The sequence below is a fragment of the Halomonas sp. DP4Y7-1 genome (assembly GCF_019800705.1).
GTDB lineage: Bacteria > Pseudomonadota > Gammaproteobacteria > Pseudomonadales > Halomonadaceae > Halomonas > Halomonas litopenaei_A.
Map to the genome: position 1 here is coordinate 1 of NZ_JAHVKS010000013.1, position 57,671 is coordinate 57,671.

At 61.8% G+C, this 57,671-nt stretch carries 48 protein-coding genes (1 of these 48 running past the window's edge); 29 read left to right on the plus strand and 19 right to left on the minus strand.

The genetic code is table 11. The features are described from left to right. Positions 1-2,720 (minus strand): retention module-containing protein (locus tag KUV72_RS18995; RefSeq protein WP_222239429.1); only part of this gene is annotated, 2,720 nt, incomplete at its 3' end. Between the two features lie 968 nt (positions 2,721-3,688). Between KUV72_RS18995 and KUV72_RS19000 the strand changes: the two genes are divergently transcribed. The 6 genes from KUV72_RS19000 (at position 3,689) to KUV72_RS19025 (ending at position 13,372) form a co-directional block, all read left to right on the plus strand. After that, positions 3,689-5,035, plus strand: coding sequence for a UDP-glucose dehydrogenase family protein (locus KUV72_RS19000; RefSeq protein ID WP_222164288.1), 1,347 nt, complete (start codon positions 3,689-3,691; stop codon positions 5,033-5,035). 10 nt (positions 5,036-5,045) lie between these two features. Beyond that, positions 5,046-6,635, plus strand: a complete 1,590-nt coding sequence (locus tag KUV72_RS19005; RefSeq protein WP_261317580.1) for a glycosyltransferase — start codon at positions 5,046-5,048, stop codon at positions 6,633-6,635. A 105-nt stretch (positions 6,636-6,740) separates the two neighbouring features. Then, on the plus strand, positions 6,741-8,306 hold the full coding sequence (locus tag KUV72_RS19010) for a PilZ domain-containing protein (protein WP_222164289.1): 1,566 nt from the start codon (positions 6,741-6,743) through the stop codon (positions 8,304-8,306). A 73-nt stretch (positions 8,307-8,379) separates the two neighbouring features. Further along, positions 8,380-9,231, plus strand: a complete 852-nt coding sequence (locus KUV72_RS19015) for a polysaccharide lyase (protein ID WP_206944776.1) — start codon at positions 8,380-8,382, stop codon at positions 9,229-9,231. 38 nt (positions 9,232-9,269) lie between these two features. Beyond that, positions 9,270-10,544 (plus strand): alginate lyase family protein, encoded by a 1,275-nt coding sequence (locus KUV72_RS19020; protein ID WP_206944777.1) that lies wholly within the window; start codon positions 9,270-9,272, stop codon positions 10,542-10,544. Between the two features lie 29 nt (positions 10,545-10,573). Then, positions 10,574-13,372 (plus strand): SEL1-like repeat protein, encoded by a 2,799-nt coding sequence (locus KUV72_RS19025; protein WP_261317581.1) that lies wholly within the window; start codon positions 10,574-10,576, stop codon positions 13,370-13,372. Positions 13,373-13,482: 110 nt separating this feature from the next. Here KUV72_RS19025 and KUV72_RS19030 read toward each other — a convergent pair whose 3' ends face one another. Continuing rightward, complete coding sequence (locus KUV72_RS19030) at positions 13,483-14,364, minus strand: LysR family transcriptional regulator (RefSeq protein ID WP_222239430.1); 882 nt, start codon at positions 14,362-14,364, stop codon at positions 13,483-13,485. Between the two features lie 312 nt (positions 14,365-14,676). Here KUV72_RS19030 and mgrA point away from each other — a divergent pair, with 312 nt between their 5' ends. The 5 genes from mgrA to KUV72_RS19055 all read left to right on the plus strand — a co-directional run bounded on the left by mgrA (position 14,677) and on the right by KUV72_RS19055 (position 20,010). Continuing rightward, positions 14,677-15,705 carry an L-glyceraldehyde 3-phosphate reductase gene (gene mgrA / locus KUV72_RS19035; protein WP_222239431.1) on the plus strand — a complete coding sequence of 343 codons (1,029 nt, stop codon included), beginning with the start codon at positions 14,677-14,679 and terminating at the stop codon, positions 15,703-15,705. 229 nt (positions 15,706-15,934) lie between these two features. Continuing rightward, a complete protein-coding gene (locus tag KUV72_RS19040; protein WP_222164292.1) occupies positions 15,935-16,234 on the plus strand; it encodes a hypothetical protein in 300 nt (99 codons plus the stop codon). 204 nt (positions 16,235-16,438) lie between these two features. Further along, a complete protein-coding gene (locus KUV72_RS19045) occupies positions 16,439-17,857 on the plus strand; it encodes a DUF1800 family protein (protein WP_222239432.1) in 1,419 nt (472 codons plus the stop codon). A 96-nt stretch (positions 17,858-17,953) separates the two neighbouring features. Further along, on the plus strand, positions 17,954-19,099 hold the full coding sequence (locus tag KUV72_RS19050) for a DUF1501 domain-containing protein (RefSeq protein WP_222239433.1): 1,146 nt from the start codon (positions 17,954-17,956) through the stop codon (positions 19,097-19,099). A gap of 182 nt (positions 19,100-19,281) precedes the next feature. Beyond that, positions 19,282-20,010: a DUF1826 domain-containing protein gene (locus KUV72_RS19055; protein ID WP_222239434.1), complete on the plus strand. Its 729-nt coding sequence runs from the start codon at positions 19,282-19,284 to the stop codon at positions 20,008-20,010. 12 nt (positions 20,011-20,022) lie between these two features. Here KUV72_RS19055 and KUV72_RS19060 read toward each other — a convergent pair whose 3' ends face one another. After that, positions 20,023-21,294, minus strand: coding sequence for an NAD(P)/FAD-dependent oxidoreductase (locus tag KUV72_RS19060; protein WP_222164296.1), 1,272 nt, complete (start codon positions 21,292-21,294; stop codon positions 20,023-20,025). A gap of 280 nt (positions 21,295-21,574) precedes the next feature. Here KUV72_RS19060 and KUV72_RS19065 point away from each other — a divergent pair, with 280 nt between their 5' ends. The 4 genes from KUV72_RS19065 to KUV72_RS19080 all read left to right on the plus strand — a co-directional run bounded on the left by KUV72_RS19065 (position 21,575) and on the right by KUV72_RS19080 (position 26,125). Continuing rightward, positions 21,575-23,704, plus strand: a complete 2,130-nt coding sequence (locus KUV72_RS19065) for a putative bifunctional diguanylate cyclase/phosphodiesterase (protein ID WP_222239435.1) — start codon at positions 21,575-21,577, stop codon at positions 23,702-23,704. A gap of 155 nt (positions 23,705-23,859) precedes the next feature. Further along, on the plus strand, positions 23,860-24,384 hold the full coding sequence (locus KUV72_RS19070) for a sigma-70 family RNA polymerase sigma factor (RefSeq protein WP_261317582.1): 525 nt from the start codon (positions 23,860-23,862) through the stop codon (positions 24,382-24,384). Further along, positions 24,381-25,121: an anti-sigma factor domain-containing protein gene (locus tag KUV72_RS19075; RefSeq protein WP_222239437.1), complete on the plus strand. Its 741-nt coding sequence runs from the start codon at positions 24,381-24,383 to the stop codon at positions 25,119-25,121. Before KUV72_RS19070 ends, KUV72_RS19075 begins: the two co-directional genes overlap by 4 nt. Positions 25,122-25,684: 563 nt before the next feature. Then, the gene (locus tag KUV72_RS19080) at positions 25,685-26,125 is read left to right on the plus strand and encodes a hypothetical protein (RefSeq protein WP_222239438.1); all 441 of its coding nucleotides are present in this window, start codon (positions 25,685-25,687) and stop codon (positions 26,123-26,125) included. 226 nt (positions 26,126-26,351) lie between these two features. Here KUV72_RS19080 and KUV72_RS19085 read toward each other — a convergent pair whose 3' ends face one another. The 7 genes from KUV72_RS19085 to KUV72_RS19115 form a co-directional block, all read right to left on the minus strand. Further along, positions 26,352-27,695, minus strand: coding sequence for a YjiH family protein (locus KUV72_RS19085; protein WP_222239439.1), 1,344 nt, complete (start codon positions 27,693-27,695; stop codon positions 26,352-26,354). A gap of 116 nt (positions 27,696-27,811) precedes the next feature. Beyond that, positions 27,812-28,771 carry an electron transfer flavoprotein subunit alpha/FixB family protein gene (locus KUV72_RS19090; RefSeq protein ID WP_222239440.1) on the minus strand — a complete coding sequence of 320 codons (960 nt, stop codon included), beginning with the start codon at positions 28,769-28,771 and terminating at the stop codon, positions 27,812-27,814. Further along, on the minus strand, positions 28,768-29,520 hold the full coding sequence (locus KUV72_RS19095; RefSeq protein ID WP_222239441.1) for an electron transfer flavoprotein subunit beta/FixA family protein: 753 nt from the start codon (positions 29,518-29,520) through the stop codon (positions 28,768-28,770). The genes KUV72_RS19090 and KUV72_RS19095 overlap by 4 nt, the downstream gene beginning before the upstream one ends. 23 nt (positions 29,521-29,543) lie before the next feature. Beyond that, on the minus strand, positions 29,544-30,677 hold the full coding sequence (locus tag KUV72_RS19100) for an acyl-CoA dehydrogenase family protein (protein WP_222239442.1): 1,134 nt from the start codon (positions 30,675-30,677) through the stop codon (positions 29,544-29,546). After that, on the minus strand, positions 30,674-31,801 hold the full coding sequence (locus KUV72_RS19105; RefSeq protein WP_222164304.1) for a CaiB/BaiF CoA transferase family protein: 1,128 nt from the start codon (positions 31,799-31,801) through the stop codon (positions 30,674-30,676). The genes KUV72_RS19100 and KUV72_RS19105 overlap by 4 nt, the downstream gene beginning before the upstream one ends. A gap of 399 nt (positions 31,802-32,200) precedes the next feature. Further along, positions 32,201-32,908, minus strand: coding sequence for a histidine utilization repressor (gene hutC / locus KUV72_RS19110; protein ID WP_222239443.1), 708 nt, complete (start codon positions 32,906-32,908; stop codon positions 32,201-32,203). A 196-nt stretch (positions 32,909-33,104) separates the two neighbouring features. Next, complete coding sequence (locus KUV72_RS19115) at positions 33,105-33,959, minus strand: alpha/beta hydrolase fold domain-containing protein (RefSeq protein ID WP_222239444.1); 855 nt, start codon at positions 33,957-33,959, stop codon at positions 33,105-33,107. 162 nt (positions 33,960-34,121) lie between these two features. On the opposite strand from KUV72_RS19115, the gene KUV72_RS19120 reads away from it, so the two are divergent. Both KUV72_RS19120 and KUV72_RS19125 read left to right on the plus strand, forming a co-directional pair. Beyond that, positions 34,122-35,018: a glycine betaine ABC transporter substrate-binding protein gene (locus KUV72_RS19120; protein WP_222239445.1), complete on the plus strand. Its 897-nt coding sequence runs from the start codon at positions 34,122-34,124 to the stop codon at positions 35,016-35,018. A gap of 213 nt (positions 35,019-35,231) precedes the next feature. Further along, positions 35,232-36,245 carry a zinc-binding alcohol dehydrogenase family protein gene (locus tag KUV72_RS19125; RefSeq protein WP_222239446.1) on the plus strand — a complete coding sequence of 338 codons (1,014 nt, stop codon included), beginning with the start codon at positions 35,232-35,234 and terminating at the stop codon, positions 36,243-36,245. Between the two features lie 181 nt (positions 36,246-36,426). Here KUV72_RS19125 and nspC read toward each other — a convergent pair whose 3' ends face one another. Both nspC and KUV72_RS19135 read right to left on the minus strand, forming a co-directional pair. Then, the gene (nspC, locus tag KUV72_RS19130; protein ID WP_224852000.1) at positions 36,427-37,602 is read right to left on the minus strand and encodes a carboxynorspermidine decarboxylase; all 1,176 of its coding nucleotides are present in this window, start codon (positions 37,600-37,602) and stop codon (positions 36,427-36,429) included. Between the two features lie 3 nt (positions 37,603-37,605). Continuing rightward, positions 37,606-38,826 (minus strand): saccharopine dehydrogenase family protein, encoded by a 1,221-nt coding sequence (locus KUV72_RS19135; RefSeq protein ID WP_222164309.1) that lies wholly within the window; start codon positions 38,824-38,826, stop codon positions 37,606-37,608. 782 nt (positions 38,827-39,608) lie between these two features. Here KUV72_RS19135 and KUV72_RS19140 point away from each other — a divergent pair. The 8 genes from KUV72_RS19140 (at position 39,609) to KUV72_RS19175 (ending at position 46,809) form a co-directional block, all read left to right on the plus strand. Further along, positions 39,609-40,601 (plus strand): DctP family TRAP transporter solute-binding subunit, encoded by a 993-nt coding sequence (locus KUV72_RS19140; RefSeq protein WP_206944800.1) that lies wholly within the window; start codon positions 39,609-39,611, stop codon positions 40,599-40,601. Between the two features lie 59 nt (positions 40,602-40,660). Further along, positions 40,661-41,173, plus strand: coding sequence for a TRAP transporter small permease (locus KUV72_RS19145; RefSeq protein WP_222164311.1), 513 nt, complete (start codon positions 40,661-40,663; stop codon positions 41,171-41,173). A gap of 2 nt (positions 41,174-41,175) precedes the next feature. Next, on the plus strand, positions 41,176-42,444 hold the full coding sequence (locus tag KUV72_RS19150) for a TRAP transporter large permease (RefSeq protein ID WP_222164312.1): 1,269 nt from the start codon (positions 41,176-41,178) through the stop codon (positions 42,442-42,444). Between the two features lie 19 nt (positions 42,445-42,463). Next, the gene (locus KUV72_RS19155) at positions 42,464-43,237 is read left to right on the plus strand and encodes an SDR family oxidoreductase (protein WP_206944803.1); all 774 of its coding nucleotides are present in this window, start codon (positions 42,464-42,466) and stop codon (positions 43,235-43,237) included. Positions 43,238-43,252: 15 nt separating this feature from the next. Continuing rightward, positions 43,253-44,188 (plus strand): 3-hydroxyacyl-CoA dehydrogenase, encoded by a 936-nt coding sequence (locus tag KUV72_RS19160; protein WP_222239447.1) that lies wholly within the window; start codon positions 43,253-43,255, stop codon positions 44,186-44,188. A 64-nt stretch (positions 44,189-44,252) separates the two neighbouring features. Further along, positions 44,253-45,185, plus strand: coding sequence for a 3-keto-5-aminohexanoate cleavage protein (locus KUV72_RS19165; protein WP_222239448.1), 933 nt, complete (start codon positions 44,253-44,255; stop codon positions 45,183-45,185). A gap of 54 nt (positions 45,186-45,239) precedes the next feature. Continuing rightward, positions 45,240-45,767, plus strand: a complete 528-nt coding sequence (locus KUV72_RS19170; protein ID WP_206944806.1) for a gamma carbonic anhydrase family protein — start codon at positions 45,240-45,242, stop codon at positions 45,765-45,767. 37 nt (positions 45,768-45,804) lie between these two features. Then, positions 45,805-46,809, plus strand: coding sequence for a LacI family DNA-binding transcriptional regulator (locus KUV72_RS19175; protein WP_222164315.1), 1,005 nt, complete (start codon positions 45,805-45,807; stop codon positions 46,807-46,809). Positions 46,810-46,840: 31 nt separating this feature from the next. On the opposite strand, the gene KUV72_RS19180 is transcribed toward KUV72_RS19175, so the two are convergent. Then, positions 46,841-47,305, minus strand: coding sequence for an Lrp/AsnC family transcriptional regulator (locus KUV72_RS19180; RefSeq protein WP_206944808.1), 465 nt, complete (start codon positions 47,303-47,305; stop codon positions 46,841-46,843). Positions 47,306-47,441: 136 nt separating this feature from the next. On the opposite strand from KUV72_RS19180, the gene KUV72_RS19185 reads away from it, so the two are divergent. From KUV72_RS19185 to KUV72_RS19195, 3 genes are all read left to right on the plus strand, one after another. Further along, complete coding sequence (locus KUV72_RS19185; RefSeq protein WP_222239449.1) at positions 47,442-48,482, plus strand: zinc-dependent alcohol dehydrogenase family protein; 1,041 nt, start codon at positions 47,442-47,444, stop codon at positions 48,480-48,482. A gap of 136 nt (positions 48,483-48,618) precedes the next feature. After that, the gene (locus tag KUV72_RS19190; RefSeq protein WP_222239450.1) at positions 48,619-49,773 is read left to right on the plus strand and encodes a M20 family metallopeptidase; all 1,155 of its coding nucleotides are present in this window, start codon (positions 48,619-48,621) and stop codon (positions 49,771-49,773) included. Positions 49,774-49,883: 110 nt separating this feature from the next. Then, positions 49,884-51,389 carry an AbgT family transporter gene (locus KUV72_RS19195; RefSeq protein WP_222239451.1) on the plus strand — a complete coding sequence of 502 codons (1,506 nt, stop codon included), beginning with the start codon at positions 49,884-49,886 and terminating at the stop codon, positions 51,387-51,389. Here the strand turns inward: KUV72_RS19195 and KUV72_RS19200 are convergent, their stop codons facing one another. The 5 genes from KUV72_RS19200 to KUV72_RS19220 all read right to left on the minus strand — a co-directional run bounded on the left by KUV72_RS19200 (position 51,390) and on the right by KUV72_RS19220 (position 56,547). Continuing rightward, positions 51,390-52,286, minus strand: coding sequence for a LysR family transcriptional regulator (locus tag KUV72_RS19200; protein ID WP_222239452.1), 897 nt, complete (start codon positions 52,284-52,286; stop codon positions 51,390-51,392). Positions 52,287-52,489: 203 nt separating this feature from the next. Continuing rightward, positions 52,490-53,524: an Ldh family oxidoreductase gene (locus KUV72_RS19205; protein ID WP_315857951.1), complete on the minus strand. Its 1,035-nt coding sequence runs from the start codon at positions 53,522-53,524 to the stop codon at positions 52,490-52,492. 28 nt (positions 53,525-53,552) lie between these two features. Continuing rightward, positions 53,553-54,884 (minus strand): TRAP transporter large permease subunit, encoded by a 1,332-nt coding sequence (locus KUV72_RS19210; RefSeq protein ID WP_222164318.1) that lies wholly within the window; start codon positions 54,882-54,884, stop codon positions 53,553-53,555. Beyond that, positions 54,881-55,396 carry a TRAP transporter small permease subunit gene (locus KUV72_RS19215; protein WP_222239453.1) on the minus strand — a complete coding sequence of 172 codons (516 nt, stop codon included), beginning with the start codon at positions 55,394-55,396 and terminating at the stop codon, positions 54,881-54,883. The genes KUV72_RS19210 and KUV72_RS19215 overlap by 4 nt, the downstream gene beginning before the upstream one ends. Before the next feature lie 86 nt (positions 55,397-55,482). Continuing rightward, positions 55,483-56,547, minus strand: coding sequence for a C4-dicarboxylate ABC transporter substrate-binding protein (locus KUV72_RS19220; protein ID WP_206944814.1), 1,065 nt, complete (start codon positions 56,545-56,547; stop codon positions 55,483-55,485). Between the two features lie 211 nt (positions 56,548-56,758). On the opposite strand from KUV72_RS19220, the gene KUV72_RS20025 reads away from it, so the two are divergent. Further along, positions 56,759-57,358 carry a helix-turn-helix domain-containing protein gene (locus KUV72_RS20025; protein WP_222239454.1) on the plus strand — a complete coding sequence of 200 codons (600 nt, stop codon included), beginning with the start codon at positions 56,759-56,761 and terminating at the stop codon, positions 57,356-57,358. Between the two features lie 142 nt (positions 57,359-57,500). On the opposite strand, the gene KUV72_RS19230 is transcribed toward KUV72_RS20025, so the two are convergent. Beyond that, positions 57,501-57,671: the 3' end of an amidase gene (locus KUV72_RS19230; RefSeq protein WP_222239455.1), read on the minus strand. It continues 1,134 nt past the right edge of the window; 171 of the gene's 1,305 nt are visible here — the last part of the coding sequence; its start codon lies beyond the right edge, outside the window; the stop codon is at positions 57,501-57,503.

Below are 57,671 nucleotides of genomic sequence, written 5' to 3' on the forward strand. Positions count from 1 at the left end.
CCATCGGCGCCGGCCACGTCGGCCCCGCCCGCACTGCCGTCCAGCACGTTGACGGTGATCGCCACGTTCTCGTCGGTCTCGGCCGCGTCGTCGGTGGCCTCGGGCACGTCATCCTTGATATCGATGGTCAAGGCTGCGGGGTCGCTGACGTCGCCGTCGGAGTCGGTCACCACCAGGCTGAACACGTCCTGGATGCCGTCGCTGCCGGAGCCCTGGCTGCTATGGTCGGTGGTGTTGTCGCTCAAGGTATAGCTGTAGCTGTAGACGCCGCTGTTGACGGTGACCGTCAGCACGCCGTAGGTGCCCTGCACGGTGCCGCCGTTGGTCACGTCCACGCCGCTGATCACCACCGAGCCCACGCTGTCGGAGCCGGTATCGATGGCGATGGTGCCGCTGGTGGTCTCCAGGTCGGTGGCAGACTGGCTGCCGCCGTCGTCCAGACCGGCCTCGTCCACCTCGTTATTGCCAGACGCATTGGGCGACTCGGGGTTCACCTCCACCACCGGGGTAGCGTCCACGGTGATGGTCAGGGTCGCGTTAGCGGTATCCCCGTCGGTATCGGTGATGGTGTAGTCGATCAGCACGTCGCCTTCAAAACCCGTCGCCGGGGTAAAGGTCACACTGCCGTCACCATTGAAGCTCACGCTGCCCTGGCTCGGGTCCTGCAGCGCGGCGTTGGTCAGGGTCACCGGACCATCGGCGCCGGCCACGTCGGCCCCGCCCGCACTGCCGTCCAGCACGTTGACGGTGATCGCCACGTTCTCGTCGGTCTCGGCCGCGTCGTCGGTGGCCTCGGGCACGTCATCCTTGATGTCGACGGCCAAGGCCGCGGGATCGCTGACGTCGCCGTCGGAGTCGGTCACCACCAGGCTGAACACGTCCTGGATGCCGTCGCTGCCGGTGCCCTGGCTGCTATGGTCGGTGGTGTTGTCGTCCAGGGTGTAGGTGTAGCTGTAGTCCCCATTCACCACGCTGACGACCAGGGTGCCGTAGGTGCCCTGCACGGTGCCGCCGTTGGTCACGTCCACGCCGCTGATCACCACCGAGCCCACGCTGTCGGAGCCGGTATCGATGGCGATGGTGCCGCTGGTGGTCTCCAGGTCGGTGGCAGACTGGCTGCCGCCGTCGTCCAGACCGGCTTCGTCGACTTCGCTGTTTCCGGACGCTTTCGGTGCATCCGGCATCACCTGAACAACGGGCTCGTCATCCTCGACAACCACCCGCCAGGTCGCCTGGCTGGTGTCGCCATCATTGTCGGTAAGGGTGTAACGGATCTCAGCGGTGCCCTCGAACCCAGGGGCTGGGGTATAGGTAATGGTGCCATCGGCATTGAACACCAGACTGCCGGCATCGGCGTCGACCAGCTCGGCCGCAGTGAGACTGGCGCCATCGGCACCGAGGGTATCGGCACCAGTGGCATTGGTGACAACGTTGAGCGTGACCGCAGCATCGTCTGTCGTTTCGACAGTGGCATCGTCCACCGCAACAGGCGCATCATCGATGATCAGAATATCCAGCGAACCACCGGCACTACTGCCATCGACGTCCACTGCGCGAACCGCCAGGCTGTCCAGGAAGCCACCGTCTGTGGCACCCGCTTCGGCATCGTTATCCACGTTATTGGTCAACTGATAGGTGTAGCTGACCGTGCCACCGGCTGCGCTACCGGAAAAACCGGTCAACGTAAGAAGCCCGTGCTTGGTAACGATAGTGACCGGCGAGGTTCCCAGCGCGCTCAGCTGAGCAAAGGTGAGCGTGACAGGTCCGACGGACAGCGTTGACAAGCCATCTGGAGAGGTAAAACCAAAGGAACCGCTGCGAATCAACTGCGTGCTATCTCCGCGGGTGCCGCCACTCAGATCGGCCTCGTAGAGGACCTGTTCAGCGCTGGACGCGCCCACCGGTAGATCGCCGGATCCTCCAGGATTCCCGGGACCGCCAGGTCCTCCCGGGTTACCGGGACTGCCAGGACCTCCCGGATTACCGGGGCCACCAGATCCCGGCGTGCCGCCGTCTCCAGGGCCATCGAGCCCGATCAGAGTCACACCTTCGTCATCGTCACCGGGATCGACGGCATCGACGCCGGTGAAGTCACGGTCGATGAGCTCGTCACGTCCACCAAGATCAAACTGGAACGCCAGCGGGTCCACCAGCTCCACGATGCGCAGCAGACGGACAAAATTGCTACCTTCATCATCACCGCCACCAGCGCCACCGGCAGCCGGATCTTCGAGGTTATCAAAAAGATCACCATCTCCAGCATCGATCGCCGCGAGCAGGTCATTGAGCTCTGCGTCCCCCAACACGTTATCGGCCTGATCGGCAAGCTCAGCGAGTTCGGCAAGCTCCTCACCCTCACCCGTGGAAGCCGCCTGTGTACCGTCGGGTACAGGGGCGTCAATCAAGGCAGCGCTGCCTGCGGCAAGCGGAACACCGAGTGACTCCAGCGCACCGTCGTCCGCACCGTCTCCGGCTTCAGTGGTGTGCAGCACCGCATCGACGGCCCCCTGGGGGGATTGCCAAAGGCTTACCTGCCCGCTCCCCGTCAGCGCCTGAGGAGCACCGGTGCCGCCGGGAGCGATGGACACCTCACCACCCTGGGATGTCACCAGTCTCTCGCCGTCTTGGATCTGGTCTCCAGGACGAAGCTCTCGAAGCGTCCCGTCTTCGCTTTGAATCCACGCTTGCCCTTGAACCGCCACCACTGTCGCTGTGCTCATTATCGAGTCCCTGCCCCTGTCTCGCGGTGTGCCTCGCCGTCCCGGGTACCGTGGCCACAATGACCCCGCCAAGACTCAGCGCATCCCGCTAGTTATCTCCAGATAGCTGTCGGTGCGTTCCGTTGTTGCACATATCTGCAGTCTGCAAACAACCCGCACATCCAGCACAATTTGGAAGCAGTATTAGCGAAGCACCTTATGTCTCGGCATTGGACTCAAGTACAGGCACAAAGAGCATTCCGTTGCAGAACGCTCAGTTTGGTCAATTTTATAAGCATCAATCTTAGATTAGAGATGCATTTTCACACATCAAAATCATATAGAACTCACATTACCTAAGATTAAAATACTGGTACTCACTGCCGTGACCATATCTATCTGAGACACACCTTCTAACACTAGTTATCTAGTTATTTTCTGCTAACTCGTTAAATCAGCGATCTTTTGTGGTCCTGCTTCCTAGAGGGCGACGCCCAAGACGTGCCTCACTCTTTTGGGAGGCACGCCGGACAGCCGGCTCCCACCGTCTCTTCTCCTCCCCCCAGGCATGACGTTGCTAAGTCGTCAAAAACCGTCTTTAGCACCAGCGCGCCGCCCGCAGCGCCGGGGTGAATTCAGCACGCCTTCCTGATTCAGGAAAAAACTAATAATTTCAATTAGTTATACCAAAAAGTCTCAAGGCGTATCTAATGGGCAACATCTAGGGTGTTGATTTTTAAGGACTTATACAAAGCTCACATACATGCGTCTCTTTAGAGAGACACTTTCGTCTTTCACTGAGCCCGAACGGCTAGGCACGCCAAAGACGAAACGCCATAGGTATCTGTTTTTTATATAAATCAATGAAACATGGCCCAGACTTTGCGCACAAGAACACCCAGTACAAGGCTTGACCCGCGCCACAGCACCACAGCGTGAGTGCACCAGGGCAGCCCCCACTACCACAGACGTTCGCAAGGAGAGGGTTCATGAAGATCACCATTCACGGTTCTGGTTACGTGGGTCTCGTCACCGGCGCCTGCCTCGCTGACGTAGGACACGATGTCATGTGTGTGGACGTCGACCAGGTCAAGGTCGCCCGACTCAAGCGCGGCGAAGTCCCTATCTACGAACCAGGATTGGAAGAGCTGATCCGCCACAACATGGATGACGGTCGTTTGCGCTTTTCCGACAGCCCACAAGAGGGTGTCGCGCATGGTCTGCTTCAGTTCATCGCGGTCGGAACTCCGCCTGACGAAGATGGCAGTGCTGACCTGACCCATGTGCTGGGTGTGGCGCAGACCATTGGCCAGTACATGGATGACTATCGAGTGGTGATCAACAAGTCCACCGTGCCGGTGGGTACAGCCGACAAGGTCACTCAAGCCGTTGCCAACGCACTGGAAGGTCGTCAGCTGGATGTCGATTTCGATGTCTGCTCAAACCCGGAATTCCTGAAGGAAGGGGCCGCCATCGAGGACTTCTCGCGTGGTGCTCGTATCGTGGTGGGAACCGACAGCGATCGAGTACGCCGCCTGATGCGCGAATGCTATGCGCCCTATAGCCGCCAGCGCGACAAGCTGATGTTCATGGAAGTCCGCAGTGCCGAACTGACCAAGTACGCAGCGAACGCCATGCTTGCGACAAAAATTAGCTTCATCAATGAAATCGCCAACCTGGCAGAGCATCTGGGAGCGGATGTCGAACAGGTGAGGCACGGTATCGGCAGTGATCCTCGCATCGGCTATCACTTCATCTACCCGGGATGTGGCTACGGTGGCTCCTGCTTCCCCAAGGACGTCAAGGCACTGGCGCGCACGGCCAGTGAAGTGGGAGCACCAGCGCGCATGCTTCAGGCGGTGGAAACCGTCAACAACAACCAGAAGACGCGACTGTTCGACAAGCTGGAACTTGCGCTGCATGGCAACCTGGAAGGACGCACCATCGCCATCTGGGGCCTGGCATTCAAGCCCAACACCGACGACATGCGCGAAGCCCCCAGTCGCGTGCTGATGGAGCAACTGTGGCAAGCCGGCGCACGGGTCCAGGCCTTCGACCCCGAAGCCGCTGCCGAGTGTCATCGCATCTACGGTGAGCGTCCGGACCTGTGCCTGTCAAAACAGCGCGATGCCGCCCTCGAAGGCGCCGACGCGCTGGTCATCTGCACCGAATGGAAAGCCTTCCGCACGGTGGACTTCGACAAGATCGCTCGCACGCTTAACCATCCGTTGGTCATCGATGGCCGCAACCTCTATTCCCCCGAGGATGTGGAACAAGCTGGGCTCGAGTACTACGCCATGGGCCGTGGAGCGTCTCTCCAGCAACCCAGGGTGTGAGGGCTCGACCATGTCATCACTTCCCAAGCACACCTCCGTGGCCAGCAAGGCCACGGAGTTGACCACCTTGGCTCTGCTGCTCGCCCTGCTCGTCGTGCTGGTCAGTGAACTCCCATCAGAGGTGTTCTCTCCGGCGTCGAAGAGCTTCTTCTTTGCCATCGGTGCCGTGGGTGCCTGGCGCTACTCCTGGTGGTTCGTCCAGGCCCTGCGCTCGGTGTGGTACAACCGCCGCATCTTCCCGCGGATGCGGGCACAGGCCGATGCCTTGGGTGACGCCGGCAGGCCGTCGGAGCTGTACGTGCTGTGCACCTCGTTTCGGATCGATCCGGACGTCTGCTATCGCGTCTACGATGCGCTGATTCGCGAAACCCGCAGCTACGGCGTGCCGACGACGGTCTTCGCCTCGGTGTCGGACCAGACCGACGTGGACATCATCTCCCACGTCCTGCAGGAGCATGGCTGGCCCGGGCATATCGAAGTCAGATACATGTTCCAGAAGGGCGACGGCAAGCGCTCCGCCATGGCCGAGGTGCTACGTGCGATCTCCCGTCGTGCACCGGCACCGGACGCGCTATTGGTGTCCATGGACGGTGACATTCTGCTGGAGCCCGGCACCCTGGAGCGCTCGCTGTCGTTCTTTGCGCTGCGTGATGACCTTGGCGCTTTGACGACCAACAACAGTGCGATCGTCACTGGTAACGATGCCACCAAGGAGTGGTACGACCTGCGCTACGCGCAACGCCACCTGGTGATGAGTTCGATGTCTGTGTCAGAGCGCCTGCTGGTGCTCACTGGGCGCTACAGTGCCTTTCGTGCAGACCTCGCTACCCACCCTGACTTCATTGACATGGTCGAGAACGACCACGTCGATCACTGGCGCTTCGGCACCTTCAAGTTCCTGTCCGGCGACGACAAGTCGACCTGGTACTGGCTGCTGAAAAATGGCTGGAAGATGCTCTACCTGCCGGACGTCTACGTCTCTGGCTTCGAGGAGCTACCTGATCGCACGCGCTTTTTCGCTTCTACCACCGATCTGATGCGCCGCTGGTACGGCAACATGCTGCGCACCAGTGGCCGAGCCATCGCCCTGGGACCGCGCCCAATGGGGCTATTCACCTGGTGGAGCCTGATCGACCAGCGTCTCTCCATGTGGACGACCCTGATCGGGCCGACGGTGGCGATACTGGTGTCCTTGTTCGTGCGCCCGTCGTTCATCTTCGCCTATGCCCTGTGGATTCTGTTCACCAGAGGCATCTCGACGTTGATTCTTGCCTGGCAGCGCGGTCGCTTCAGCCTGCTGTGGATTCCGCTGATCTACTACAACCAGGTCTACGGCGCCCTGCTCAAGACCTACGTGAGCTTTCGCTTCAATCGGCAGAAGTGGTCGCGCCAGGGAATCTCTGCGGGTGAACCGGACAACCCCAAGGCGGTTCGTCGACAGCGGCGGATGGGGCATCTGCTGCATGCCTTCCACGTCTGCCTGATGCTGTTCGTGCTGACCCTGGCAACCGGTGTGCTGAAGATCCCGGACGCCACATCCCTCGACATTCTTGGTCAGTCAGGAGCCGCCGCTAGCCCCGCCACTGCTGCGCCTCCCTAGGGGCTCTACGCCGCGCCATTCAAGCGTCCCACGATACCCGATCGATACGCACGACCAGATACGTCCCGACACGGCCAACTTCGACACAGGATCTCAGATACCGCCATGAGCGATTACTTCGACCACCACGATCAAGAGACACCTTCGTCACGTCCTGCCTCTTCGCCCTCTCAACAGCGGGCAGAGCCTAGCCTCGGGCAGGCTGGCCATGACGCCAGTACCAGCAACGGTGACAGCCGCCCAGGCCTCGCCCACGAGCGACGCGATGAACGCCGCTATATCCGCGTCACGCCGACCTTTGAAGTGCGCTTCGAGGATGGCAACCGTTTTCGCGGCGTCGACCTGTCACAGGGTGGGTTTGCGATCGAAAGCCCGAAAGCCATGCGCAAGGATGCGCGCATTCGCGGCGAGATCGCCATCCAGACCGCCAGCGGGGAACTGCTGGTGCCGGTCGGCGCCAGCTGCCGCCACAGCCTCGCACAAGAGGGGCGCGCCGGTACGCATCACGCTGGCTTCGAGATTACCGACATTTCCCCCTCCCACCTGGAGCTGCTGCGCCAGGTCGTGCGAGCCCATCTGGCAGGACGGCCGCTGAACGTCGAACAGCTGTTGCAGGGTGAAGACAGCCAGACTCCCCGCAAGCGACGTGGAGCGGGCAGTGCACCGCAACCGGCGGCGCGTCCCCCCAAGCCCTTGGGTCGTTACGTGGCGCTGTTCATGGGCTTTGCGGTTCTGGCCATCGTGGCGGCGGCCACGGCCTACCGCAACTTCATGCTGATTGAACCCAGCTTTGCCGCGGTCACCGCACCACGCATCGATATTCGAGCCCCTAGCCCCGGTATCTTGATGGCCCATGAGCTGGAAGCCGGTGATCGCGTCACCCGCGACGAAGCACTCACGCGGGTCAAGGACGTAGACCTGGAGTCCGACCTCATTCTGGCCGAGGCGGCTCAGCGCTATAACAGCCAACTGATCGAGAATCTGCAGGAAAGCCTGGATAGCGCCAACGGCGGTCAGGTCAGCCTGGCCAACTCCGCTGAGCCGGGCAACGGCGAAGCCGTCAGCTTCGAGACGGTGTCACCCGCCATTGCCGAGGCCCGGATCGACCAGTTCGAGACGGCCAGGGACTTCCAGGCGTCCCGCGTCACCGCACTGCAGGCACGCCAGTCCCAGAACGAGATTTACAGCCCCTGCGACTGCCTGGTCGCCTGGGCCCTGTCCAGTTCTGACGGCACCTATATCAATGAAAGCGAAAAGATCATGACCTTGATGCGCACCGGCCAGGACGAGGTGATGGTCGAAGCCCTGGTCCATATGGACGACATCGACCGCATCGAGCCGGATCAGTTGGCCTACCTGTCACTGCCCAATGCCTCAGGCACGATCAGCGCCAGGGTGCGCAGTGTGGCTCTCGACATCGAGCGCCAGCCCCGCGCGGGCTTCCCCAGCTGGGTGCGCCAGCAGCAGAACGTCGCCAGCGTGCTGCTGGTACCGGAAAAGCCGTTGCCCGTCGAAAGCGTCGGCACCCCGGTGGACGTGCGCTTCACCGAACAGGCGCTGCTGGGCGCCACCGCCGAGTGGATCTGGCAGAGCGGCCGCGGCATCTACCAGCAGGCCAGTCGACTGTTTTCTTCCGCCGAGGAAAGCCCTGAGGCCAACCAGGCAGGCTGATGCCCTCGCCATCGACGCGTCAGGGGAGCGCCTCCCCTGAGCGCTGCATGACAGTGATCAAGGAGAACACGCCATGACCAACACGACGCGCCTGACCGCTTCTGTCCTCGCCGTACTGGCCGCACAACCGCTGCTGGTCCAGGCCGCTGACGAGCCAGGACGGCCCGATGTTGCTGCCTGCTCCACCCGCCTTCCGCTGGTAGCGTCTCCGGCGCCGATGCTTGGCGAGTCGAGCGCTCACGATGCGATTCGAGAGGGCTTTGACACCACCCGAACCTGGGGCACCGAGGAAAACGTCGAACTGCTCGCCGGACACGCCGAGACGCCCGCCCTGCGCGTGCATTATCCGCAAGGAACGTCCTCACCGGGAGACACCGACGTCGGTGGTGCCGGCTTCTACGCCGAGCCCGCCGAACTGTCAGGCAGCGACCACGCCTGCCTCAGCTATCGGGTCCGTTTCGAGCAGGGTTTCGACTTCGTCAAGGGCGGCAAGCTGCCGGGTCTGTTCGGCGGTGAAGCCCCCAGTGGCGGCGATGACGTCACCGGCGAAAACGGTTTTTCGATGCGCTACATGTGGCGCGAGAACGGTCAAGGCGAGCTCTACGAATACGTGGTGGGCGGTGACAACGACTACGGTGACTCCATTGCCCGTGGGCGCTTCAGCTTTCCATCCGGACAGTGGGTCACGCTGGAACAGGAAATCATCCTCAATGATCCCGGCCAGGCCAATGGCGTCGCTCGCGTCTGGGTCAATGGCCAGCCACTGATCGAGCAGACCGATATCACCTATCGCACCAGCGACAGCGTTCACATCGACGGCCTCATGTTCTCCACCTTCTTTGGTGGACATGGCAAGGACTGGCGCACGCCGCGGGACCAGCACGTCGACTTCGCCGACTTTCACTTCTACGCACCACGTTCATGAGTGTGACGGCCCACGGGCCGTCAACAAGGAGACCCTGCATGCCTGACTTGCGCGGATCATCGCCTCGCATCATCGCCTCGGCCTGGACAGCGCTACCTGCCGTGCTGGCGGGCAGCCTTGCGCTGGCAGCCGTATCGACAGCGGCCCAGGCCATGACCCTGGAAGAGCGAGCCGAACTCGACCTCAGCGACTACCGCGTGACGCGACCTGACGCTTCCTACTTCGATGTGGACAGCCGCATGCAGATGCTGGCAAGCACCGATAACTCCATCTTGCTGCAGGAAATCGACCAGCTCTCCAACGGGCCGAGCTGCCAGCAGCTGCTGGCACAGGAGCCGATCACGACCCGGCTGCGTATTCCAGGCTACTACCCCAGCCCCAAGGAGTGGGAGCTGGCCTCCCAGCCGCTGTTCGACTTTGAAGACAGCGTATCGATGCTGGCTGGTTCCTTCGTCGCCACAGCCGACGACTACTATGCACAGTGCCTGGTGTCGTTCCTTGATCAATGGGCGCAGCACGATGCCTTGACCGACTTCCACTACGATCCCATGGAGCCCCAGGCGTGGTTCGCCACCGAGTCGATGATCTTTGCCGCCGGCATGGCCTACTCGGTGGTGCGGCCCGAGGTCGAGGGCCACACCCAGGCCAAGCAACGCATCGAAGAGTGGCTGAACCGGCTGGCGCACAAGCACGCCAAGATTCCCGGGCAGCCCGGTAACAGCTGCTGCAACAACCACTTCTACCGGCGAGCCCTCTACGCCAGCGTGATCGGGGTGGTGACCGAGGATGACGAACTATTCCGCTTCGGTGTCAGCGCCATCTATTCGGCACTGTCCGACATGACTGATCAGGGCGCCTTCCCGCTGGAAATCGACCGGGGTCGTCGCGCCACTCACTACCAGAACTATGCCCTGCTCTACCTGATCACCAACATGCAGGTCATCGCGCGTCAGGGCTACGACATCTTCGATCTCGAGATAGACGGCCACAGCATCCACGATGCGGTGGACTTCGCCCTGACCATCTTCAATAACCCGGAAGCTCTTGGAGACCTTGCTCCTCGCGAGCAGTACACCGGTTTTCTCAAGGACAACCAGTATTTTGCCTGGATGGAGATCTACCAGAACCACTTCGATGATCCCCGCATCGAGGAATTTCTGACTCAGGTCCGTCCGGTCTACAACCGCAGCGCCGGCGGCTACCAGACGCTCTACTTCATGTCACCGCAGGCGCAACAGCACCTGGTCATCGACGAAAGCCGGCGCGAGACGACCGCCTTCGAAGGCCTTGCCGATGACGCTGTATCGCAGTGACCGATAAAAAAGCCCCAGGAGGCCTGCCCATGATGCTCCCCCACTTTCGCTCCTTTACTCCTCAAGGCCTGCGCTGGTCGAAGGCCTTTCCGCTGACCGCATCCGCCGCCATGGCCCTGTGGCTGGGCGGCTGCGCCGCGCCGGGCTCGCAGTTCCAGTCGACCGGGGTCGACCCGTTGCCGGCGCAGTACCAGGACTTCTTTGATGGCGAACAGCCGCGCAATCCCGAATGGATGCATGACAACGCGCTCGACAAAGCCGAGCAGCTGGTCGCCGCGGGACAGACCCGCGAGGCGATCCTCGAACTGAAGGCCGTGGCGGCCCAGGACATACCCAAGGCGTACTACGAACTGGGCAAGATCTGGGACCAGGGTAAAGGCATCCAGGCAGACCCCGCCAAGGCGGCCACCTACTATGAAGACGCCGTGCGCACCCCTTCCTACATACTGGGCCACGCATCGCTGAATCTGGCCAAGCTGAGCCTTGAGCAGGAAGGTGCCCCCTACCGCCCGGTACTCGCCTACTACCTGCTCGAACAGGCCATGGAGGAGCAGATTGGCCGTGACGAGGGGGTAGTCATGGCATCGCTACTGGCTCGCGGTGCCGACGGCGTTGCCGCCGACCCTCAGCGTGCCCTGGCGCTTTACCGTCAAGCGGCTGACACCGGCAATGCCGATGCCACTCTGGCCTTGGCCCAGGCTTACGCTGAAGGCGGCTGGCTGGACAACGACCCCGAGCGCTCACGCCAATATGCGCAGCGCTATGCCGAAGGCCTGCGCGAGCGAGCCGGTGGCGGCGACGTCAAGGCCATGACCGAGCTGGCCGAGCTGTACGCCGCGGATGGCCTGCTTGCCGGCAACGATGAGCAGCGCCTGCATTGGCTGACTCAGGCCGCCCAGGCGGGTGATCCTGGCGCTGTCGCCAAGGCCGGCCGTGAGATGCTCGAAAGCGGCCGCGCCGACCAGGGCGCTGAGCTGCTGAGTGAAGCGGCCAAGACGGGCGATGTCGATGCCATGGAGCGCCTGGGCAAACTGCTGCTCGAGGGAGACGGGCTCAGAGCGCGTCCCATGGAAGCCCGCTCATGGCTTGAAAAGGCCATCGCCGAAGACTCCGTGACGGCGCGTGTCACGCTGGGCCGTGCCCTGCTGGAAGGGGATGCATTGCCGGCCGAGCCGCAGCGAGGCATTCGCCTGCTCGAGGAAGCGGCCAACCGCGATGACGCTCTGGCCCTCGCGGTTCTCGGCCAGGTCTACCTGTCTGACGAACGGGTGCCGTCACAGCCGATCATGGCCGCTCGCTATCTTGAGCGTGGCCATGAATTGGGGCACCCCTTCGCCACCGAGCAGCTGGGACAGCTGTATCTCGAAGGCCGTGGCGTAGCCGCCAACCCGGCCCGCGCCGAACGCCTGCTGCGCGAGGCCATCGAGCAGGGCCAGACCGGCGCCTTGCGGGTACTGGGTGAGGCCTACCTGCAGCAGGACGGCCCGCTGGCCTACCAGCCCAATGAAGCAGAGCGCTTGCTGTCCCAGGCCGTCGAGGCGGGCGACACCAGCGCGGCCACTCGCTTGGGTGAAGCCTACCTCACCGGCGACCTGGCCGGTGGTCAAGGCCTCCAGCAGGCCTCTGTACCCTCACAGCCGCAGACGCCAGCCGCGTCCTCGACCATGTCATCAACCACGTCATCAACCAGGCTTCCCACTCCATCGGCGCAGCCGGAGGTCAGCCCCAGAGTCGAGGCGGGTCGTCGTCTGCTGACACAAGCTGCCGAGCAGGGCGACGCCTATGCCATGGTGGTGCTGGGCCGAGCCTATCGCGATGGTACCGGTGTCGAGCGCGACCTGACCGCGGCGACAGACTGGCTTGAACGGGCCGAGCAGGCGGGCCATCCCTCCGCGGCTGAAGCCCTGCTGCGCACCCAACGGGATCGCGGCAAGGCCGGCGATATCCAGGCGCTGATCGCTTCTGCGCGCCAGGGAAACGTCAACTCCATGGCGGATCTCGGTCGCGCCTATCGTGACGGTCAGGGCATTGGCCAGAACAACGCCGAGGCCAGTCGCTGGCTGGAACAGGCCGCTCGTCAGGGTCACCCTGGCGCCGCCGCCGCCCTGGGCCGGATGTACCTGGACGGTGATGGGGTCAGCAGGGATCCCGCCAAGGGCGCCGAATTGCTCAAGATGGCGGTGGCGGGAGGCCACGCCGGCGCGCGAGCAGACCTTGGCGAGCTGCTGCTGAGCGGTAACGGGGTCGACGCTGACCCTGAGCGAGGCCGTCAGCTGCTGCAACAGGCTGCAGAAGCAGGCAACCAGTACGCAGCCCAGACTCTGGGTGAGGCCTATCTGGAGGGCCAGGGTGTCACCGCCGATGGAGAGCAGGCCGAACGCTGGCTCAGCCAGGCCAGCGAGGCCGGCAACCTGTCGGCCCGCTCCGCCCTGGGTACGGCGCTGATTCGCGGCGACCAGCAACTGGCCCAGGACGTACAGCGAGGAGAGCAGCTTTTGACCAGCGCAGCCGATCAGGGGCATGCCGGCGCCCAGGCCAACCTTGGCCGCGAATATCTGCGCGGTGACAACCTGGAGCGTGACACTCGGCAGGGAGCCGACTATCTGCTGCAAGCCGCTCGCCAAGGGCACGAGACCGCGCGGCTGGCCCTGGCCAAGGCCTACCTTGCCGCCAACGGCCTGGAAAACGCCAACCGGGAACAAGCGCTGGTATGGCTGGATGGAGTGATGGACGGCAACTCGCAGCTGGCCTCCCAGACCCTGCATGACCTGCTGTCTGACGAAGCCACCCTGGCCGCCATGCCCGCTGCCATGGAGGCAGACAGCTAATGTCCTGGCCGGCCGGGGCCCACGCCCTGGCCGACCCAGCCATCTCTCCCCCCCTATCTCTCCCCCTCTATCTCTCCACCCCCGCCAGTGTCGCGAGAGCGCGGCGCTGGCTAGCTCTCTAGACGCTCACTCAGGGCCTCGATAAAGGCACGCAGCTTGGCCGACTGGCGAAGTCTGGGCGGGTAGATCATCTGAATGGTACGCGTGCGCTCAGCATACGTCGGCAACACCTCCACCAGCTCCCCCCTGGCCAGATCGTCGGCCACCAGATAGTCTGCCACTCGCACGATGCCCCGACCTGCCAACGCCTGCTGACGCAGCAGTCGATGATCATTGATGCTCAAGCATCCCTCCAGGGTGACGTCCTCCGAATCGAACGACCACAGCTGTTGCTGGGTGAAGGTCAGGCAACGATGCTCGCGCAATTCCGCCGTGGATTGGGGCTGACCATGGCGCGCCAGATAGGAAGGTGCCGCGCAGCAAACCGCGCGGTAGCGCATCAGCGGACGCGCGATCATGCGCTCCGGTGGAACCAGGGTCGAGCGAAATGCCAGATCAAAGCGCTCTCGTGTCAGGTCATGGTTGCGATAGCTGACGTCCAGGTGCAGGCGTAGTTCGGGATGGGTGCGCTGAAAGTCGTTACAGATGTCCATCAGGTAGTGCTCGGCAAACAGCACCGGCGCCGTAATGCGCAGCTCTCCTGACAGGCGCCCGCCAGCATGCTCGAGCTCTCTTCCCAGCTCTATCAGGCTATCCTGCACCTGGTCCATGCGCCGCAGCACGCGCCCACCATCTTCAGTGAGCCGCACGCTCCTGGTCGAACGAATCAAGAGACTGACGTTGAGGTCACGCTCCAGACGCCGGACCTGCTCGGACAAATAGCTTTTCGACACGCCGGATTGTTCGGCAGCACGGGTAAAACTCAGCGTGCGGGCGACATCGGCGAACAGTGCCATCCGCTCCAATGTCTTGTGATCAGGACTTGCCATCATCAGATTCCTGCCAATAAAGGACGGTCCGCACCACGAATGACGCCGTGATTGCAGTAAAACTCTACCCTTGCTGAATGATCGGTGACAGGTCTTACTGTTCACCTGAACGAACAATGTTTTCTCGCTACTGACTTCTAGCGAACGCTAGCCCTAGCTAGAGTGTGGGCAGCCAGAGTGAGGTCGGCCAGGGTGAGGGCAGCCAGGGTGTAGCTTCCCGGCAGGCGTCATCACCCTGGAACCCTGGGCATGCTCCAGGTCCTGGCACTATCCCCTCGGCCCCTCATGTCCGCCCTTGTCCCGGAGGAAATCAGCATGACCTACCATCCTGCAGCAGACCGCTATGAACGCATGCGCTACCGGCGCTGTGGTCGAAGTGGTCTAAAGCTTCCTGCCCTGTCGCTCGGCCTGTGGCACAACTTCGGTCACAACGCCGACGAGCACAATGCACGCGACATCTGCCGCACGGCGTTCGATCACGGCATCACCCACTTCGACCTGGCCAACAACTATGGTCCGCCCCCCGGCAGTGCCGAACAGATGTTTGGGCGTATTCTGCACTCGGACTTTGCCGGCCATCGCGATGAGCTGGTGATATCGACCAAGGCGGGCTACCACATGTGGCCTGGGCCCTACGGTGAATGGGGTAGCCGCAAGTACCTGCTGTCGAGCCTCGACCAGAGCCTTGCGCGAATGGGCATCGACTACGTCGACATCTTCTATTCCCATCGCTTCGACCCAGAGACGCCGCTGGAAGAGACCATGGGAGCGCTCGACCACGCCGTGCGCTCGGGCAAGGCGCTCTATGCCGGCATTTCGTCCTACAGCCCAGAACGCACCCGCGAGGCCGCCAGACTGCTGCGCGACATGGGCACGCCATGCCTCATTCATCAGCCCAGCTACTCGATGATCAATCGCTGGATCGAAGATGACGGCTTGCTCGACGTTCTCGACGAGGAAGGCATCGGCTCAATCGTCTTCTCGCCCCTCGCCCAGGGACTGTTGACCAGCAAGTATCTCGATGGTGTGCCCCAGGACAGCCGTCTGGCCAAGGGCGGCGCCATCCGCGAGGACCACCTGTCGGACGACAATCTGAGGCGGGTAAGGGCGCTCAACGATATCGCCGCGCAACGGGGCCAGACCTTGGCCCAAATGGCGATTGCCTGGGTCCTGCGCCAGGGCCGCGTTACCACCGCACTGATTGGCGCCAGCCGGTCGGAACAGGTCGTCGACTGCGTCAGAACACTGGATAACCCAGAATTCAGCGACGCAGAGCTCGCAGAGATCGACCGCTACGCGGTGGATGGCGGCATCAATCTTTGGGCGCAGTCATCCAAGGCCTGAGAGCACGCGCCTCGTCATGAGGCGCATGTGCCAATACTGCTGCGTCAGAACGATTCCATGGTAACGCTCGGCCGCGTGCAGAGTAGCGCTGCTCGGCTCTGCGGCTCTGTGCCTCCACCCTGCCGTCAACTGAGGTAATGCCAGCTGCAAAAAGAATTTGAGTGATTGCTCAAGATACGTTTGAATAGCCTCCTAAATACCGGCTAGACAGCCAATGAGGAGCATCACCATGGCACGCGTCATCAACCGCACCCTGCTGGACTGGGGGCGACTGACCGCCAATCTGGTCACCTACCCGGAGGGTCATAGCGTCTATCGTCATAATGACCCCATGGGCGGCGGCCGATACTTCAAGCTGAATATGATTCTCAAGGCGCCCAAGGCAGGAGGCGTGTTCGAGACGGAGCGAGTGATCTTCAACCTGTTCGACCGGGTCATCCTGTTCCGGCCTGACCTTTACCAGCACAGCGTGTCGCGGATCGAGAAAGGCCAACGGGTACTGCTGAGCCTGGCCCTGCATACCCCGTAGCAAGCGACTTCAGTGAAGCGTTCATCAACGTTTCTCGCCGGCTCTCTCGCTCTTCTCTCGCCCTTCTCTCACCCTTCTCTCCACCCCGTCGCACGCGAAAACCTCGATACCTTGCCGAATCAGCCGCCACTCAAGGAATAAGGGAACCTGGCGCCTCCTCCCCGGCCAAAGCCAGTATGGCTTTCGTCTTCAGGAGTCGCTGTGGTGTCTGATGCCCTGGTATTGGCGGAAATCGCTGCCAGCCGGTTCGGCCTGGGTCCCCGGCCAGGAGAGCTCGAGCAGATTGCTCACGATCCCCAAGGCTGGGTGCTGGCCCAGCTGGATGCGCCCCAAGAGGCCCTGCTAGGCCCCGGAGGAACGCCACTGCCCTCCACGCTCGACTATCTGGAGCGCTTCGCCCAGTTTCAGCGCGACCATGCCGAGGCACGGCGACGCATGGCCCGGCAGACGGCAGCTGGCGGAACCTCGCTACCGCGCCTGTCCCAGCGCTTTGGTCGCGATATGCAGGCGGAACGACAAGCTCGGGCACGACAGCAGTGCCTGACGGGTGCTCCGGTGCTGGAACGCTGGGTGATGTTCTGGAGCAACCACTTCTGTGTTTCCGCCGATCGCGGCAAGGTCGTGATGCTGCCCGGCGCCTACGAGCGCGAGGCCATCCGCCCCAACATTACCTCCCGCTTCAGCGACCTGCTGCTGGCAGTGGAACAGCACCCGACCATGCTGCTGTACCTGGAAAACGCAGACTCTGTCGGCCCTTCCTCGGCCGTTGCTCGCGCCGCTCGCCGACGGGCCTCCCCCCGATCTCTGGGGCTCAATGAAAACCTGGCCCGGGAAATCCTCGAGCTTCACACCCTGGGCGTCGACGGGCCATACGACCAAGCAGATGTCGTCGCCCTGGCCCAGGCGCTTACCGGCTGGCGCACCCCGCTGGAGATGCCGCCGGCCACGAACCCACCTGATCTGGGCTCCCATGGCAGTGTCTTTCACGAAGCGGCCCATGAGTCAGGTCCACGGACCCTGCTGGGACAGCGATTCTCTGCAGATGGCGCCGGTCAGGGTCAAGCCATGCTGCGCCTGCTGGCACAGCATGAATCGACAGCTACCTTCATCGCGCGCAAGCTTGCCGGCCATTTCGTGGCAGACCATCCTCCGGCAGAGCTGGTCAGCGCCTTGGCCAGGAGCTTTCGCGATCAAGACGGCGACCTTGCCGAACTCTACCGTACCCTCTTCCGTCATCCTCTTGCCTGGCAGCCCGGGGCATACAAATTTCGCCGGCCTGAGGAGTTCCTGGTGGCCCTTTATCGCGCCTTGGACAAGACCCCACCTGCGACGGGAAATCAGTGGGAACAGGAGCTGCGTCTACTCGGCCAGCGCCCCTTCTGGCCTGGCTCTCCCGCCGGGTGGAGTGACGACAGCCGTGACTGGATCGGCGCGGATGCGCTGTATCGACGTGTTGCACTGGCACGCCGCCATGGACGCGATAGTACGGTGGAACCGCTGGCTCTGGCGGAGCACTGCCTGGGTCCCAGGTTACGCGAAGAGACTGCCGTCGCGATCAGCCAGCAGCCCCCTGGGATGGGCCGAGCCATGGTGCTGGCAAGCCCGGAATTCCAGTGGCGCTAGTCGCCCGACATCCTCCTTTTCGACCGTCTCATTTTCGACCTTATCATTCCCGACACTCTCGATCCTGAACCCTCGGGATTGGCTACGGAGGCTGCCATGCTGAATCGACGTGACTTTCTCGGACGCCTGGCGCTGGGGTGCAGCATGTGGCTATGGCCGCCCCTCGCCATGGCCGAGACACACCAGGCGCGTCCTCGTCTGGTGGTGGTATTGCTGCGGGGTGCCCTCGATGGTCTGACGGCACTTCCTTGCCCCGGTGATCCGGCATACGCCAGCCTGCGCGGAGACCTTGCGGCGGCACTGCACCCGACAGCCCCTATGCTGAATGACACCTTTGCGCTGCATCCGGCGCTGTCATTCTGTCATCAATGCTTCCTGGCGGGTGACATGGCCGCCATACACGCCTGCGGCCAGGCCTATCGGGGACGCTCACACTTCAGTGCCCAGGACTGCCTGGAGAACGGCACCGACCATCCGGGTGGCCGTCGCACCGGCTGGCTCAATCGAGCCATTGGCGAACAGGCTCACACCCAAGGCATCAGCCTCACGGATGACCGCCCTTTGATGATTCGAGGGCCCGCCCCCATCACCAGCTGGGTCCCCTCCCCCACCTCGGACGCTACCCGCGTGCTGGCCGCCAGAATGAGCGCGCTCTATCGACACGACGAGCGGCTGGGTCCGGCCTTCGCTAGAGCCTTGGAGATGCAGCGCATCGTGTCAGATGACGTGGTGGGCGGTACCCGCCTGGAGGACATCATGCCGGCGGCGGGACGCTTTCTGGCACCTGCCGAGGGAGCCAGTGTGGCGCTGATCGATGACCAGGGCTGGGATACGCATGCGCGCCAGAACGCCGTACTGGCGCGCAAACTTGCCGACCTGGATCACGGCCTGTCAGCGCTGCATCGGCAGCTCGGCGCTAGCTGGCGGCATACGGCGGTGGTGGTAATGACCGAGTTCGGTCGCACCGTTCGCGTCAACGGTAGCGGTGGCACCGACCACGGCACCGCCAGCTGCGTGCTGCTGGCTGGCGGCGCCATCCGAGGGGGCAAGGTCCACGGCGACTGGCCGGGTCTCGCTCGCCTTCGCGACAATAGAGACCTTGTCTCCGCTCAGGATATTCGCAGCGTGCTGAAGGGAGTGCTGCGAGATCATCTGGGGCTGCAGCGTGCCGCACTGGATACCACCGTCTTCCCGGACAGCAGGACCATCGCCCCTTTTGAAGGGCTGATCAGAGCCACCTGATACCGTCGCCTCTCCCCCAATACTCGCTCAGGGTTCCTCACTCAGGGACCACGTCACCGCTTGGTGCTTATATCAGAGACGAGGTCCTGTCGGCTGCGCCAATGCAGGGGGATAAGCGGGGGGCTTTCATCGGGCATATTGTTACGATATAACATATAAAAACCTCCCAGGAGCCTTACTTCATGTCGCTTTCTCAGCCGCGCACCGTCGCGCCTTCCCTCTCTCTTGGCGCAAGCAGCGCGCTGGTCGACTCCCCCCAGGCCGCCGCCGCGCCCCTGCAGGCTCACAGCAACGTGCCACACTGGGCGATGGGTACCGAGGCCAGCGTGTTGCCTCGAATCTATGAAGACACTGTCACCATCTCCGTGCTCCAACGGGCCCTGCCTGCCGTTCTGGCAAGCAGCGCTCAGGCCCAATGCCACAGCGAGCGACTGTGGAGCTTTCAGTGGCTGGGTCCCGCCAATACGGACATGAAGCAGGCCCTGCTGCGCAGCTTGCCTGCGGCTGAGCAAGCGACAGCACTGATCGACGACGTCCTGCTGCTGACGGAGGCCATGGGAATGCTGTTCGACACTGACAGCCTGGGGGTCAGACTGCGCCTGATGAATGCCGCGATGTGCCCGCGCTTCCATTGTGACAAGCTGCCGGTGCGCATGGTCACGACCTATGTCGGCGCAGGCAGCGAATGGCTTCCGGAGTTTGCCGTCAATCGTCAGGGACTGGGCGCTCCGACCCCGGACAAGCCCGACGTGCTGCGCGAGCTCAGCGCGATTCGGGCGCTGGCACCAGGGGACCTGGCGCTGTTGAAGGGAGATGGCTGGGCCGGCAATGAAGGGCGGGGCCTGGTCCATCGCAGCCCCGCCATGGCGTCGGGCGGTCGACGCCTGCTGCTGACGATTGATCCGGCCTGAGCCGGCGCGGGCTCAGTGGACCTTGAGACGGGGGCCCACTGAGCGACCGAAGGCATCGCTCACCGCTTCGGCAGCACCCTTCCAGGGGCCCAGCAAGAGGAACTGATGCTGTCGCTGCAGGCCCTGATACGCGGCTCGGGCCAGGCGCCCGCGCAGCGTGATGTCATCAGCAAAGACGCCGCGCAGGGTACCCACGCTGCCCGCCTCGCCCAAGGACAGCAGGGTCCCCTTGTCCTCGTAGCGGAAGGGGGCCGGGTCATCTCCTGCCAGAAAACGCGGCAATTCTCGGGCCAGGTGTTCGGCCTGCTCGCTGGCGGCCTGAGCGGTAGGAGGCGCCGGGCTTTCCTCGATCCAGGAGCAATCCCCAAGTGCAAACACCGCGTCATTGTCCATGGCCTGGAGGCTCGGCCTAACGATCCACTGGCGCTTGTCATTGACCGCAAGCCCCTTCATTCGACTCGCCAGCGATGGGCCAACCCGTCCGGCCGCCCAGATCGTCATGTCGGCGGGGAAGGACTGACCACCCTCGGTGGTGACACGCTGGGCGCTGACCGCGTTGACCTGCTGCGCGGTATGAATGTCGACCCCGGCCTCCTGCAGACGAGCCTGCACGACGTGCCGTACTTCGTCGTCCATGCCAGGCATAAAGGTGTCGGTTGCCTCCAGCAAGGTGACCTTGACCTCGGGCTGGATCTCCTTGGGCGCCATGCTGGATGCCCTGGCCTCGGTAGCCAGCAGGCCAGCCAGTTCGACGCCGGTCGCCCCTGTTCCCACGATGGCGACATGATAGGGATCGCTGCACCCTTGGGAGCGGCGCGCCAGCAGACCGGCCGAGAAATGGCGATACAGTCGTTCTGCGTCTCGCTCGCTATCGAGCAGGAAGGCATTGTCGAGAACGCCGTCGACCCCCATGTCCGGGGTCACGCCCCCCAGTGCCAGCACCAGTGCGTCAAACGACAGCTGTCGCTCGGCGACCAGTACACGCCCGTTGTCGTCCTTCCATGGCGCCAGGGTAAGACGCTTGTGGCCAGCGTCTACGTCAACCAATTCGCCCTGCTCGAAACGAAATCCCCACTGCTGCGCCAAACCTGCGTAATCCAGCTCATCAACGCTTGCCCGGGTGAAACCCGCCGCCAGCTCGTGCAGACGAGGCTTCCACACATGGGTCGCAGCGCGATCCATCAGCAACACGTCCTTGTGCCCGGCCTTGGCCAAACGAATGGCCAGTTCCAGGCCGCCGGCTCCACCACCAACAATCACGATGCCCTCACTGCGAGTGTTCATGGGACCTCCTGTCGATGGCCTCCCGGACGATCCGGCAGGCCTTGGATCAGGCCTACCCTAACATCGCTCACTGATGCTTGCGCCCCGATACGTCGGTCGCCAGGGCATTCGACGTGTACGAAAGACAGTTAGAGCATTGCCGCTATACCACTGACATACCTAAGAAAAATAAGAAACATATGACGTAACGTTAAGTTAAACCAGCGCGGAGTTTCTTCTAAAGGTATGGTAGGTGCCTTTACGGCCAACACCGCTATCACTCCTTGAGGATCTCTCCTGCATGGACCATACCGTTGCGTCCTATCATCCCGCGCTCGTCGTGCTGAGTCTCGCTATCGCCGCCATTGCCTCATTGACCGCGCTGGACCTGGCAGGCCGGGTCAAGTCCAGTCGCGGACTGGCTCGGCAGCTTTGGCTGGCCGGGGGCGCCTTTGCTATGGGCACCGGCATCTGGTCGATGCACTTTGTCGGCATGCTGGCCATGGATACGGCTTCCCACTCCGCCTACAACATCCCGCTGACCCTTGTCTCACTGCTGGCCGCCTTGCTCGCCTCGGCACTGGCCCTGGCGACCGTGCAGGGAGGCCGGCTCACCTGGCCCAGGCTGACATCCGGTGCCATCATCATGGGCACTGGCGTGTGCCTGATGCACTACATCGGCATGGAAGCCATGCTGTCGATCACCGAGCTGCGCTATCGCATCGATCTGTTTCTGGCCTCGGTCGCCGTTGCCGTTGTCGCCTCAGCCCTCGCCCTCACCCTGGCCTTTCGACTGAATCGTGAAGGCATACGATCTCCGCTATGGCAGCGGGGTCTTGCTGCGCTGATCATGGCCGTCGGCATCGCTGGCATGCACTACACCGGTATGGCGGCTACCAGCTATCAGCGCGTGCCCATGGCCGTCGATGCCGGCGGCCTGGGTAACGGTCAGCTCGCCTTCCTTGTGGCATTGGCGTCGATCTTCATCATGGTGACGGCGCTGCTCATTTCTATCTACGACGCCCACCTGTCGTCACGCAATGCGCTGCTGGCCGACTCGCTGCAACGCGCCAATCAAGAGTTGAAGGATCTGGTCCACCAGGACGCGCTGACGCAGCTTCCCAACCGGCTCAAGCTCGAAGAGCACCTGGATGCGATGATTGCCACCGAGTCTGCGAGCTTCGCGGTATTTTTCGTCGACCTGGATCGCTTCAAGCAGGTCAACGATTCGCTGGGCCACCATGCCGGTGACGAACTGATCAAGGGCGCCGCCGCCCGGTTGAAGTCGGCGGTGCGCGATGGCGACCTGGTCGCCCGGGTCGGTGGCGACGAGTTCATGATCGTGGCGGGCCCCAACATCACACATGGCGATGCAGAGGCCATGGCACGCCGAATTCTGAGCGCGCTGGACAAGCCCTTCCAGATTCACAAGAGCATGGTGAAGGTTTCCACCAGCCTGGGGATCAGCCTGCATCCGGAAAACGGCAGGTCCCGCCACGACTTGATGGTGCATGCTGACGCCGCCATGTACAGCGCCAAGCAGAACGGCCGCAACACCTACCAGTTCTTTGCACCCGACATGACCCACGCGGCGGACCGCCGCAGCATCCTCGAACAGCGCCTACGCCATGCCCTCGACAACGATGGTCTGACCCTGGCCTACCAGCCCAAGATCAATGTGCACAGCGGCCAGGTGGCGGGAGTAGAAGCCCTCTTGCGCTGGCACGATGAGGAGCTTGGCCAGATTGCCCCCGATGAAGCGATTCCTCTGGCGGAAGACTGCGGGCTGATACTGCCACTGGGTGAATGGGTCCTGCGCACGGCCTGTCGCTTCTCCTGTCAGTGGATGGAGGAAACCGGCCAAGCCCTGCCGGTAGCCGTCAATATCTCGGCAATTCAGCTGAACCACCGAGGTTTCGTCGACACCATCAAGACCGTGCTCACCGATACCGGCCTTCCGCCTAACCTGCTGGAACTCGAGTTGACCGAGACCTGCCTGGTGCAGAACCCGGATCGCGCCATGGAAGTCCTGGGCACCCTGCGGGAGCTCGGGGTTCTGATGTCCATTGACGATTTCGGTACCGGATACTCGAACCTTACCCAGTTGAAGAACCTGCCCGTCGATCGCCTGAAGATCGATCGCAGCTTCATGGAAGACATCGCCAACAACAGCCAGGACGCGGCGATCGTCCGGGCCGTCATCTCACTGGCCCGAAGCCTTGGGCTGCATATCATCGCCGAGGGGATCGAGAACTCGGAGCAGCTGGCGTTTATCAGCAAGCTTCAAGGGCATGAGTACCAGGGATACCTGTTCAGCAAGCCCGTCCCTGCAGCCGAATTAAGGCGCCTTCTGCAGGAACGTGCCACGCAGGTGCAGGCCGATCAGCCGCTACGCGCTCACGGCATCCCGCCAGACCAGCTACCGGCCTGAATCGCCCCGTCCTGTGCCACTTGACCCGAACCGGCCGGCCGCGTCACGCTGCCCAACACGCCCCCGTCACAGAGATCCCATGAATGACGCATGTCCAACGCCTGGAAACTGACACGTCCGCGCCGAGTGATGCGCAGTCTCCTCAAGACAGGCTGATGATGCTGTTGGCTCGAGTGGAAAAGGGCGACCGAGAGGCATTTGCCGAACTGTACCAGGCAACCTCGGCGAAACTTTTTGGCACCGTGCTGCGTATCCTCAAGGACACAACGTGGGCAGACGATGTCATTCAGGACGTTTACGTGACCATTTGGCAAAAGGCAGATCGCTTCGATCAACAGCGCGGCTCCGTCATCGGCTGGATGGCGACCATCGCCCGCAATGCGGCCATCGATGACCTGCGCAGAGCACCCCGCCACCAGAGTGAGGAAGACAGTCACCTGGAGCACGCCGCAGCTACCCAGGCCTCGGCCTTCGAGCAGCGAGACCAGGACGAGTCCTCCGACCGCCTGTCGCAGTGCCTGGAGGAATTGGAGGAGACACGCAGCCAGATGGTTCGGCTGGCCTATCTGGACGGCTGGTCGAGGGCCGACCTGGCCACCCATTTCGGGCAACCCGTCAACACCGTCAAGACCTGGTTGCATCGCGCTCTCAAGCAATTGAAAGGATGCTTGTCGACATGAGCGATCTTACTGACAAGGACCTCCTTGCCGCCGAGTTTGTACTCGGCACACTCGACGATTCCGAGCGCCAGCAGGTCCACCGGCAACGCCAGCAAGATGGCGAGCTTGAGCAGCTGATCCAGGCCTGGGAGGCACGGCTCGCGCCCCTGGGTGATGAGGTCAAGTCCATTGCTCCTGGCCCCCACCTGCTGGCGCGTATCGAGCGACGTATCGACGCTGTCGAAGCTCGGGCCGCGTTGCAGCATAGCGATGATCGGGTTACCCGGCTGCGCCGTCGTATAACCCTCTGGCGAGGGATGGCTGGGGTCTCTTCTGCCGCAGCGTTGATACTGGCAGCCTTGCTGGTGGGTGCACCGACGTCATCGCCCGACCAGTCCCAGTTTGTCGCGGTGTTCCAGCAGGACGACCAGCAACCCGCCTTCATGTTGAGCGTCAATCTTGAACAGCGCCGCCTGCACGTCATGCCCGTTACCGCCAAGCCGATGGAAGACCGCTCTTACCAGCTATGGATCAAGGAAGCCTCCCTGGGGCCGACGCCACAGTCGGTGGGGGTCCTGGACGACGACCTGAGCATCGACCAGAGCGCTCTGCAGCAGTACTCGCCCGAGCTGCTGAAACGGGCCACCTTTGGTATCAGTGTCGAGCCCTCGGGAGGCTCACCCACCGGCCAGCCCACGGGCCCCGCCATTCATGGGTATCTGTATCCCACTCAGGCCCCCGGCAACCAGCGTCTCTAGCCATGGCCGCAGAGAGGAACCCTTCCTCTCTGCCGCATCGGCTTTGTCAGCACCAGCTCAGGCCCCGTGGATTCCTCTGATCTATTGCCAAGGGGTCCTGCGAAGTGCCTCCGTCAGCGTTCTCCCAACGTCAGTCGCCGGGACAGCAGCGCCTTAAGCGAACTTCAACAGTGCGCTGTTTTCCCCGTTTCTGACTGAAACCTTTCCCGTTCATGACACGTATCTGTTGCTGGCGAGCGAGCAGCTAACGGCATACCAGCGTGCCCCCGCTGCAATGCCCCACGCCATATCGGCGCGATCATAGCGGCGCGAGGGCGTCTTCCGCGAGGGTGAGCGTTGCATGCCTGCCACCTGTTCGCCTCACCACTTCCCTGCTTGGCCGCCCTCCCGGCGGCCTTTTTTATCAAAGGTACAACGATCAAAGGTACAACGATCAAAGGCACAGCGATCAAAAAAACCTCGCCACTGAAACTTTGCGCCCAGAGGCTACGTATCTGACAGTGACTCGGCGCCACACCACGGGCCCGAGAGCCAAAGCCAGTCAACTGCACCAGGAGAGAATGATGTTCAAACAACTGACAGCAAGCATCCTCGTCAGCTCAGCAGTTTTCCTCACCGCTGGCGCCCATGCCGACCATCATGCGGACATGGAAGGATCCCATGATCTTGGCGTGTGGGCAGACGACCAGTCCGTTGCCGAGGGCACCGTGACGGCAGAACGCATCGTTGCCGAAAACAACGGCTGGATGGTCGTTCACCGCACCGATGACAGCCACAAGCCGGGTCCGGTAGTCGGCTACGCTTCGCTCAAGGCTGGCGAGAACACTGACATTGCCGCGATCCTGACAGAGGAAGTGGCCAATGGTGACATGCTGATGCTGATGCTCCACGGCGAAGATGGCGGCAACCAGACCGGCGTCTTCGAGTACACCCTTGGCGCCAGCGAAGATGGCCCGGTCAAGGTGGATGGCAACCTGGTGATGGCCGTCATCACGGCTCAGTAAGCCATCTCGCCAAGGTTCTTGCCCCTACATAACGCAAGTGTTGGCTTGAACCTGACAACGACGCGCATCAGCCAGCGCCCCGCTCTTGTCGAGCGGGGCGCTGGCGTGTTGTGCCAGGCAGGCGCAACGGAAAAAAGGCACCACGGTGATCACCCGTGATGCCAATGGGCACAGCCTATGAAGAGAGACCAAGGTCCGGCGAGACGCAGGACCTAGAAGACCAGGCTTAGAACAACAGGTGAGTGGCCAGCGCCACCATCGGCAAGGCCACCAGGGTACGCAACAGAAACACGACGACCAGATCCAGCACGGTCAGCGGAATCTTGGACTCGAGCATGGCATTGGCACTTTCGGTGAAGAAGATGATCTGCACCGTCGACAGCGTGCAGACAAAGAACACCGCCATCGGGTCGACCTCTGCACCAGAGATGATGATGGCCGGTAGAGCAATCTCGGCGATCGCCACCAGTACGGTAGGCGCAATGGCGCTGGCATCTGGCAGTTGCAGCGCTGAAATCAGCGGCTCGACCACGCTGCCAAGCATGTCGAAGGCAGGCGTATAGGTGGCCAGCAGCAGCGCCAGTGTGGCGATGGCCAGAATGTAGGCGACGATTTTCTGGGCGAAGGTAATGGCTTCCCAAAACCCCTTGTAGAACACATCCAGACGGGTCTGTGCGGCGCGCTCGGCTGCCGCGGCACAGGCACGAGCGATAATAGGGGTGTCACTGGTGCTCCGAAGATCTTCAGCCGTCTGCGAGTTACCCGCGAAGTAGACATCGCGCTTGCGCGACAGCGGCGGAATCCTGACCATCAACGCCGCCACGGTGAAGTTGATGACAAAGGACACCAGGATCATGTGGGGCAGATACGCCATGATGCCACCAATGGAGGCCAGCAAGGCAAAGAAGCCCAGGCTGCAGATGCTGAAGTTGGTAGCAATGGCCGCAGATTCACGCTCGGTATAGTGGCCTTCCATGTACAGCTTGTTGGTGATGAAGATGCCCACCGCGGGTGCCGCCACGAAAGACGCCACCGCATCCACCGCAGACTTTCCAGGCAAGCGATAGAGGGGGCGCATCAAGGGTTCCATCAGCGTGCCGACGAACTCCAGAAAGCCGAACTCGGTCAGGAAGATGACAAAGAAGCCGGCGATGGTCACGGTCAGGAAGACGCTGCCGCCAAGGTACAAGGCAAGCCCGCCGACGTCCTCATGCAAAAGCCACTGTGGGCCGACTCCAAACGCCAGCAGCCCAGCGAACACCGCCGCCAGCAGGAAGGTGATGCCGGTCATGGTGCCGTCCTGACGATGATAACGCCGGAGTCCTTCATGCCCGGAAATACGTGACATCAGCCATGTCACACACAGCAGTACGATCAGTCCAAGCGTGATGAAATTCAGCGCTCCCCCCAGGGTCTGCTTCAGCAGGTTGATCATGATGACCAGGGGGATGGTCATCTGTCCGTCACCGTCAGGAAGCGGTAGAAAGAAGATGCCCAGACCGATCAAGCTGCCTGCCAGCGAGATCAGTCCAGCGCTAGATGATGTGGATGCCACCTTGGGATTATTCATGTTGTGTCTCCAGTGGAGGCTGGCAATCGAAAGGCGTCACGGCATGCGCCCGTGACAGGGCCGGACGACAATCCTCCGGCCCGTCGCTTGGTGTCTGCGTCGTCTACGCAGCCTGTCTAGCGGCGTTGCAAAGCGCTTTCCAACTCCGGCAAGGCCTGGAACAGATCGGCCACCAGGCCGTAGTCGGCCACCTGAAAGATCGGCGCCTCCTCGTCCTTGTTGATGGCCACGATGACCTTGGAATCCTTCATTCCCGCCAGGTGCTGGATCGCCCCACTGATGCCGACGGCGATATAGAGCTCAGGCGCGACGATCTTGCCGGTCTGCCCCACCTGCAGGTCGTTGGCCACATAGCCGGCGTCGACCGCGGCCCGCGAGGCACCAATGGCCCCGCCAAGGGCGTCGGCGATACCGTCGAGCAGAGCGAAGTTATCGCCACTCCCCATTCCACGACCGCCGGAAATCACGACCCTGGCCGAGCCCAGCTCCGGCCGGTCACTGGCGGCCTGGGACTCACTGACGAAGAGCGAGTGCTCGTTATGAGCCGTGACAGGCAGCACCGACACTGGGGCGGTCTGGTCGCGTTTGCCCGCTGCCTCAAAGGCGGTGACCCTGACGGTGATGACCTTGATGGGGTCCAGGCTCTGGACAGTGGCAATGGCATTGCCTGCATAGATCGGCCGCTTGAACGTGTCCTCGTCTATCACCGCCACGATCTCTGAAAGCTGTGCCACGTCCTTGAGCGCCGCCAAACGCGGCAACACGTTCTTGCCCGTGGTCGAGGCCGCTGCCAGCACGTGGGTATAGCCGTCGGCAAGGGTGACAAGTAGCTCGCCCATAGGCTCGGCGAGCTGATGGTCAAGGACGGATGAATCTGCCAACAGGACCCGACTCACGCCCTCGATGCCGGCAGCGTCTTGCGCCACTTCAGTGACCTGAAGGCCTGCTACCAGAACGTCGATCTCGGCGTTGGCGTCCTGCTGGCAGTCCGCGATCTGCCTGGCGGCAGCCACCACCTTGGCGGTGGCCGCAGCGAGTTGTCCCTGATGATGTTCGGCCAGTACGAGTAGCTTCATGAGATCACCTTGGCGTCGTTTCTGAGTCGCTCCACGAGCTCGCTGACCGAGCTCACCTTGATGCCTCCCTGTCGCTCGGCGGGGGGCTCTACCTTGAGCAGCCGCTGGTGAGCCGTCACGACCACCTCCAGCTCCTCCGGCGTCCAGCGATCCAGCGGCTTCTTCTTGGCCTTCATGATGTCCGGAAGCTTGGCGTAGCGCGGCTCATTCAGGCGCAGATCCGCAGTGATGACCGCCGGCAGCGTCAGCTCCAGTGTCTCAAGCCCACCATCGATCTCACGGGTGACCCGCAGCGCATCGTCCTTAATGCTCAGCTGGGAGGCAAAGGTGCCCTGGGGCACGCCCATCAGCGCAGCCAGCATCTGCCCGGTCTGATTGTTGTCCGAGTCGATCGCTTGCTTGCCCAGGAGCACCAGACCAGGTTTTTCCGCTGCGACCACCGCCTGCAGCAGCTTGGCGATGACCAACGCATCAAGCGACGCCGGGGCATCGACGTGGATGGCTCTGTCGGCTCCCAGCGCCAGTGCGGTACGTAACTGCTCTTGGACCGCCTGAGGCCCAATGCTTGCCACCACGACCTCACTGGCGACTCCCGCTTCCTTGAGACGAACGGCCTCTTCCACCGCAATTTCACAGAAGGGATTCAAGGCCATCTTGACGTTGCTGAGATCAACATCGGAGTGGTCCGGTTTGACCCGGATCTTGACGTTGTAATCGATGACGCGTTTCACCGCGACGAGGATTTTCATGGTGATATCTCCTTGTTCGGGTGTTACGCCGTGATGGCCCGACCGATGATGATCTTCTGGATTTCCGAGGTGCCCTCGAAGATCCGCGTGATGCGCGCATCGCGGTAATAGCGCTCGATCGGCAGATCGCTGATGTAGCCATACCCGCCATGTACCTGCACCGCGGCATCGGTCACCTTGGCCGCAGCCTCGGACGCCACCAGTTTGGCTACCGCGGACTCTAGGCTGAAGCGCTGCCCGGAATCGCGTGCATCCGCAGCCTTGTAGGTGACCAGCCGTGCCGCCTCCAACTGGGCATGCATCTCGGCCAACATCCACTGAATGCCCTGGTGGCGGCCCAGCGGCTTGCCTGCGATGATGCGCTCCTTCGACCAGGCGATGGAGGCGTCATAGGCAGCCCGGGCAATCCCCACGCTCATCGCCGCCACTTCGACACGTCCTCGGTCCAGCACTTCCATGGCGGTCGCGAATCCCGCGCCCTCCTCCCCCATCAGGGCGTCATCGGGAAGCACACAGTCAAAGCCGATCTCGTAGATGTGGCTGCCGCGCAGACCAAGGGTCTTTTCTGGGCTGGAGAAGCTGATCCCGGGCGTATGACGATCTACCAGGAAGGCCGAGATACCGCGATGTCCCTGGTCAGGGTCGGTCTTGGCGTAGACCACCAGGAAATCGGCGAAGGCGCCATTGGTGATGTAGTGCTTGGTGCCAGTCAGATGCCAGCCGTCAGCGGTGTGCACCGCGCGGGTTCGCATCTCGGCGGGGTTGGAACCGGCACCGGGTTCGGTCAGCGCGAAGGCGCCGAGTTTCTCCCCGCTTGCGCACAGCGGCAGCAGCTCCTGCCGCTGTGCCTCGGAGGCACCGATCAGTACCGAGTCGGTGGCGAGAAAGTGCGCCGTCAGCGACGAGCAGGTCGCCGCACAGTGGTAGGCAATTTCTTCCACTGCCAGGGACATGCCAATACTGGAGATATCGACACCACCGTACTCGGAAGGCAGGTTCATGCTCCAGAAGCCCAACTCGCCCAGGGCACGCAGGCTCTCCTGGCAGAATTCCCGGGTCTCGTCGTAACGGGCTGCATGGGTCTTCAGCACATCGGCGCAGACGCGATGGGCGGCATCCTGAAACGCGATATCGTCTTCATTGAAGGTAAAGTTCATGCGTCAATCTCCTGATCGAGGTCCACGGTGTGCTGACCGAGCGTCGGCGCGGGGCGATGGCAGACGACCCGCTGACCATTGAAGAAAACCGGCTGGGCGGGGGACTTCCACTGCCCCATGTCGAGTAACAGCTGGCGATCCTCGGCATGCTGTGATTCGGCAAGCTGGGCAATGTCCCAGATGGGGGAAGCGGGAACCCCTGCTTCATCTAGACGCGAACAGACGTCTTTCACCGAGTAGTGACGTGTCCAGCGTTCGATCTCGGCCTTGAGTGCGGCCTGATGGATGCAACGCTGCTCGTCATTGGCGAAGCGCGGATCGGTCAACAGCTCAGGGGCTTCCATGCACTCGGCAAGGCGGGCAAACAGCGGGTTATTGATGACGGCGATAATCACCTGGCCATCGCTGGCCTCGAAGCTATCGAACGGAGCGGACAGCGGATGACGGTTGCCGATAGGCGCAGGCGTGGGGCCACCAGCGATGAACTGCGCCAGATTGGTGACCTGCATGGCAAACAGACAATCGAGCATCGACACGTCAAGGTGACAGCCAAGGCGTTCTCCATCCCGCTCCCGTGCAAACAGGGCGGCACAGATTGACCAGCTCGCAAACATGCCAGCACAGACATCTCCCAGCGATTCGCCAATCCGCGTGGGGTGTCCTCCCTCGGGACCGGTGGCAGCCATCAGTCCCGACAGTGCTTGCGCAATGATGTCGTAGGCGGGCTTTGACCGCATGCTGCCCGTCTGACCAAAGCCCGAGATCGAGCAGTAGATCAGCGACGGAAAGCGCTCACCCAGACTCTTCTCGTCAATACCCAGGCGCTCGGTCACGCCCGGACGGAAGTTTTCCACCAGTACGTCCGCCCCTTCGCATAAAGTGAAGAAACGCTCGCGATCGGTGGCATCCTTGAGGTCCAGACATACACTCTTCTTGCCGCGATTGAGCATCGAGAAGTACAGGCTTTCCCCCTGGACATAGGGCGCAATGTGACGACTGTCATCACCATGGCCCGACTCGACCTTGATGACGTCCGCCCCCAGGTCCGCCAGCATCGCGGTGCAATAGGGCCCCGCCAGCACCCTCGACAGATCAAGAATGGTGACCCCTTCCAATGGCTTCATCGTGCCAGTCCTCCAGCGTCTTGTTATTGAGACGTGGCACGACGATCTCGACGAGCCACACAATATGTATATACATATCTTGGTCGTCATAAAAGCCTGAGGCACAGCGACAATATTTTGCCAACTCGCAAAAAAGTAAAGAAATCCTTGTTTTTAATATCAAACCCAATATTCAGGCAGGGGCTAAAAGTAGACTAAAGTCAAAGGAAGAACAGGCGAAGATGGCTTGGCAGGCACAAATTGGTATATACATCTTGATGCACCGACCCATTCTGTACCGAGACGCCATCACCTGGACGCTACCCGTGAAGGGCGAGCGTGAAGCGACCGCATGGCGGGACAATCGGCACGGCGGATGAGGACGCAGCGCAGAGCAGCATCAAAGGTTTGGCCGTGCCATCAACCGTGGCGGGAGGTGTTCAGCTTGTAGCGATGTCCAGGATGGAGAAGCTGGGTATAGCTGATAAGAAGCTCTCCTGACCAGGTACGACGCACGACCAGCAGGCAGGCCTGATGAGGCGGGATCTCGAGTAGACGCGTTTCTTCAGCCGTCGGATTGATCGCTTCGACGCTGTTTTCCACGTCGGTGACGGGGTAGCGCGCGACCAGGATGGCGTTTGGGGTCTGCCGCGTGAAATCGTGCTTGAGGTAGTCCGGTGCCAGTCGAGGATTGACGTGGCGTCGCTCGAGCTGAATGGCCACGCCATCTTCCCGATGCAGAATCTCGGAGTAGAACACCATGGTCCCAGTCTTCACGCCAAGGAAGACCGCCACCTCCTCAGACGCCTCCACCTCCTCGAGCGCGATGATGTCACTGGAGTGCTCGCCACCTCGCGAGCGAATTTCGTCAGCAATATTGCGAATATCGAACAGGGACGACTCGGACTTGCGCTGGCTGACATAGGTGCCAGAGCCGACGCGTCTGACCAGCAGACCGCTCTGCACCAGGTCCCTGATGGCCTTGTTGGCGGTCATCCGGCTGACACCGAACTCCCGAGCGAGCGCATTTTCGGCGGGAATGCGATCGCCAGCAGAAAAGGTCCCTTCTTCGATATGAGATAGCAAATGCTCCTTGATTCTGGCGTAACCAGGCCGCTTGCTGACCATGAGGGATCCTTTTACTGGCACAAGGGGCCCAAGTGTAGCCACGGCCCTTAGCCCAGGGAAGCAGGTAAACGACACCTCACTCGATAAAGCCCGCCACGGCACCGAGAATTCCGTTACAGCGTCGCTCAGCGATGTGCTGCTCAACATATCGCTTGAACTCTTCCGAGCTGAAGCCTCCGGCTCCCGCTAGCGCTCCCTAACTGCCGCTCCCGTCGGCCTCGATGGATTCACCGAGCCTGGAGCAGAAACGCCCCCAGGCCAGCTGCAGGGACGGCAGCCAGGGAAGGCCATGCAACGCGCTGTGCACCATGCCGTCAGCGACGTCCAGCGATACCTGCGCCGAGGTGCGGGACCATTGCGCTACGGCGCCTTCTATCATTGCCGTCAGCGGATCATACTCGGCCGCCAGCACATGCATATGCTGCGATGGCGGCAGGTACCCATCATGGGCGGGAACCGTTGCCGCGACCATCGTCCACAACGCCAGGACGTCATCGCGGCTCAGCAGCGGCGCGTCTGCCCCCAAGAGAGACGCCTGTGGCGTGCCGACCACCGGATAGATCAACCCCAGCGGCGGCACGCCGGCGCCCTCCCGAGCCAGTGTCGCCGCCGCATCCAGAACCAGCCGACCTCCAGCGCTGTCCCCCACCGCGGCGACAGGATCACAGGCCTGCCACACGCCGAGCACGTCCGATAGAGCGTCACTGTAGGACGACTCGGGCAACAGGCGGTAGTCAACGCTGACCACTTCCCGGCTCAGGGCCTGCACCAGGGCTTCAGCGACGCCACGGTGGCTGCGGCTGGACCCCAGCGTCCAGCCGCCACCATGGGCGTACACTACAACGCCACCGCCCTGGCGCGGGCCGTCCCGGGGCCACAGCCTGGTCACCGGCACCCCGGCAATGGTGGTGGCCTCGTCGGCGATGGTGGCACTGTTCAGCTGAAAGCTCTGGCACAGACGCTCGTAGCCACGCCGGGCGTCAACGGGGGGCATCCCTTGGAGTCCGCAGAGTCCCTGCCGATAGCGGTTGATGAACGCTTCAATTTCCATAAGGCCTTCCGTAGGCAGATGTGCCACATCATGGTAGCGATGTCTCGGCGCGCCAGGCATTTACATCGGCAATCGCCCCCATTGCGAAGACTCGTACCCAGTCCCTTGGCAGCCTGTCGACTTGGGCTAGAATCAAGGCTCAATTTCCAGCCGGACGTCAGAATGCCGTTACAACACTTCGCTAAAACAACAATTACCACGGGCCTGTTCGCCCTCCTGACCGCCACCGCCCAGGCCGACGATGAGATCGTGGTCGGCGGCAAGAACTTCACCGAACAGCAGATCATCTCGAGCATGACCGCCCAGTACCTGGAGCATCTGGGTTACGACGTGGACAAACGCGCCGGCATGGGATCCGCGGTGCTGCGGCAGGCACAGGAAAACGGCCAGGTGGACGTCTACTGGGAGTACACCGGCACCTCGCTGATCGTCTTCAATGGCGTTGACGAAAAGCTGGACGCCCAGGCGACCTATGATCGCGTCAAGGCGCTGGACGCCGACAAGGGGCTGGCCTGGCTTGAGCCTTCCGGCGTCAACAACACCTATGCCATCGCCATGCGTGAGGCCGATGCCGAGGCCATGGACATCACCAGCATTTCGGACATGGCGTCGGCGATCAACGCAGGCGAAGAGCTGCTGTTTGCCTCCAATGCCGAATTCTATGCGCGCCCCGATGGACTGCGTCCGATGCAGGACATCTACGGCTTTCAGTTCGACCGCTCCGATATCAAGCGCATGGATACGGGCCTGACCTATACCGCTCTCAGAGACGACCAGGTCGACATCGCCATGGTCACGACTACCGATGGACGAGTGTCGGCCTTCGACCTGCGCATTCTCGAAGACGACAAGGGCTTCTTCCCGCCCTATGCCATGACCCCCGTGGTGCGCCAGGAAGCGCTGGACACCCACCCGGAGCTGGCGGCCCAGCTGAATGCACTTGCCGCCACGCTAGACGATGACGTCATGACGCGGCTCAACGAGCAGGTGGACGTCAACCGCGACGTCGTGGAAACCGTCGCCGAGCAGTTTCTCGCCGACCAGGGGTTGATCGACTGATCGCATCTCCCGGCCACCGTGCCGATCGGGGCCGCCGCAATGCCAAGATGCCCCCTGCTTCTCACGTCGTGAAGCAGGGGGCACCGCCAGACTGTCGTTGCGTCGATTGTCCTTACATCCCGAAAAGAGTGTTTAGCGTTTGACGGTGTTCGGAATATCCATAGCAGGCTAAGGTATTGCTCATATCCCAATCCCTACTGCCATGGAGATCCCATGAAAGCTATCGGTTACTACGCCCCAGGCCCCATCGATCGCGACGACGCCCTGGTGGATCTCGCGCAAGAGGTGCCTCAGGCCAGCGGGCACGACGTGCTGGTCAAGGTCGAGGCCGTTTCGGTCAATCCCGTCGACGTCAAAATCCGCCAGTCACGAGCGCCCGAGCAAGGCCTGGCCGCGGTGATCGGCTGGGATGCCGTCGGAGAGGTGGTGGCTGTCGGCGACAAGGCAACCTCTGTCCAAGTGGGCGACCGAGTGTGGTACGCCGGGGATATTTCTCGCCCGGGCACGAACAGTGAGTACCACCTGGTGGACGCACGCATCGTCAGCAAGGCACCCGGCTCCATCGACAACGCGGCCGCCGCTGCCCTGCCCCTCACCGCTCTGACCGCCTTTGAGATGCTGTTTGATCGGCTCAAGATCAACGACCCGGTCCCCGGCGCCGCTCGCGCAGTGCTGGTCATCGGCGGGGCCGGCGGCGTCGGCTCGATCACTATCCAGCTGCTGCGCGCACTGACCGACTACACCGTCATTGCCACGGCGTCACGGCCAGAGACCCAGGAGTGGGTGAAGGAGCTGGGGGCCCACCATGTCGTCGATCACCATCAACCGCTGCCGGCACAGATCGATGCCCTTGGCCTCGGTGCTCCCGCTTTTGTGTTCTCGACCAATGCCTCAGAGGGCTACGCGCCCCAGATAGCAGAACTGATTGCGCCCCAGGGTCGCTTTGGCTTGATCGACGATCCGGCCTCCCTCGACGTGGTGCCGTTCAAGCCCAAGGCGGTGTCCATCCACTGGGAGCTGATGTTCACCCGCCCGCTGTTTTCCACCGCCGACATCGCCCGCCAGGGAGAAATTCTCGCCAAGGTGGCGCACCTGATCGATACCGGGCACCTTCGCTCCACCGCTACTGAGTCCTTTGGCACCATCAATGCCGCCAACCTCAAACGTGCCCATGCCCTGATCGAGAGCGGCCGGGCCAAGGGCAAGGTCGTGCTCGAAGGTTTCTAGGCGGTCCCTCTTGATAGCCACCCTAGCCTAGCTGGCCATCAAGGCGCCAACAGAAAACGCCCGCCCCGCTCGGTCTTGCCGAACGGGGCGGGCGTCATGTGGAGCGACGACGCTGCGATCGAGACGGCGCAGCTTACGTCGTCAACTCAGCATCGCCAGCTCAGCCTTTCCTGTTTGAACCTCAGGACAGGCGTTCGCGGAAGTCCTGGTAGCCAAACTCGCGGATGACCTGCAGGGCTCCGGTGTCCGAGTTCCACACCGCGATGGCCGGCAGACGCGTGCCATTGAAGGTGGTGGTCTTGACCATGGTGTAGTGCGCCATGTCCTTGAACACCAGTTTCTGCCCTATCTCGAGAGGGGCATCGAAGCTGTAGTCACCGATCACATCACCGGCCAGGCAGGTCAAGCCTCCCAAACGATAGGTGTGAGCCCGCTCACCAGGCTCCCCTGCCCCCAGCAGACCAGGCCGATAGGGCATTTCCAGCACGTCCGGCATGTGACAGGTGGCAGAGGTATCGAGAATCGCCTGATCGAGAGTATTGAAGGTGGTATCCAGTACCGTGGTGACCAGCACGCCGGACCCAATCGCCACCGCTTCTCCTGGCTCAAGGTAAACCTGAACCTGGTGACGCTCTGCGAAAGCGCGAATGCAGCGCACCAGGTCGTCGCGCTGGTAGTCGGGCCGGGTGATGTGGTGGCCACCACCGAAGTTCACCCACTCCATGCGACCAAGCAGGTGGCCGAAGCGCTCTTCCACCGCCGCCAGCGTTCGCTCAAGCGGCGGGAAATCCTGCTCGCACAGGGTGTGAAAATGCAGACCGGTGATGCCATCCAGGGTCGCTTCATCCAGCTCCGACAGCACAATACCCAGACGCGAGCCGGGAGCACAGGGATCATAGATCGGCACATCGCCCTCGGAGTGCTCCGGATTGATGCGCAAGCCGAACTTGATCCCAGGCCGCTGCTCCAGCGCTGCCTGCACCAGCGGCTGCGCGCGCTGCCACTGCGCGCAGCTGTTGAACACCACATGATCAGCGATCTTCAGGATCTCGATCAGATCGGCCTCGCTGTAGGCAGCACCAAAGACATGCACTTCGCCTTCGTAGTGCTCATGGCCCAGCAGGGCTTCATGCAGACCACTGGCACAGGTGCCGCTCAGGTAGCGCGACACCAGCGGCGCGAAATGCCACATGCTGAAGGCCTTGAGCGCTGACAGCACCTTGGCCCCGCTGGCGTCGGCCACCTCGGCGAGAATCCGCAGGTTGCGCTCCACCGCCACCTCATCCACCACATAGCAGGGAGAGGGCAGCGCGCGGGTATCGAGCCGCGAGATATCCGTGAACTGAAGGATCTCCACGCCTTACAGGTCCTCGCCCTTCTGTACGTCAAGACGGAAGGAGGGATCCAGCTCGACCACTTTCCACGGCAGACCGTAGGCATTCATGTCGGCCATGAACGGATCCGGATCGCACTGTTCCATGTTCCACACACCGGGACGCTTCCAGTGACCCTCGAGGATCATCTTGGCGCCAATCATCGCAGGCACACCGGTCGTGTAGGAAATGGCCTGGGACTGGACTTCGGCATAGCAAGCCTCGTGGTCACAGATGTTATACAGGTACATGACCTTTTCCTGGCCGTCCTTCTTGCCGCGGACGACGGTGCCGATGCAGGTCTTGCCCTTGGTGCGCGGTCCCAGGGTGGAAGGGTCGGGCAGCAGCTTGGCAAGGAACTGGATAGGCACAATTTCCTGGCCGTTATAGTCGACCGGCTCGATCCCCGTCATACCGACGTTCTTCAGCACTTCAAGGTGCTTGAGATAGCTGTCACCAAAGCTCATCCAGAACTGAGCCCGCTTTAGGCTCGGGAAGTGCTTCGAGAGCGACTCAAGCTCCTCGTGATAGAGACGGTAGATGTTGTAGTCACCGACCTCTTCAGGGCAGCTGAAACGCGCCATCTTGGACATCGGCGGGGTAGTGACGAACTCGCCATTCTCATAGTGACGACACTCGGCACTGACCTCCCGGATGTTGATCTCCGGGTTGAAGTTGGTGGCGAAGGGATAACCATGATCGCCGCCATTGACATCGATGATGTCCAGCTCTTCGATCTCGTCGAAATAGTGCTTGGCGAGATAGGCGGTGAACATGTTGGTGGCGCCCGGATCGAAGCCGCTGCCCAGCAGAGCCGTCAGCCCCGCCTGCTGGAAGCGCTCCTGATAGGCCCACTGCCACTTGTACTCGAACTTGGCGGTATCAAGGGGTTCGTAATTGGCCGTGTCGAGGTAGTGAACACCCGCTGCCAGGCAGGCATCCATGATGCTCAGGTCCTGATAAGGCAGGGCGACATTGATGACCAGCTCGGGCTTTTCTGCCTCGAGCAACGCCGTCAGTTCAGCCACGTTGTCGGCATCGACCTGGGCCGTGCGGATGGGGCGCGGCAGCTGCTCGGCGATAGCCTTGCACTTGGACTCGGTGCGACTGGCCAACAGGATATCGGTAAACACCGAGTCCAGCTGGGCACACTTGTGGGCGACGACACTGCCGACACCGCCGGCACCAATGATGATCACTTTCGACATGTTGATACGCTCCCGCCTGAATACAACGATCCATCCACAGACAATAGAGAGGATGGATAGACCTGTTGAGCAGCCCTTCTCGACAGACTCCCTGACTCGCTCCTCCGAGCAAGCCAGCGGGCCCGACCCGTGACGTGGACTCGCTTAATGGGCCCGGTTGAGGTGCTTGGCGCCTCGCCCACAGGGCACGTCCTCGAGACATGCCCCTACCCTACTACCGGACGGCGCATGCTAACCACATTTGCCAGCTCATGCCACGGCTTTTCGCACCGAAAAGTGACCCCCGCCAGGGCCGTCCTCAGTGTAGTCAATCAGCACCCTATGACAGCTTGACGATGGCTTCGCTTTTCCCTTCTTCCACCACCCCGAACCGCCCCTTGCCAGCGCCTGTCTATCCCCCCGGACTGACCGCCCTGACTTACCGCCCTGACTTACCGCCCTGACTTACCGCCCGGACTGACTGCTCTGACTGACCATCCTGAGCGACCGCCCTGTTCGACCGTCATCGGGCCCTTCCATAGCCCACACCCAATACCCTCATCCGCGACATTCACGTCATGATTACGAAAAATTAAAGACTACGTATTCACTCAGCACTACTAAAGTATATTTTCTTTATTTTCATATGCTTAAAAACAAAAACCAAAGGCATAAAAACTTTAATGTTGAATACGTATTCCCAAGCCTTTAAAAGTGATTCCCCTTGCTGCCCGTCACACAGACACGCCTCCCGGCAGCGGCCGCCCCACCCCAGGGCATCACAACGATAACAGGAGAGCATCATGCGCCAATTCAACTCCCTTCCTTTCCGCCTCACCGTCCTGACCGCCGCCATCGGGCTGTCCAGCGCAGCCTTCGCCCAGCAGGAGCGGACCATCGATGTCAGCCTGCCGCTGGGACCCGACTCCCAGCAGGGCATCGGCGTGCTCAAGTTCGGAGAGGAGCTGGAGCGTCTGTCGGAAGGCCGGCTGACCATCGAGCCCCACTATGACAATGCGCTGGGGGCCGAGCGTGAAGTCATCGAAGGGATGGGGCTTGGCATCATCGATGCAGGCATCGCGTCGACCGGCCCCATGGGCGGCTTTGTCGATGAATTCCTGCTGTTCGACCTGCCCTACATCTTTGAGGATCACGGGCATGCTTATGCCTTCCTCGACAGCGAATACGGTGACCAGCTGGCCCAACTCGCCGAAGACCAGATGAACGTCAAGTTCCTGGCGTGGATGGAGAATGGCTTCCGTCACAACACCAATTCCGTGCGCGCGCTGGAGCAGCCCAGCGACCTGGAAGGTATCAACCACCGCACGCAGGAAAGCCGCGTGCAGGTTGATACCTGGGAAGCGCTGGGCGCCAACGCCACGCCAATGGCGTGGACCGAGGTCTACACAGCGCTGCAACAGGGCGTCATGGACAGCCAGGAAAACCCTCTGGCCACCATCTACGACGTCAATTTCTACGAGGTTCAGGATTACCTGAACATCACCCAGCACGTCTATTCACCGGCGCCGCTGATGATGAGCCTGGACCTGTTCAACTCCTTCAGCGAAGACGACCAGGCCCTGATTCTGGAGGCCGCTCAAATCGCACTGCCAGTTCAGCGGGAGGCCAGCCAGGAGCTGGAACAACGCTACAAGGGCGAGTTGGCTGACCTGGGCATGACGGTCACCGAACCTGACCTGGCGCCCTTCCGCGAGGCCGTGCGTCCGGTTATCGCCAAGTGGGGCCCGACCGTCGGCGAAGACCTGGTCGACGCGGCCATCAACTTCGAGCACTGAGTACCCGGCCCCCTGTCCAGCCAGCTGGTCAGGGGGCACTGCATTCTGCGAGGCCCTTCATGCACTCCTTTCTGCGTGTCGCCAACACGGCGATCTGGCACTTCAATCGGTTGATCGGCTGGGGGCTCGCCCTGCTTTTGCTGATCATGACCGTACTGATCTTTTGGCAGGTGTTCGCTCGCTTCGTGGTGGGCAGCCCGCTGTTCTTCTCCGATGAAATCGCTCGCTTTTCGATGCTCTGGCTAACCTTTATCGGTGCCGGCTACGCCTATCGTCATGGCGCCCTGATCTCCGTCGACATCGTGCTCGAATATGCAGGAGAGCGCCTGGCTCGGCTGCTGCGGATCGTGATCGTGCTGTGCTCGGCACTGTTTGCGTTCGTCATGATCAAGTATGGCCTCGAGCTGGTCGGCCGAGTGGCCAGCCAGACGGCGCCAAGCACGCGCATTTCCATGATGTGGCCATACCTGGCCATTCCTGCCGGCGGCGTCGTGATTCTGATCAATAGCCTGGGGCTGTTGATTGATGAAGCCCTCGGACAACCCGTCCAGCGACTGCAGGAGGTCAGCTGATCATGGCCCTCATGCTGTTCTTGACCCTTATCTCTCTTTTCGTGGTGGGTGTTCCCATTGCCTTCTCGCTGGGACTGGCGTCTGCCCTGACGGTGTGGCAAGGCGACCTGATGCCGATGCTGATCGTGGCACAGCAGCTGATTGCCTCGGTCAACTCCTTTCCGCTGATGGCGATTCCGTTCTTCATCCTCGCGGGCTACCTGATGCAGGGCGGCGGCATCTCGAAGCGCCTGGTCGATTTCTCCAATACCCTGGTCGGCAGCATGACGGGCGGGCTGGCCATGGTCGCCATCGTCACGTCGCTGTTCTTTGCTGCGATTTCTGGATCCGGGGCAGCCACCACGGCGGCCATCGGCTCTATCCTGATTCCCGCGATGCTGGCCAAGGGCTATCCCGGTGGCTATGCGGCGGCCAATCAGGCGGCGTCGGGCGCTCTGGGGGTCATTATCCCTCCCAGTATTCCCTTGATCCTCTATGCCATCGCGGCCAACGTGTCCGTTGGCGACATGTTCATTGCCGGCATCCTGCCTGGCATTCTGGTCACCCTTACCCTCCTGGTCTTTGCCTACTTCTTTGCCCGCGCCAACGGTCTTGGCGGTGGCGAGAAAAGCTCACTGAGCGACGTCTGGCGCGCCGGCAAGAAAGCCATCCTCGCCATCCTCATGCCGGTCATCATCCTTGGCGGCATCTACGGTGGGGTGTTTACACCGACCGAGGCAGCGGTGATCGCGGTGGCCTATTCCTTTGTCATCGGCACGGTGATCTATCGAGAGATCAAGCTCGACAGTCTGGTGGGCATTCTGCGTCAATCCGCAGTAACCACAGCGGTGGTTCTCAGCATCATCGCTGCCGCTGGACTGTATGGACGCATTCTGCAGAGCCTCAGAGTGCCGGACATGATCTCCGACTTCGTGATCTCGGCCATCGACAGTCCGCTGCTGTTTATCCTGCTGGCCAACCTGCTGCTGTTGCTCGCTGGCATGTTCATCGAGGCGGCGGCCGCCATCCTGATCTTCGTGCCCATCCTGCTGCCCATTGCCGTGAGCTACGGCTTCGACCCGATTCACTTCGGCATCATCATGGTGGTCAACCTGGCCATGGGCATGTTTACCCCACCGGTCGGGCTCAACCTGTTCGTGGCCTCTCAGATCACCAATATCGGCATTGCGCGGCTGACCTGGGCCGTCATGCCCTTCGTCGCCATCGTGCTGATCAACCTGCTCATCATCAGTCTGCTGCCGGCCCTGTCGACCTGGCTGCCGTCGCTGTAACCCTACAAGGAGAGACCCCATGAGTGTTGTAGAAAGCCTTCGCCCCCGCCAGGGACTGCGCGTACTGGTGACCGCCGGCGCGTCGGGCATTGGCCTTGCCATTGCTAGCGCCTTTGCCGAAGCCGGTGCTCGGGTTCACGTCTGCGACATCGATGACAAGGCGCTGGATGCCCTGCCGCCACACATCACACGCACCCATTGCGATGTCAGCAACGACGAGGATGTCGCTCGCCTGTTCGACGATGCATCGGCCCTGGGGGGCCTGGACGTGGTCGTCAATAACGCCGGTATTGCTGGCCCGACGGCAGGCATCGAGGACATCGACCACGCCAGCTGGACCCAGACCATCGATATCAACCTCAACGGACAGTACCGGGTCGCACATCGTGCAGCGCCCTTGCTGCGTGATAGTCAGGGACTGCTGGTCAATCTGGCCTCCGTGGCTGGCCGCCTGGGGTTCGCCTATCGCACCCCCTATGCCGCCAGCAAATGGGCCGTGGTCGGCCTGACCAAGAGCCTGGCCTGCGAGCTTGGTCCGGAAGGCGTGCGTGTGAATGCCATTCTTCCAGGCATCGTGCGCGGCCCACGGATCACCAAGGTCATTGAGGATCGAGCGGCCAAGCGTGGCATCAGCTACGAGGAGATGGAGACCGAGAACCTCTCAAAGATATCGATGCGCCGCATGGTAGACCCGACGGATATCGCCGCCATGGCGCTGTTCCTCGCTGCACCAGGCGGATCCAACATCTCGGGGCAGGCGCTCAGTGTCTGTGCCAACGTCGAATCCCTCTGACCTCAGGACGCTCTCATGACGACTTCCATCGGTGTGGTCGGCGCAGGACTCATTGGTCGCGCCTGGGCCATTGTATTCGCTCGAGCAGAGCTGCCCGTCACCTTGTTTGATGTAGATGCTGATGCCCTGGACAGGGCATCTGCAGCGATCCAGCAGTCGCTGACGGACCTGGCTGACGCAGGGCTGGTCGATGATCCAGTGGCGATCATGGCCAGAATTCGTTTTGACAGCCACCTCGTCTCGGCCATGCAGGATGCCATCTACGTCCAGGAGTGCGGGCCGGAAGACGTGACCGCGAAACGTCAGATCTACCGCGATCTGGAGGCGGTGGTCAGCAGTGACTGCGTGCTGGCCAGCTCCACCTCGGGGATCGCCGCCTCGCGCTTTACCGATCACCTGGAGCACCCTCAGCGCTGCCTCGTGGCACATCCGGTCAACCCGCCCTACCTGATTCCGCTGGTAGAGGTGGTACCGACGCCAGCCACCAGTGAACAGAGTGTTCAGCGGGCCATGGCCCTGATGGAACAAGCGCGCCAGGTCCCGATTCTGGTCCACCAGGAGGTGGCAGGCTTTGTCCTCAACCGCCTGCAAGGGGCGCTGCTCAACGAAGCCCTGCGGCTGTTCCGCGATGGCGTGGTGTCCGCCGAGGACCTCGACAAGACCATGAAACACGGGCTCGGCCTGCGCTGGTCCTTCATGGGCCCCTTCGAGACCATCGACCTCAATGCGCCTGCGGGCATTGCCGACTACGGCAAGCGCTACGGCCCGCTGTATCGCGATATCGATCGCGAGCGCGGACAGGAAGACCCCTGGCTCGACACCACCCTGGAGGCACTGGACGAGCAGCGCCGCGCCTTGCTCCCCACACACGAACTGGGTGAACGCCAGGCCTGGCGTGATCGCCGCTTGATGGCACTGCTCGCCCATCAGCAGGCTACGACACCACGCTAAACCGCACACGTCATGCGGCAACGTTCACGCCGCTGTGCTCACTTTGCTAGAGGACTTCACGGAAATGGCTACAACACGCAAGGTCATCATCACCTGCGCCGTCACCGGCGCCATTCACACCCCGTCCATGTCTCGCTACCTTCCCGTCACCCCCGAGGAGATTGCCGAGGCAGGTATCGCCGCCGCCGAGGCTGGCGCGTCGGTGCTGCATTTGCATGCCCGGGACCCCAAGGATGGCAGGCCGACCCAGGATCCGGCGATGTTCGAGCGCTTCCTGCCACGGATCAAGAGCTCCTGCGACGCGGTGATCAATCTGACCACCGGCGGCAGCCCCCATATGACGGTGGAAGAACGTATGCGCCCCGCCATGGAGTTCAAGCCTGAGCTGGCGTCCATGAACATGGGATCGATCAACTTCGGCCTGTTCCCGATGCTCGATCGCTACAACGAGCTGACCCATCAGTGGGAGCGCGATCACCTGGCCAATAGCCGTGACCTGGTGTTCAAGAACACCTTCGCTGATATCGAAAAAGCCATGACGCTTGGCGATGCCAATGGCACCCGCTTCGAATGCGAGTGCTACGACATTGGCCACCTGTATTCGCTGCGCAATCTGCTCGACCGTGGTGTCGCCAAGGGCCGCGTCTTCGTCCAGAGCGTGTTCGGTATCCTGGGTGGCATCGGGCCGCATCCTGAAGACGTCATGCACATGCGCCGCACCGCAGACCGCCTGTTCGGCGATGACTATGAATGGTCTGTGCTGGGGGCCGGCAGCAGCCAGATGCGCATTGCAGCGCAAGCCGCTGCCATGGGTGGACACGTGCGCGTCGGTCTCGAGGACTCGCTGTGGCTTGGGCCGGGCAAGCTGGCCGAGACCAATGCAAGCCAGGTGACCAAGGTCCGCGAGATCCTGGAAGGCCTGTCTCTCGAGGTGGCCACACCCGACGAGGCGCGCCAGATGCTTGGACTAAAGGGCGGGGATCAGGTCGGGTTCTAGGCTTGGCCCGCCGTTAATTGCGACAGTATCAGCACCCGCATAAGGAGATGGGTTGTGACGCTTTATCGACTCGGGGGCGCGTCCCCCGATATCGCCGCCGACGCCATGGTGATGGACGAGGCGACCCTGATCGGTGACGTGCAGCTGGGAGCAGACGTGAGTGTCTGGCCAGGCGCCGTCCTGCGTGGCGACAATGCCCCCATCCTGGTAGGCGCCGGCAGCAACCTGCAGGATGGCTGCGTGGTCCACACAGACCCCGGTGAGCCGGTGACCATTGGCCAGCGTGTCACCATTGGTCACCTGGCCATGTTGCACGGCTGCCGAATTGGCGACGAGGTGCTGGTCGGCATGAATGCTACCATCCTCAACGCAGCGGTGATCGGGGAGCAGAGTATCGTTGGCGCCGGAGCCCTGATTACCTCCGGCAAACGTTTTCCCCCACGATCGCTCATCCTCGGCAGTCCCGCCAAACGCGTGCGTGAGCTGACCGAGGAAGAGGTCGAGTCGGTGAAGACCAATGCTCAGGTCTATATCGACAAGATCGCCACCTATGCTTCTCTGGAGCGTATTGAGCCGGCGTGAGCGCCGGCAATACAGTCACCCGACAAGATATGCCTCGATGAAAAAGAAATCCGTCACCTCCCGCGATGTTGCCCGCCTGGCCGGTGTCTCGCAGTCTGCCGTCAGTCGCACCTTCTCTCCCGAGGCGAAGGTATCGGAAAAGACGCGCCGGAAGGTCATGGAAGCCGCTCGAGAGCTCGGCTATCGCCCCAATACCATCGCGCGCTCACTGATCACTCGCTCCAGCAGGACCATCGCCGTCGTGGTGTATAGCCTGGAGAATCCGTTCTACAGCTTTATGCTCGAACAGGCATCACGGTTCTTTCGGCAGCAGGGCTATCACCTGCTGCTGTTTTCTGCCCCCGCCAGCGATGGCTTCGATGCCGTGCTGGAAGACATTCTGCGCAGTCAGGTGGAAGGCATTCTCATGCTTGCCATCACCATGACGGAGGAGCAAGCCGCCGTGGTGTCCGACTACGAAATCCCCGTGGTCATCATCAACCGTACCGTGGACTATGCCGGCATCAGTCAGGTGGCCTGCGACAACTATCAAGGGGGCTACTGGGCGGGCCGACACCTCGCTTCACAAGGCCACCGTCGCGTGGCGTACCTGGCGGGTCTTCCCGCCACGTCTACCAGCTGCCAACGGCAGGCGGGACTGGAAGAGGGTCTGGCAGCGGCAGGCCAGACACTGCATGCCTGCGACGTGGGCAACTATCAGTACGCTGACGCCTGTCAGGCGACTCGCCGCCTGTTTACCCACCCCACTCCGCCCGACGCCCTGTTTGCCGCCAACGACCTGATGGCCATCGCTGCCATGGAGGTGCTGCAGAGCGAATTTCAGCTGCGCATCCCACAGGACGTATCGATCATCGGCTTCGATGATGTGCCCATGGCCGCCTGGCCCAGTCACTCTCTGACCACTCTGCAGCAACCGGTACAGACCATGATCATGCGCGCCACCGAACTCCTGATGGCCCAGATCGATCACCCGGACACCCCTCCGCAGCAGCTGACCCTGCCGGTGACGCCGATGCTCCGCAGCAGCGTCCGGCGCGCATGACGCGCCCGGTCGCCAGTGCACTCCGCCGTGTCTAGCCCAGCGGCAGCCGGTTGGTGGACTTGATTTCCCGCAGGGACAGACTGGAGCGAATGTTGGTGACGCCCGGCAAGCGCCGCAACACGCGCTCGATGAAGTCACTGTAGTCCTCCAGATCTCGAGCGACGACCATCAGCAGGAAGTCATCATCTCCGGTCGTATTGTGGCATGACAGAATATTCGGGCTGTCGATCACCACCTTCTCGAACGCCGCCACCGTGGTGGCGTCATGGGCCATGCAATTGAGTTGAACGAACGCCATCACCCCTAGCCCGAGACGCTTGCGATCAAGCGTTGCCTGATAGCCTGAGATAACGCCGTCCTGCTCAAGACGCTTCAACCGTCGCCAGCATGGTGTCTCGCTCAATGACAGCGCCTCGGCAAGACGCGCATTGGTGATTCGACCGTCCTGCTGCAACAGATCAAGCAGCTGTAGATTTTTCCTGTCCAGCCCACTCACGCAATGTCCTCCCAATAAACATCGTGAAAATAAAAGATACTTTCCACATTGCGGGCTCTCAAGAAAATATAGCAAAGCAATTCCTGGCCAACGCTCTAGCATGGAACGACACATTCAGCCTTTGCGAGAGTCGATCATGCGTGCCGTTGTCATTGAAAAGTTCCAGCAGTTACCCAGTGTTCGGGTGGTGAAGGATCCTGCACCAGAGCCCCACGGCGTGGTCGTCAAGGTCGAAGCGGCTGGGCTATGTCGCAGTGACTGGCATGGCTGGATGGGCCACGATGCGGATATCACCCTCCCCCATGTCCCCGGCCACGAGATGGCGGGTGTCGTGGTCGCCGCCGGCAAGGACGTCACGCAATGGAAAGAGGGCGACCGTGTCACAGTGCCCTTCGTCAGCGGCTGCGGACGCTGCCACGAGTGTCGTGCAGGCCATCAGCAAGTCTGCCACTCGCAGTTTCAACCGGGCTTCACTCACTGGGGGGCCTTTGCCGAATACACCAGCCTGCATCACGCCGACCTCAACCTCGTTGCGCTGCCAGAGGACATGTCATTTTCCACCGCCGCCAGTCTCGGCTGCCGTTTTGCCACAGCCTTCCGCGCAGTGGTGGATCAGGGGCGCGTGTCTGCCGGTGCGTGGGTCAGCGTGCATGGCTGTGGTGGCGTCGGCCTGTCTGCGATCATGATCGCCTCGGCGCTTGGCGCCCGAGTCATCGCCATCGACATCACGGACGGCGCACTGGCGATGGCCAAGAAACTGGGCGCCGTTGCCACGATCAATGCCTCGCAAAGATCGGATGTGGTGGAAGCGATTCAAGACATCAGTGCCGGCGGCGCTCACCTTTCCTTTGATGCCCTGGGCACTCAGGTCACCTGCAGCAACTCGATCATGGGACTACGTACCCGAGGCCGGCACGTACAGATTGGGCTGCTGGCTGGGGAGCACCGGGCACCGGCGATCCCCATGCACAAGGTGATCGCCGAGGAGCTTGAACTTGTCGGCAGCCACGGCATGCAGGCTCACCGCTATGACGCCATGCTGGGGATGATCCAGCAGGGGCAGCTGAATCCATCGCTGCTGGTGGGTGATCGCATTACGCTGGATGACACTCCCGCCCGGCTCACCAGCATGGATCAGTTCAAGGGGGTGGGCGCTACGGTGATTGATCGTTTCTGACACGCCACAACTGTTGACCACCAAGCAACAATTGCATGCCTGTTGACCGCTGCATCCGTGACGCTGATTCCCCTACCTTGGCACTGCTCAGCGACGTCAAGCGTCCATGGATCATCGTCAACAACAAGGACCCAGCATGTTCACCGCGCAACAGGTCAACGAGAGTGTGGCACTGCGACAGGATCTGCATCGCCATCCCGAGCTCAAGTTCGAGGAGCACCGCACCGCCGCGATCGTGGCATCGCGACTCAAGGAGCTCGGCTACACGGTCACCGAGAACATCGCCGGGACGGGCGTCCTGGCGGAACTGGATACCGGGCGCATCGGGCCAGTGATCGCCTTTCGGGCCGACATGGATGCACTGCCCATCCAGGAGGCCAACACCTTTGACCACGGTTCACGCCATCCGGGCCTCATGCATGCCTGCGGCCATGACGGCCACACCGCCGCCCTGCTGCTGGCGGCCGAAGCCATCATCCAGCGTCGAGACGCTCTGTGCGGCCACCTCAAGCTGATCTTTCAGCCGGCCGAGGAAGGTGGCAATGGTGCCGCGCGCATGATCGAGGAAGGAGTCCTCGACAATCCCCGCGTGTCCGCCATCTTCGGCTATCACAATCGCCCCGGCTTCCCCGCTGGCCAAGTCTTCGTCAAGCCAGGACCGGCGATGGGGGGCAATGACACCTTCCGCGTGACCATCAAGGGACGTTTCGGGCATGCCGCCATGCCGCACCTCGCAGTGGACCCGATCTACGTCGGCGCCAGTGTTGTCCAGCAGCTGCAGGGCCTGGTGGGACGTCACAAGTCTCCGCTCGAGGCCGGGGTCATCACCGTCGCGGCCTTTCATGCTGGAGAGGCCGCCAATGTGATTCCCGGCGAAGCCGAACTGGTCGTCAATATCCGCAGCGATCGCGCCTCATCCCGCGAGGCCTTGGCCGGACAGCTCGAACGGGTGGTCGACGGAGTCTGCAGCGCCCACGGCGCCAGCTTCAAGATGTTCCACGAGCACCAGATTCCGCCGTTGGTCAATGACCCGGAATGGGCTGAGAAGGTTCTTACTGCGGCAAAGGAAGCGCAGGTCAGTGACGACATTCAGCAACTGGACTACATGCCTACCATGGGGGCAGAGGACTTTGCGTTCTATCTCCAGCAGGTCCCTGGCTGCTTCTTCTTTGTCGGTAACGGTGACAGTGCCTACCTGCACAACGAGCACTACGACTTCAACGACCAGATCCTGCCGGTCGCAGGCGGCACCTTCGTGGCGTTGGCGCAACACCTGATGCAAGCGAACTGACGGCGGCCCCTACCGGTGCCGGCGGTAGCAGAACAGACACCATCGACAACATTCTGTTGCTGTGTCCGCGAGTGAACGTTTCAGACAACCTCATAACAAGGTCAAGAGCCATGCAAGCCGTCCTCAGCTCCATTGAGCGTGTAGGCAACAAACTGCCTCATCCCTTCATTCTGTTCACCATCCTGGCTGCCGTGGTGGTGGTGGTTTCTGCCATTCTCGCCACCTTGGGCGTGTCGGCGGTCAACCCGCAGACGGATGCCGTGGTCCACGTGCGAAGCCTGATCTCTGCAGATGGACTGGAGTTCATGCTGACCAGCGTCGTCAGCAACTTTGTCAACTTCCCGCCCCTGGGCCTGATCCTGGTGGTGATGTTCGGTATCGGTCTCGCCGACAAGGTGGGCTTGATGTCCACCCTGATGCAGGTCAGCGTGGCCAAGGCGCCGCCGTCGCTGCTCACCTTCTGCGTGTTTCTGGCGGGCATCTGCGGCAGCATCGCCTCGGATGCCAACTACCTGATCCTGATTCCCCTGGCCGCCATGGTCTACTACTCCGTCGGTCGGCATCCGATTGCCGGTGCGGCCGCCGCCTATGCAGCGGCTGGGGCGGGCTTCGACGCCAGCCTCTTCATCACGGTCGGGGATGCGCTGTTCGCCGGTATTACCACCGATGCGGCGAGACTGGTGGATCCACAGGCGTACATCTCTCCAGTGGACAACTACTACTTCGTGGCCTGCTCCGTGTTCGTACTTGCCACGGTAGGCACCTTGGTGATCGACAAGGTGATCGAACCGCGGCTGCAACGGACCCTGCCGCTTGGCAAGGACTTTACCGCTGAGGTGGAGACCCACGAACTGAGCGCCGACGAGAAGCGCGGTCTCAAGCGTGTGGGACTGACGACGCTGGTCTATCTGGCCTTGGTACTGCTGGCCGTGCTGCCAGAGGCATCGCCTCTGCGCAACGATGAGGGAGGACTGATCCCGTCACCGTTCTTGAAGTCTCTGGTACCACTGATGTTCGGCTACTTCGTCGCCATCGGTCTGGTCTACGGCATCGCGGTGGGCAAGATCAAGACCAGCCGTGACGTCCCGCAGCGCATGGCCGAGGCGGCCAGCGAGCTGGCCCCCACACTGGTGCTGTTCTTCGCCATCTCGCAGTTCATTGCCTACTTCAAGTGGTCAGAGCTGGGGCAGTTCATTGCCATTGAAGGCTCCAACATCCTGCAGAGCACAGGCTTCACCGGCCTGCCTCTGGTTGGCGCCTTCATCCTGATGAGTGCCGTGCTCAACGTCTTCATGACCAGCGGCTCGGCCCAGTGGGCACTGATGGCACCGGTGTTCGTGCCGATGCTGATGATGATCGACTTTGACCCGGCCTTCGTGCTGGCGATGTTCCGGATTGGCGACTCAAGCACCAACATCATCTCGCCGATGAGTCCCTACTTTTCGGTCGCCCTGGTCTACATGCAGCGCTACAAACCGGATATGGGGCTGGGAACCCTGATTGCCACGATGTTGCCCATGGCGATCACCTTCCTGCTGACCTGGAGCGCCTTCCTGATGTTCTGGCTGACCATGGGCTGGCCGATCGGACCGGGGGTCTACATGATGGCAAGCTGATCACTGCATCGCCAACATCACCTTCCACAGATAGCTGGCAGCCGGCGACAGCCGCCTGCCGGCTCTGCGCACCAGATTCCCCTGACTCGCCCTGGCCATGGGGTGGTCAATGGGAATGGCGACCAGCTCTCCCGCTCGCACTTCTCGGCCTGCTGCCGCAGCGGTCATGAATGCGACACCAATCCCGGCACAGGCCAGGCGTCGAGAGATCGAATGCAGATTGCAGCGGTATGAGGGCGTGGCCAGCAATCCTGACGCACGAAAAATCGCATCGACAAAACGCTGGGACCCGGACTCGTCCGGCAGGAAGATCAACTTGTGCTGAAGCAGCTGTGTGACGCTGACAGCATCGTACTGCGCCAGCGCATGCTTTGGAGCCACCAGGGCGCACAACGCCCCTCGCTCGAAAGAGTGCACCACAAGCCTGGGGTCGGATACCGGCCCATAGGTGACCGCAATGTCGACTTCATCATTGGCGACCATTTCATGTGGTTCTCGGGGGTAGTAGATGCCCGTGCGAATATCGATCAACACATCGGGAAACTGCGCCGCCACCCGCTGCATGACATGGCGAATGAAGCTATCGACGAAGCCATCTCCCACCGACACCACCACCTTGCCACGCTGAAGGTTGCGCAGCCGGGACAGCGTATCACCGAGTTCCGAATGCAGCCGACGCTGGGCCAGGTAGCTCTCTTCCACAAGCTTGCCGGCCTCTGTCGGCACCACGTGGCGGCCCTGCTTTTCCAGCAGGGCCATGCCTAACTCCTGCTCGAGGCTTCGCACCTGGCGGCTGATCACAGAAGGATTGACATGCAGATGCTCAGCCGCTGCGCGAATACCCCCGCAACTGCAGACCTCGTGCAGATATAGCGCTCGCTTGTCCAGTAGATTCATAGGTGTCAGTCGGAAGGTGGGCAGGCATGCGGGCTACCGCATGCCTGGTGGCTTAGGCTTTGTCCGAACAGTCGACGAGCGAAGGTTAGACAAGGCAAAAATCGGTGAGAAAGCGCAGTTTACGAGGTGTAAATGAGCACTTTGAGCCGATTTTTAACGCCGTATCACCAAGCGCAGGCACTTTTCGTACAAGCCCTAGTTCATCAAGAGTTCATCAAGGCATGGATATCGTCGAGCAGTGCCTGGGACACCCAAGCACCGCGTTGGGCGCTGCGTGCACGCTCCTGATAGCGGCGCTGGGCAGGCAACCGAGCCCCCTGTCCCAACATCTGCTCGAACAGTTGCTCTGCCCTGCCCATGTCAGCGGCTCCCGCTCCTGTTCGGGCCGGATCAATGGCGATGATCAACTCCCCGTGGAAGGGCAACCCACCACGCCCATCGTCGTGATCCGTTGACTCAAGGCTCATCAAGTCACCAATCATCGGCCCGGCGATCAGCTCGACCATCAGTGCCAGCGCCGACCCCTTGTGGCCACCGAAGGGCAGCATCGCACCATGATCCAGCACTTCCGCCGGATCGGTACATGGCTGGCCATGCCGGTCTACGCCCCAGCCTTCCGGAATCGTATCGCCGGAGCGACGGTGAAGCTCAATGTCCCCCCGGGCAATGGCACTGGTGGCAAAGTCGAAGATCAGCGGTGGCTGCCCCTGCCGCGGCCAGCCAAACGCCAGCGGGTTGGTGCCGAACAGGGGACGCTTGCCTCCATGGGGAGCCATGTACGCCTGGGTCGGGTTGCAGGCAATGGCCACCAGCCCTGCCTCGGTCAGTTGCTCGAGCTCTACCCACAGGGCGGTGGCATGGACGCAACGCTGAATGGCCATTACCGCGATGCCACCCTGCCTGGCCTTGTCGATCAGAGGCGGCAGACCCAGGTTGAAGGCTGCCGGCGAAAATCCACCGTCAGCATCCACCCTGACTACCGCCGGGGCCAGGTCCTCGACACGCGGCTGTGCATCCGCGACAGCTGCGCCTTCACGTACCGTCGCGGCGATGCCGAGCAAGCGGTAAAGCCCATGGGACTGGCAAGCGTCCCATTGCGCCGCGACCAGAGTGGCCCCCAAGGCCTCGGCCTGGGCGGCGCTGAAGCCATGCTGGGCCAACACGCTGCGACATAGCGACATCATGGCCTCCCGCGTCAGGTAGGTCCCCTCTGAACTGGCGGCGTTAGTGTCCTGCATCAGCGACTCTCCTTGGAACATGATCGGCCTACTTCCATGACGGCCCACTCAGCTGATCAGGCAACCACAGCGCCAAGGAAGGGAAGGCCAGAACCAGCGCCAACACGATCAACTGTACAACGATAAAAGGAATGACCCCGGTGTACATATGCTTGAGCGTAACCTCGGGTGGCGTGATCGCCCTGAGATAAAAGATGGAAGGAGCCAGAGGCGGCGTCAGGTAACTTGTCTGCATGACCACCAGGAAGGCAACACAGAACCATATCTCATCGAACCCCAGTGCCCGCACGATCGGCATGGCCACCGGTATCACGATCAGTACCACTGAGATCATGTCCAGCACGAACCCTGCCAGGAAGGCGATCAGCAGAATCATGCCGAGGATCATCCAGGGGCTCAGCCCGGTATCCATCAGCAGCGACTGCACCGTGGCCATGCCACCGGCGGCGAAGAACACACCGGCGAACATGTTGCCCCCCAGCACGATCAGCAGAATCATCGCCGAAATATTCAAGGTCCGCTTGGCCGAGTTCCACAGCACGTCCAGGGTCAGGTTGCGATAGGCCAGCGCCAGCACCACCGAACCCAGCGCGCCACAGGCTGCCGCTTCGGTGGGGGTCGCGATACCCAGCAGGATCGTGCCAAGCACAGTCACGATCAGTGCCATCGTCGGCAGCAGCGCGCCAAAGGTGACCTTGAGCTTCTCTCCCAGGGTCGCGCTCTCACCCTCTGTTGCCGACATGCGAGGCGCCATTTCTGGCTTGAGGTACGCCACCAGCACGATGTACAGCAGGAACAGCAATGCCATCAGGAATCCGGGAAACATCAGCCCACTGAACAGTGATCCCACCGACACGCTGGCCACAGGCCCCAGTACCACCACAGTGATGGAGGGAGGGATCGCGGTGCCCAGGGAGCCACTGGCGCAGATGGTGCCCGACATCAGCGATTTGCTGTACTGATGCTTGAGCATCACCGGGATGGCCAGCAGGCCGATCACCGCCTCGGTCGCGCCCACTACCCCACTCGCTGCTGCAAACAGCGTGCCCATGATGACCGCGCCCACGCCGAGTCCGCCAGGCAGGCGCCGGGTCCAGAAATGAATGGCGGTGAACAGCCGCTCCGCGATGCCTGAACGCTCGAGCATCGCACCCATGAAGATAAACAGCGGGACCGCTGCGAGAATCGAGTTGGACGCCGTGTCTTCGATCTTGGTCAACAGCTGGTAGGCAGCAGCATCGCCAAACTGCATTACCCCGAACAGCGTCGCTACCACAATCATCGAGAAGGCAATCGGGAAGCCGGCAATGATGAAGCCAATCAGCGCCGGAAACATCACCAGGGCAAGATAATCACTCATTGGGCGCCCTCACTCTCGGTTGCCTGACCTTTCCATGCAGCAATCGCCTTGAACACTTCGGCCACGACCTGCAGCGCCAGCAGCAGAAAGCCGAGCCACCAGGTCAGGAACACCGGCCAGATCACCGGGTTCCAGGCCGACCTGCCTGAGCGTTCATTGGATAAAAGCGCTTCGTGAGCGTATTGGCCAAGCTCCCACACCAGCCAGGCCAGAACCGGCAAGAACACGGCATAGCCGATCAGTTGCACCAGGGCATTGGTGCGCCTCGACCAACGCAGCGTCATCAGATCAACGCTGACGTGCTGCCCCTGTCGCAGCGTATCGGCCATGCCCAGCATGAAGATGGCCCCCATGACCATGTAGCTGACCTCGAAGGCCCACAAGGTAGGTTGTCCCAACACATAGCGGCTGAAGACCTCGTAGACCAGCGCCGCTATCAGCGGAAAGGTCAGCAGAGCACCCAGCCCTCCTGCCCAGCGCGTCAGCCGCTCGATCGCGTGAATAAGCGTCATCTTGAATTGCCCGAAAGTAGGAAGTCAGAACAGGAAACGGCCCGGAGGAAGGGACCATCCCCTCCTCCGGGCCGCCAGCAACGATGTCAGTCCCGAGCCATGGCACCGATCGGCAGACGGTACTGCTGCCAGTTGGTCATGCTGGCCTTGAACTCACGCTGAGATTCAAGCACTCGAGCAAACCATTCGTTGCTCTCGGCGTACTCATCTTCCCACTTGCGGGTCTCCGCGTAGATGGCGTCGATAAAGTCTTGATCCAGCTGCACGATCTCGTTCGGACCGTCCACCAGTTCCTGGTAGGCCTCCAGGTCTGCATAGGAGCTCGCGAGCCAGGAGTCGAACACACTGAGCTTGCCGGCCAGACGCAGCAGCTCCTGCTGTTCGGCGCTCAGCGCGTCCCACGCCTCCTGGTTTACCTGACATTCCAGGAAGCCACCAGACTGGTGAACGCCCGGCAGCACCACGTACTGAGCCACATCCTGGAAGCCCGTTGGCTTGTTCATTTCCGGACTGCCCCACTCGGCAGCATCAATCACGCCGCGATCCAGGGCGTTGTAGATCTCACTGCCGGCCATGACCACCGTCGAGGCACCCAGGCGTGAGGCGATCTCAGCCCAGGCCCCTGACGTGCGCAGGCGCAGGCCCTGGAAATCCTCCAGCGTTTCGACCTTCTTGTTGGAGTGAAGGAAGATCTCGGTGCCAAGAATGGAGCACGGGAAGGCCACCACATCGAAGACATCACGGCGAAACTCTTCATAGAGTTCCACGCCGCCGCCCTCGTACATCCACATCATGAATTCTTCCGGCGTGAGGCCGCTGGAGTGACCGGCCAACAACGCCGCCGTCGGATCTGTGCCGTAGTCATAGTTGACGTAATTATGGCTGACCTCGGCGACCCCGGCCTTGACGGTATTGGTCACCCGCAGCGCGCCACCCAGGGTGCCACCAGGAAACACCTCGATGGAAACATCACCCGCCGTCAGCTGATTGACATAGTCGGCGAAGGTCTGGGCGTCCCGCTCCAACCACGGCCCGCCACCCCATGGGGTGGCCATTTTCCACTCCATCGGTTCGGCAGTCGCAGACAGGGAGACACTCGCGAGGGCGGCGGCAACAGTCACGCTGCCAGCCAGTCGGTTCAACTTATACATTGTTATCCTCGTTGGATTTCTTATAGGCGTACAGGAGCGCAAGGCAATGCCCAGCCGGCGTTGTTATCGATCGGCAGACACTGCGTATTAAGCATCACTATCGTGATTGAGCATTGCATATACGCAATTTTCAGTCAAAATAAATGAAAAAGACCAACAATCAACGCTCCTCCCCCATCATCAAGGACGGCAGGAGCCGCCGGAGACCTGCATGAGCGAGACCTCCACGCCACCCCGGCCCCATGAGAAAGCGCGCAAGGCCGGATCCATCGGTGACAACCTGAAAGCCCTGCGCGGCGAACGCCAGCTGACCATCGCTCAGATGGCCCAGGTATCCGGCACATCCGCCGCCAGCATCTCGCGGATCGAGAACGGCAGGCTTTCGCCCACCTACGAAGTCATCGTCAAGCTGGCCAATGCACTAAATGTGGATGTCGGCGAACTCTTCTACTACCGCGAGCGCCGTGCGCTCAGTGGCTGGCGTACGCTGACTCGCTCAGGCCAGGGAGACATTGTCGAGACTCCCAACTATCGTTTTGAATTGCTTTGCAGCGACATGGTGTCGAAGGACTTTCTGGTGTTCTCGACCACGGTGTTGAACACCAGCATTGATGAGTTTGGTGAGCTTCAACGCCACGCCGGGCATGAACAGATCGTGGTCCAGGAAGGCGAGGTCGAGGTGTGGACCGAACACTACGCCCCGGCACGCCTCAAACCAGGAGACAGCATGTCCTTTGATAGCCAGATGGGACACGCCGTCATCTCGACAAGCCCCGCCCCCGCCCGCATCCTGTGGATCTGCAGCACCTGACCCAAGGCATCGTCCGTTCGGCGCATCGCGGGGCAAGCGTTTTTCTCCCGTTGCGATAACGGCCTGGCAGACATGTACCCGCTGACAATGTCCGCCAGAGAGACGGCCGCTGTGGTAAAGCCGTTGACCTCGTCAGCCACCGTCAGACTGGCGCGATGCCCTCAAGCGCATGGGGCTGACCCGCACTGGCTTGCGCTACCAACGCACCAGCCATGGCCAGCAGCTTCTCATCCGCCCAGCGGTCCGTGATCAACTGCACCCCGATCGGCATGCCCTGGCTACCCTGTCCGATGGGCAGGTTCAGGCAAGGGAC

Bases quoted from the DNA above. Each gene is read 5' to 3' on its own strand.
- KUV72_RS19220 (WP_206944814.1), bottom strand. From the start codon at position 56,547: ATGTATAAGTTGAACCGACTGGCTGGCAGCGTGACTGTTGCCGCCGCC.
- mgrA (WP_222239431.1), top strand. From the start codon at position 14,677: ATGACCTACCATCCTGCAGCAGACCGCTATGAACGCATGCGCTACCGG.
- KUV72_RS19125 (WP_222239446.1), top strand. From the start codon at position 35,232: ATGAAAGCTATCGGTTACTACGCCCCAGGCCCCATCGATCGCGACGAC.
- KUV72_RS19165 (WP_222239448.1), top strand. From the start codon at position 44,253: ATGGCTACAACACGCAAGGTCATCATCACCTGCGCCGTCACCGGCGCC.
- KUV72_RS19215 (WP_222239453.1), bottom strand. From the start codon at position 55,396: ATGACGCTTATTCACGCGATCGAGCGGCTGACGCGCTGGGCAGGAGGG.
- KUV72_RS19075 (WP_222239437.1), top strand. From the start codon at position 24,381: ATGAGCGATCTTACTGACAAGGACCTCCTTGCCGCCGAGTTTGTACTC.
- KUV72_RS19090 (WP_222239440.1), bottom strand. From the start codon at position 28,771: ATGAAGCTACTCGTACTGGCCGAACATCATCAGGGACAACTCGCTGCG.
- KUV72_RS19040 (WP_222164292.1), top strand. From the start codon at position 15,935: ATGGCACGCGTCATCAACCGCACCCTGCTGGACTGGGGGCGACTGACC.
- KUV72_RS19060 (WP_222164296.1), bottom strand. From the start codon at position 21,294: ATGAACACTCGCAGTGAGGGCATCGTGATTGTTGGTGGTGGAGCCGGC.
- KUV72_RS19135 (WP_222164309.1), bottom strand. From the start codon at position 38,826: ATGTCGAAAGTGATCATCATTGGTGCCGGCGGTGTCGGCAGTGTCGTC.
- KUV72_RS19160 (WP_222239447.1), top strand. From the start codon at position 43,253: ATGACGACTTCCATCGGTGTGGTCGGCGCAGGACTCATTGGTCGCGCC.
- KUV72_RS19080 (WP_222239438.1), top strand. From the start codon at position 25,685: ATGTTCAAACAACTGACAGCAAGCATCCTCGTCAGCTCAGCAGTTTTC.
- KUV72_RS19085 (WP_222239439.1), bottom strand. From the start codon at position 27,695: ATGAATAATCCCAAGGTGGCATCCACATCATCTAGCGCTGGACTGATC.
- KUV72_RS19175 (WP_222164315.1), top strand. From the start codon at position 45,805: ATGAAAAAGAAATCCGTCACCTCCCGCGATGTTGCCCGCCTGGCCGGT.
- KUV72_RS19150 (WP_222164312.1), top strand. From the start codon at position 41,176: ATGGCCCTCATGCTGTTCTTGACCCTTATCTCTCTTTTCGTGGTGGGT.
- KUV72_RS19000 (WP_222164288.1), top strand. From the start codon at position 3,689: ATGAAGATCACCATTCACGGTTCTGGTTACGTGGGTCTCGTCACCGGC.
- KUV72_RS19100 (WP_222239442.1), bottom strand. From the start codon at position 30,677: ATGAACTTTACCTTCAATGAAGACGATATCGCGTTTCAGGATGCCGCC.
- KUV72_RS19155 (WP_206944803.1), top strand. From the start codon at position 42,464: ATGAGTGTTGTAGAAAGCCTTCGCCCCCGCCAGGGACTGCGCGTACTG.
- KUV72_RS20025 (WP_222239454.1), top strand. From the start codon at position 56,759: ATGAGCGAGACCTCCACGCCACCCCGGCCCCATGAGAAAGCGCGCAAG.
- hutC (WP_222239443.1), bottom strand. From the start codon at position 32,908: ATGGTCAGCAAGCGGCCTGGTTACGCCAGAATCAAGGAGCATTTGCTA.
- KUV72_RS19140 (WP_206944800.1), top strand. From the start codon at position 39,609: ATGCGCCAATTCAACTCCCTTCCTTTCCGCCTCACCGTCCTGACCGCC.
- KUV72_RS19025 (WP_261317581.1), top strand. From the start codon at position 10,574: ATGATGCTCCCCCACTTTCGCTCCTTTACTCCTCAAGGCCTGCGCTGG.
- KUV72_RS19115 (WP_222239444.1), bottom strand. From the start codon at position 33,959: ATGGAAATTGAAGCGTTCATCAACCGCTATCGGCAGGGACTCTGCGGA.
- KUV72_RS19065 (WP_222239435.1), top strand. From the start codon at position 21,575: ATGGACCATACCGTTGCGTCCTATCATCCCGCGCTCGTCGTGCTGAGT.
- KUV72_RS19200 (WP_222239452.1), bottom strand. From the start codon at position 52,286: ATGAATCTACTGGACAAGCGAGCGCTATATCTGCACGAGGTCTGCAGT.
- KUV72_RS19050 (WP_222239433.1), top strand. From the start codon at position 17,954: ATGCTGAATCGACGTGACTTTCTCGGACGCCTGGCGCTGGGGTGCAGC.
- KUV72_RS19205 (WP_315857951.1), bottom strand. From the start codon at position 53,524: ATGCAGGACACTAACGCCGCCAGTTCAGAGGGGACCTACCTGACGCGG.
- KUV72_RS19095 (WP_222239441.1), bottom strand. From the start codon at position 29,520: ATGAAAATCCTCGTCGCGGTGAAACGCGTCATCGATTACAACGTCAAG.
- KUV72_RS19030 (WP_222239430.1), bottom strand. From the start codon at position 14,364: ATGATGGCAAGTCCTGATCACAAGACATTGGAGCGGATGGCACTGTTC.
- KUV72_RS19185 (WP_222239449.1), top strand. From the start codon at position 47,442: ATGCGTGCCGTTGTCATTGAAAAGTTCCAGCAGTTACCCAGTGTTCGG.
- KUV72_RS19190 (WP_222239450.1), top strand. From the start codon at position 48,619: ATGTTCACCGCGCAACAGGTCAACGAGAGTGTGGCACTGCGACAGGAT.
- KUV72_RS19145 (WP_222164311.1), top strand. From the start codon at position 40,661: ATGCACTCCTTTCTGCGTGTCGCCAACACGGCGATCTGGCACTTCAAT.
- KUV72_RS19070 (WP_261317582.1), top strand. From the start codon at position 23,860: ATGATGCTGTTGGCTCGAGTGGAAAAGGGCGACCGAGAGGCATTTGCC.
- KUV72_RS19010 (WP_222164289.1), top strand. From the start codon at position 6,741: ATGAGCGATTACTTCGACCACCACGATCAAGAGACACCTTCGTCACGT.
- KUV72_RS19120 (WP_222239445.1), top strand. From the start codon at position 34,122: ATGCCGTTACAACACTTCGCTAAAACAACAATTACCACGGGCCTGTTC.
- KUV72_RS19020 (WP_206944777.1), top strand. From the start codon at position 9,270: ATGCCTGACTTGCGCGGATCATCGCCTCGCATCATCGCCTCGGCCTGG.
- KUV72_RS19210 (WP_222164318.1), bottom strand. From the start codon at position 54,884: ATGAGTGATTATCTTGCCCTGGTGATGTTTCCGGCGCTGATTGGCTTC.
- KUV72_RS19005 (WP_261317580.1), top strand. From the start codon at position 5,046: ATGTCATCACTTCCCAAGCACACCTCCGTGGCCAGCAAGGCCACGGAG.
- KUV72_RS19015 (WP_206944776.1), top strand. From the start codon at position 8,380: ATGACCAACACGACGCGCCTGACCGCTTCTGTCCTCGCCGTACTGGCC.
- KUV72_RS19105 (WP_222164304.1), bottom strand. From the start codon at position 31,801: ATGAAGCCATTGGAAGGGGTCACCATTCTTGATCTGTCGAGGGTGCTG.
- KUV72_RS19055 (WP_222239434.1), top strand. From the start codon at position 19,282: ATGTCGCTTTCTCAGCCGCGCACCGTCGCGCCTTCCCTCTCTCTTGGC.
- KUV72_RS19195 (WP_222239451.1), top strand. From the start codon at position 49,884: ATGCAAGCCGTCCTCAGCTCCATTGAGCGTGTAGGCAACAAACTGCCT.